The sequence below is a fragment of the Kribbella sp. NPDC004138 genome, assembly GCF_053603655.1.
In genome coordinates, this window is record NZ_JBSGFZ010000003.1 from 282008 (window position 1) to 339678 (window position 57671).

51 protein-coding genes (2 of these 51 running past the window's edge) are annotated in these 57671 nt (G+C 70.5%); 27 read left to right on the forward strand and 24 right to left on the reverse strand.

The window, feature by feature from the left end:
- The 3 genes in view from ACWEOO_RS05550 to ACWEOO_RS05560 are tightly spaced (at most 48 nt apart) and all read left to right on the forward strand, a layout consistent with a single transcriptional unit that may run on beyond the window.
- Window positions 1–525, forward strand: partial view of a 5'-3' exonuclease gene (locus tag ACWEOO_RS05550; RefSeq protein ID WP_452142046.1) — the 3' portion only. The gene continues 396 nt to the left of window position 1, outside the view; 525 of the gene's 921 nt are visible here — the last part of the coding sequence; the start codon falls outside the window, past its left edge; its stop codon occupies window positions 523–525.
- Window positions 522–1718 carry a M20 metallopeptidase family protein gene (locus ACWEOO_RS05555; protein WP_452141946.1) on the forward strand — a complete coding sequence of 399 codons (1197 nt, stop codon included), beginning with the start codon at window positions 522–524 and terminating at the stop codon, window positions 1716–1718. Before ACWEOO_RS05550 ends, ACWEOO_RS05555 begins: the two co-directional genes overlap by 4 nt.
- Before the next feature lie 48 nt (window positions 1719–1766).
- Window positions 1767–2561, forward strand: a complete 795-nt coding sequence (locus ACWEOO_RS05560) for an alpha/beta fold hydrolase (RefSeq protein WP_452141947.1) — start codon at window positions 1767–1769, stop codon at window positions 2559–2561.
- Here the strand turns inward: ACWEOO_RS05560 and ACWEOO_RS05565 are convergent.
- Window positions 2498–3679, reverse strand: coding sequence for an MFS transporter (locus ACWEOO_RS05565; RefSeq protein WP_452141948.1), 1182 nt, complete (start codon window positions 3677–3679; stop codon window positions 2498–2500). The genes ACWEOO_RS05560 and ACWEOO_RS05565 overlap by 64 nt on opposite strands.
- Window positions 3680–3763: 84 nt before the next feature.
- Between ACWEOO_RS05565 and ACWEOO_RS05570 the strand changes: the two genes are divergently transcribed.
- Entirely contained in the window at window positions 3764–4336 is a 573-nt protein-coding gene (locus tag ACWEOO_RS05570) for a CGNR zinc finger domain-containing protein (protein WP_452141949.1), read from the forward strand.
- On the opposite strand, the gene ACWEOO_RS05575 is transcribed toward ACWEOO_RS05570, so the two are convergent.
- A complete protein-coding gene (locus ACWEOO_RS05575) occupies window positions 4337–4987 on the reverse strand; it encodes a response regulator transcription factor (protein ID WP_359927888.1) in 651 nt (216 codons plus the stop codon). It lies immediately after the preceding gene.
- Entirely contained in the window at window positions 4980–7046 is a 2067-nt protein-coding gene (locus tag ACWEOO_RS05580; protein ID WP_452141950.1) for a sensor histidine kinase, read from the reverse strand. The genes ACWEOO_RS05575 and ACWEOO_RS05580 overlap by 8 nt, the downstream gene beginning before the upstream one ends.
- A gap of 258 nt (window positions 7047–7304) precedes the next feature.
- On the opposite strand from ACWEOO_RS05580, the gene ACWEOO_RS05585 reads away from it, so the two are divergent.
- Window positions 7305–7877, forward strand: coding sequence for a hypothetical protein (locus ACWEOO_RS05585; protein ID WP_452141951.1), 573 nt, complete (start codon window positions 7305–7307; stop codon window positions 7875–7877).
- Between the two features lie 37 nt (window positions 7878–7914).
- On the opposite strand, the gene ACWEOO_RS05590 is transcribed toward ACWEOO_RS05585, so the two are convergent.
- From ACWEOO_RS05590 to ACWEOO_RS05620, 7 genes are all read right to left on the reverse strand, one after another.
- A complete protein-coding gene (locus ACWEOO_RS05590; RefSeq protein ID WP_452141952.1) occupies window positions 7915–8874 on the reverse strand; it encodes a nucleoside hydrolase in 960 nt (319 codons plus the stop codon).
- Window positions 8831–9643, reverse strand: coding sequence for a hypothetical protein (locus ACWEOO_RS05595; RefSeq protein WP_452141953.1), 813 nt, complete (start codon window positions 9641–9643; stop codon window positions 8831–8833). Before ACWEOO_RS05595 ends, ACWEOO_RS05590 begins: the two co-directional genes overlap by 44 nt.
- An 11-nt stretch (window positions 9644–9654) precedes the next feature.
- Window positions 9655–9801, reverse strand: a complete 147-nt coding sequence (locus ACWEOO_RS05600) for a hypothetical protein (protein WP_452141954.1) — start codon at window positions 9799–9801, stop codon at window positions 9655–9657.
- 94 nt (window positions 9802–9895) lie between these two features.
- The gene (locus tag ACWEOO_RS05605; RefSeq protein ID WP_452141955.1) at window positions 9896–11992 is read right to left on the reverse strand and encodes an ABC transporter ATP-binding protein; all 2097 of its coding nucleotides are present in this window, start codon (window positions 11990–11992) and stop codon (window positions 9896–9898) included.
- Window positions 11989–13722, reverse strand: coding sequence for an ABC transporter ATP-binding protein (locus ACWEOO_RS05610; RefSeq protein WP_452141956.1), 1734 nt, complete (start codon window positions 13720–13722; stop codon window positions 11989–11991). The genes ACWEOO_RS05605 and ACWEOO_RS05610 overlap by 4 nt, the downstream gene beginning before the upstream one ends.
- Window positions 13722–14402, reverse strand: a complete 681-nt coding sequence (locus tag ACWEOO_RS05615; RefSeq protein ID WP_452141957.1) for a TetR/AcrR family transcriptional regulator — start codon at window positions 14400–14402, stop codon at window positions 13722–13724. The genes ACWEOO_RS05610 and ACWEOO_RS05615 overlap by 1 nt, the downstream gene beginning before the upstream one ends.
- A 42-nt stretch (window positions 14403–14444) precedes the next feature.
- The gene (locus tag ACWEOO_RS05620; RefSeq protein ID WP_452141958.1) at window positions 14445–15215 is read right to left on the reverse strand and encodes a TetR/AcrR family transcriptional regulator; all 771 of its coding nucleotides are present in this window, start codon (window positions 15213–15215) and stop codon (window positions 14445–14447) included.
- 155 nt (window positions 15216–15370) lie between these two features.
- On the opposite strand from ACWEOO_RS05620, the gene ACWEOO_RS05625 reads away from it, so the two are divergent.
- From ACWEOO_RS05625 to ACWEOO_RS05635, 3 genes are all read left to right on the forward strand, one after another.
- Window positions 15371–17251 (forward strand): ABC transporter ATP-binding protein, encoded by a 1881-nt coding sequence (locus ACWEOO_RS05625; RefSeq protein WP_452142047.1) that lies wholly within the window; start codon window positions 15371–15373, stop codon window positions 17249–17251.
- Between the two features lie 442 nt (window positions 17252–17693).
- Window positions 17694–20072 carry a DEAD/DEAH box helicase gene (locus ACWEOO_RS05630; protein WP_452142048.1) on the forward strand — a complete coding sequence of 793 codons (2379 nt, stop codon included), beginning with the start codon at window positions 17694–17696 and terminating at the stop codon, window positions 20070–20072.
- Window positions 20069–21229, forward strand: coding sequence for an SWIM zinc finger family protein (locus ACWEOO_RS05635; RefSeq protein WP_452141959.1), 1161 nt, complete (start codon window positions 20069–20071; stop codon window positions 21227–21229). Before ACWEOO_RS05630 ends, ACWEOO_RS05635 begins: the two co-directional genes overlap by 4 nt.
- Before the next feature lie 15 nt (window positions 21230–21244).
- Here the strand turns inward: ACWEOO_RS05635 and ACWEOO_RS05640 are convergent, their stop codons facing one another.
- Entirely contained in the window at window positions 21245–21973 is a 729-nt protein-coding gene (locus ACWEOO_RS05640) for a DUF4232 domain-containing protein (RefSeq protein ID WP_452141960.1), read from the reverse strand.
- A gap of 206 nt (window positions 21974–22179) precedes the next feature.
- Between ACWEOO_RS05640 and ACWEOO_RS05645 the strand changes: the two genes are divergently transcribed.
- From ACWEOO_RS05645 to ACWEOO_RS05675, 7 genes are all read left to right on the forward strand, one after another.
- A complete protein-coding gene (locus ACWEOO_RS05645; RefSeq protein ID WP_359927864.1) occupies window positions 22180–22680 on the forward strand; it encodes a GNAT family N-acetyltransferase in 501 nt (166 codons plus the stop codon).
- 110 nt (window positions 22681–22790) lie between these two features.
- Window positions 22791–24455 carry an ABC transporter substrate-binding protein gene (locus ACWEOO_RS05650; RefSeq protein WP_452141961.1) on the forward strand — a complete coding sequence of 555 codons (1665 nt, stop codon included), beginning with the start codon at window positions 22791–22793 and terminating at the stop codon, window positions 24453–24455.
- Complete coding sequence (locus ACWEOO_RS05655; RefSeq protein WP_452141962.1) at window positions 24452–25405, forward strand: ABC transporter permease; 954 nt, start codon at window positions 24452–24454, stop codon at window positions 25403–25405. Before ACWEOO_RS05650 ends, ACWEOO_RS05655 begins: the two co-directional genes overlap by 4 nt.
- Complete coding sequence (locus ACWEOO_RS05660) at window positions 25405–26292, forward strand: ABC transporter permease (RefSeq protein WP_359927857.1); 888 nt, start codon at window positions 25405–25407, stop codon at window positions 26290–26292. Before ACWEOO_RS05655 ends, ACWEOO_RS05660 begins: the two co-directional genes overlap by 1 nt.
- The gene (locus tag ACWEOO_RS05665; protein ID WP_452141963.1) at window positions 26289–27266 is read left to right on the forward strand and encodes an ABC transporter ATP-binding protein; all 978 of its coding nucleotides are present in this window, start codon (window positions 26289–26291) and stop codon (window positions 27264–27266) included. Before ACWEOO_RS05660 ends, ACWEOO_RS05665 begins: the two co-directional genes overlap by 4 nt.
- Window positions 27266–28267, forward strand: a complete 1002-nt coding sequence (locus tag ACWEOO_RS05670) for an ABC transporter ATP-binding protein (RefSeq protein WP_452141964.1) — start codon at window positions 27266–27268, stop codon at window positions 28265–28267. The genes ACWEOO_RS05665 and ACWEOO_RS05670 overlap by 1 nt, the downstream gene beginning before the upstream one ends.
- On the forward strand, window positions 28264–30015 hold the full coding sequence (locus ACWEOO_RS05675; RefSeq protein ID WP_452141965.1) for a gamma-glutamyltransferase family protein: 1752 nt from the start codon (window positions 28264–28266) through the stop codon (window positions 30013–30015). The genes ACWEOO_RS05670 and ACWEOO_RS05675 overlap by 4 nt, the downstream gene beginning before the upstream one ends.
- Window positions 30016–30114: 99 nt before the next feature.
- On the opposite strand, the gene ACWEOO_RS05680 is transcribed toward ACWEOO_RS05675, so the two are convergent.
- A complete protein-coding gene (locus ACWEOO_RS05680) occupies window positions 30115–30792 on the reverse strand; it encodes a GntR family transcriptional regulator (protein ID WP_452141966.1) in 678 nt (225 codons plus the stop codon).
- A 93-nt stretch (window positions 30793–30885) separates the two neighbouring features.
- Between ACWEOO_RS05680 and ACWEOO_RS05685 the strand changes: the two genes are divergently transcribed.
- Window positions 30886–31746 (forward strand): GNAT family N-acetyltransferase, encoded by an 861-nt coding sequence (locus ACWEOO_RS05685; RefSeq protein WP_452141967.1) that lies wholly within the window; start codon window positions 30886–30888, stop codon window positions 31744–31746.
- Here the strand turns inward: ACWEOO_RS05685 and ACWEOO_RS05690 are convergent.
- Both ACWEOO_RS05690 and ACWEOO_RS05695 read right to left on the reverse strand, forming a co-directional pair.
- Window positions 31741–31905: a hypothetical protein gene (locus ACWEOO_RS05690; protein ID WP_452141968.1), complete on the reverse strand. Its 165-nt coding sequence runs from the start codon at window positions 31903–31905 to the stop codon at window positions 31741–31743. The genes ACWEOO_RS05685 and ACWEOO_RS05690 overlap by 6 nt on opposite strands.
- Before the next feature lie 58 nt (window positions 31906–31963).
- Complete coding sequence (locus ACWEOO_RS05695) at window positions 31964–33730, reverse strand: M1 family metallopeptidase (protein WP_452141969.1); 1767 nt, start codon at window positions 33728–33730, stop codon at window positions 31964–31966.
- A gap of 129 nt (window positions 33731–33859) precedes the next feature.
- Between ACWEOO_RS05695 and ACWEOO_RS05700 the strand changes: the two genes are divergently transcribed.
- Window positions 33860–35422: an adenylate/guanylate cyclase domain-containing protein gene (locus ACWEOO_RS05700; RefSeq protein ID WP_452141970.1), complete on the forward strand. Its 1563-nt coding sequence runs from the start codon at window positions 33860–33862 to the stop codon at window positions 35420–35422.
- Window positions 35423–35436: 14 nt separating this feature from the next.
- Here the strand turns inward: ACWEOO_RS05700 and ACWEOO_RS05705 are convergent, their stop codons facing one another.
- The 3 genes from ACWEOO_RS05705 to ACWEOO_RS05715 form a co-directional block, all read right to left on the reverse strand.
- On the reverse strand, window positions 35437–36165 hold the full coding sequence (locus tag ACWEOO_RS05705) for a MerR family transcriptional regulator (RefSeq protein ID WP_452141971.1): 729 nt from the start codon (window positions 36163–36165) through the stop codon (window positions 35437–35439).
- A 91-nt stretch (window positions 36166–36256) separates the two neighbouring features.
- Window positions 36257–37003 (reverse strand): SDR family oxidoreductase, encoded by a 747-nt coding sequence (locus tag ACWEOO_RS05710; protein WP_452141972.1) that lies wholly within the window; start codon window positions 37001–37003, stop codon window positions 36257–36259.
- A 13-nt stretch (window positions 37004–37016) separates the two neighbouring features.
- Entirely contained in the window at window positions 37017–37802 is a 786-nt protein-coding gene (locus ACWEOO_RS05715) for a GNAT family N-acetyltransferase (protein WP_452141973.1), read from the reverse strand.
- Window positions 37803–37908: 106 nt separating this feature from the next.
- Here ACWEOO_RS05715 and ACWEOO_RS05720 point away from each other — a divergent pair, with 106 nt between their 5' ends.
- Together ACWEOO_RS05720 and ACWEOO_RS05725 are read left to right on the forward strand one after the other, a co-directional pair.
- On the forward strand, window positions 37909–38706 hold the full coding sequence (locus ACWEOO_RS05720) for an ArsR/SmtB family transcription factor (protein ID WP_452141974.1): 798 nt from the start codon (window positions 37909–37911) through the stop codon (window positions 38704–38706).
- A gap of 9 nt (window positions 38707–38715) precedes the next feature.
- On the forward strand, window positions 38716–39990 hold the full coding sequence (locus ACWEOO_RS05725) for a sulfatase-like hydrolase/transferase (RefSeq protein WP_452141975.1): 1275 nt from the start codon (window positions 38716–38718) through the stop codon (window positions 39988–39990).
- A gap of 41 nt (window positions 39991–40031) precedes the next feature.
- Here the strand turns inward: ACWEOO_RS05725 and ACWEOO_RS05730 are convergent, their stop codons facing one another.
- The 3 genes from ACWEOO_RS05730 to ACWEOO_RS05740 all read right to left on the reverse strand — a co-directional run bounded on the left by ACWEOO_RS05730 (window position 40032) and on the right by ACWEOO_RS05740 (window position 44030).
- Complete coding sequence (locus tag ACWEOO_RS05730) at window positions 40032–42158, reverse strand: RecQ family ATP-dependent DNA helicase (protein WP_452141976.1); 2127 nt, start codon at window positions 42156–42158, stop codon at window positions 40032–40034.
- A gap of 72 nt (window positions 42159–42230) precedes the next feature.
- Window positions 42231–42710: a redox-sensitive transcriptional activator SoxR gene (soxR, locus tag ACWEOO_RS05735; RefSeq protein ID WP_452141977.1), complete on the reverse strand. Its 480-nt coding sequence runs from the start codon at window positions 42708–42710 to the stop codon at window positions 42231–42233.
- A 45-nt stretch (window positions 42711–42755) separates the two neighbouring features.
- Window positions 42756–44030 carry an MFS transporter gene (locus ACWEOO_RS05740; protein ID WP_452141978.1) on the reverse strand — a complete coding sequence of 425 codons (1275 nt, stop codon included), beginning with the start codon at window positions 44028–44030 and terminating at the stop codon, window positions 42756–42758.
- 70 nt (window positions 44031–44100) lie between these two features.
- Here ACWEOO_RS05740 and ACWEOO_RS05745 point away from each other — a divergent pair, with 70 nt between their 5' ends.
- On the forward strand, window positions 44101–45081 hold the full coding sequence (locus ACWEOO_RS05745; protein WP_452141979.1) for a GlxA family transcriptional regulator: 981 nt from the start codon (window positions 44101–44103) through the stop codon (window positions 45079–45081).
- Here the strand turns inward: ACWEOO_RS05745 and ACWEOO_RS05750 are convergent.
- A complete protein-coding gene (locus tag ACWEOO_RS05750; protein WP_452142049.1) occupies window positions 45078–45686 on the reverse strand; it encodes a M24 family metallopeptidase in 609 nt (202 codons plus the stop codon). The two genes, ACWEOO_RS05745 and ACWEOO_RS05750, sit on opposite strands and share 4 nt — an antisense overlap.
- Window positions 45687–46202 (reverse strand): aminopeptidase P family N-terminal domain-containing protein, encoded by a 516-nt coding sequence (locus ACWEOO_RS05755; RefSeq protein ID WP_452141980.1) that lies wholly within the window; start codon window positions 46200–46202, stop codon window positions 45687–45689. It lies immediately after the preceding gene.
- A gap of 45 nt (window positions 46203–46247) precedes the next feature.
- Between ACWEOO_RS05755 and ACWEOO_RS05760 the strand changes: the two genes are divergently transcribed.
- Entirely contained in the window at window positions 46248–47030 is a 783-nt protein-coding gene (locus tag ACWEOO_RS05760; protein ID WP_452141981.1) for an alpha/beta fold hydrolase, read from the forward strand.
- Here the strand turns inward: ACWEOO_RS05760 and ACWEOO_RS05765 are convergent.
- Window positions 47018–47794, reverse strand: a complete 777-nt coding sequence (locus tag ACWEOO_RS05765) for an SDR family oxidoreductase (protein WP_452141982.1) — start codon at window positions 47792–47794, stop codon at window positions 47018–47020. The two genes, ACWEOO_RS05760 and ACWEOO_RS05765, sit on opposite strands and share 13 nt — an antisense overlap.
- Window positions 47795–47973: 179 nt before the next feature.
- On the opposite strand from ACWEOO_RS05765, the gene ACWEOO_RS05770 reads away from it, so the two are divergent.
- From ACWEOO_RS05770 to ACWEOO_RS05780, 3 genes are read left to right on the forward strand one after another with little or no spacing between them, the layout of a single operon-like run.
- On the forward strand, window positions 47974–48825 hold the full coding sequence (locus tag ACWEOO_RS05770; protein ID WP_452141983.1) for a helix-turn-helix transcriptional regulator: 852 nt from the start codon (window positions 47974–47976) through the stop codon (window positions 48823–48825).
- Window positions 48826–48870: 45 nt separating this feature from the next.
- Window positions 48871–49749: an SDR family NAD(P)-dependent oxidoreductase gene (locus ACWEOO_RS05775; RefSeq protein ID WP_452141984.1), complete on the forward strand. Its 879-nt coding sequence runs from the start codon at window positions 48871–48873 to the stop codon at window positions 49747–49749.
- Window positions 49746–51371 carry an AMP-binding protein gene (locus ACWEOO_RS05780; RefSeq protein WP_452141985.1) on the forward strand — a complete coding sequence of 542 codons (1626 nt, stop codon included), beginning with the start codon at window positions 49746–49748 and terminating at the stop codon, window positions 51369–51371. Before ACWEOO_RS05775 ends, ACWEOO_RS05780 begins: the two co-directional genes overlap by 4 nt.
- On the opposite strand, the gene ACWEOO_RS05785 is transcribed toward ACWEOO_RS05780, so the two are convergent.
- Window positions 51358–52140, reverse strand: a complete 783-nt coding sequence (locus ACWEOO_RS05785; protein WP_452141986.1) for an LLM class flavin-dependent oxidoreductase — start codon at window positions 52138–52140, stop codon at window positions 51358–51360. The genes ACWEOO_RS05780 and ACWEOO_RS05785 overlap by 14 nt on opposite strands.
- 139 nt (window positions 52141–52279) lie before the next feature.
- Here ACWEOO_RS05785 and ACWEOO_RS05790 point away from each other — a divergent pair, with 139 nt between their 5' ends.
- From ACWEOO_RS05790 to hrpA, 3 genes are all read left to right on the forward strand, one after another.
- Complete coding sequence (locus tag ACWEOO_RS05790) at window positions 52280–52684, forward strand: universal stress protein (protein ID WP_452141987.1); 405 nt, start codon at window positions 52280–52282, stop codon at window positions 52682–52684.
- Window positions 52685–52746: 62 nt separating this feature from the next.
- Window positions 52747–53613, forward strand: a complete 867-nt coding sequence (locus ACWEOO_RS05795; protein ID WP_452141988.1) for a TIGR03619 family F420-dependent LLM class oxidoreductase — start codon at window positions 52747–52749, stop codon at window positions 53611–53613.
- Window positions 53614–53812: 199 nt separating this feature from the next.
- Window positions 53813–57671: the 5' portion of an ATP-dependent RNA helicase HrpA gene (gene hrpA, locus ACWEOO_RS05800; RefSeq protein WP_452141989.1), read on the forward strand. The gene runs 38 nt beyond the window's last position; only the first 3859 of its 3897 coding nucleotides appear in the window; the start codon lies at window positions 53813–53815; its stop codon lies beyond the right edge, outside the window.

Consider the following 57671-nt stretch of genomic DNA (forward strand, 5'->3'; position numbering starts at 1 on the left):
GTCGACGTGGTCACCGGCGACCGCGACCTGTTCCAGCTGATCGACGACAGCCGCGGCGTCCGGGTCGTCTACACGGCCGCCCGCGGCGTCGGCCGCGCCGAGGTGTACGACGAGAAGGCGCTGCTCGCGAAGTACGAGATCCCCGCCCAGCGGTACGCCGACTTCGCCACGCTCCGCGGTGACGCGTCCGACGGCCTGCCCGGCGTGAAGGGGATCGGCGAGAAGACCGCCGCCGCGCTGGTCACGTCGTACGGCGACCTGGACGCGATCCGCGCCGCGGCCGCCGACCCGACGACGCCGATGGCGCCCGGGGTGAAGAAGAAGATCCTGGCGGACAGCGACTATCTGGACGTCGCGCCGAAGGTGGTGGCGGTCGCGAAGGACGCCCCGGTCGGGACCTACGACGCGACGATGCCGCGCGAGATCAAGGACCCGGAGCGCTGGCTGGACCTCGTCGAGCTGCTCGAGCTCGGCAGCAGCGCCCAGCGCGTGATGACCGCGCTCGACCTGGGCCCGAAGGCGTGAGGACGCGCGAGCTGGCGGAGCAGTTCCGCGAGGAGATCGTCACGCTGCGCCGGGCGCTGCACCAGGTCCCGGAGTACGACCTGGATCTGCCGAAGACGCAGCAGCTGATCCTGGACGCGCTCGCCGGGTTGCCGCTGGAGATCACGCTCGGCAAGGAGCTGTCCTCGGTGACCGCCGTACTGCGGGGCGGCGCCGGGCCCGGTCCTGTGGTGCTGCTGCGCGGCGACATGGACGCGCTGCCGGTCACCGAGCGCACCGACGTGCCGTTCGCCTCCCAGCATCCCGGGATGATGCACGCCTGCGGTCACGACCTGCACGTCGCGGGCCTCGTCGGCGCCGCGAAGGTGCTGTCGGCGCTGCGCGACGAGCTGCCGGGTGACGTGGTGTTCATGTTCCAGCCGGGCGAGGAGACGTCCGGCGGCGCGCCGATCATGATCCGCGAGGGGGTGCTCGACGCGGCGGGCCGGCGGGCCGACGCGGCGTACGGGCTGCACGTCGGGTCGTCCTCGCAGCCGCTGGGGATGTGGAGCAGCAGGCCCGGCTCGTTCATGGCGGCGGCCGATCAGCTGCACGTGCGCGTCGTCGGCGCGGGCACGCACGGCTCGACGCCGTACCGGGGCAAGGACCCGATCCCGGTGCTGTGCGAGATCGTGACCGCACTGCAGACTCTCGTCACGCGTCAGTTCGACGTGTTCGACCCGGTCGTGCTCACGGTCGGCCGCATCGCGGGCGGTACGAAGGAGAACATCATCCCGGACGACGCGTTCTTCGACGCGACCGTGCGGACGTTCTCCGAGGCGGCCCGGGCGAAGGTGCAGGAGGCATCGATCCAGCTGGTCGAGGGGCTCGCGGCCGCGCATGGCGTGCAGGTCGAGGCCGAGTACCAGGTCGGCTACCCGGTGACGGTCAACAACGAGGCGGAGTTCGAGTTCGCCCGCGAGACGATCGTGGACGTGTTCGGCGCCGACCGGTTCCGCGAGCGTCCCAACCCGCGCTGCGGCGCGGAGGACTTCTCCTATGTCCTGCAGGAGGTGCCGGGCGTCTATCTCAACCTCAGCGCCTGCGCCTCGGCCGATCCGGACGCGGCACCCGACAACCACTCCCCCTTGGCGAACTTCGACGACTCGGTCCTGCCGGACGGCGCGGCGCTGCTGGCCGAGCTCGCCGTCCGCCGTCTGAACCGGGCCGGCTAGGGAGAATTCCCGATAGGCGGGCAGTCCGCGCTGCAGCAGACTGCCCGCATGCCCTTCGTGAACGTTCCCGACGGTTACCTGTACTTCGAGCAGCACGGTGCGGGCCCGGACGTCGTCCTGCTCAACGGCGGCCTGGCTGATGTCCGCATGTGGTCGTCGACCGTGGCCTGGCTCGCGGAGACTCACCGCGTCACGACCTGGGACTACCGCGACACCGGCCTGTCGTCACCGGCCGACCGCGAGTACGACGAGATCGCCGACCTGGCCGCCGTACTCGATGCGGCAGGTATCGAGCGTGCTGTGCTGGTCGGAGTCTCCGACGGTGGGCGGCGCGGGCTCGGGTTCGCGCATCGGCATCCGGATCGGGTCACGCACCTCTGCGTCGTCGGCGGGTCGTTCGGCGAGTTCCCGGACCCGACACCGGCCGAAGAGGCCGCCCGGGTCGTGATGCGCGCTCACTTCGCGCGGCAGGCCAAGGTGCTCGAGTCCGACGGCATACCGGCTGCTGCCGAGCACGACGTCCAAGGCTGGTGCCCGGCCGTCCGCGGCGACGACCGGCGGCTGCTCGTCGGTCTGGAGATCTCGAACTCGCGTGTCATGACGATGCCTGTTCACCACGGCGTCGAGCTCGACCCACCCGTCAAACACCGCTTCACCGAACTCACCACGGCGATCTCCGTCCTGATCGGTGGCCGCGACTTCGACGGCACTCAGCTCTGGGGACGGCGGCTGGCCGCGCAGGCGCCGTACGCCGAGCTGACGGTGCTGCCGGAGGCTGATCACATGCCGATGTTCTCGGCGCCGGACGGCTTCCGGGAGTTCGTGAGCCGTGTACTGGCGTGACTCCGCAACGCCACGGCGGTGAGTAGGGCGCCGAGGACGGTGGTGCCCGCCGCGACGACGTAGATCGCGGGCAGGCCGGGGCCGGCGATGACGCGACCGCCCAGCCAGCCGGCGAAGGCCGCCGCGACCTGGTACGCCGAGGCATTGACCGCGATCGCCAGCGTCGGGGCTGTCGCGGCGGTGGTCAGGACTCTGGCCTGCATGCCGGGGATCACGGAGACGCCGACCGCGCCCAGGGCGAACACGAGCACGCCGGTCAGTGTCGTGCTCGGGCTCAGCCTCAGGACGACGAGCAGGACGACGAGGAGTGCGAGCGCGCCGAGCTGGGACGGCAGCAGGGCCCGATCCGCCAGACGGCCGCCGACCAGGTTGCCGATCGTCGCGCCGACGCCGTACACCAGCAGCATCGGCGCGACGGCCGCCGCCGGGAACGACGCGGGGCCTGTCAGCAGGGGTGCGAGGTAGGTGAACACCATCAGTACGCCGATGTTGGCGACGGCGGTGATCGCGATCGCGAGGAGCAGTTCGCGGCTGCGGAACACGGCGAACTCCCCCAACGCCCGGGTGCGGACACCGGGCTGGTCGTCGGGCACGAAGCGCGCGACAAGCACCAGGCCTGTCGCGCAGCAGGCCGTGATCGCCGCGAAGGTCGTCCGCCAGCCGAACGCTTCCCCGATCCAGGTGCCGAGCGGGGCGCCGAGGATCATCGCCAGGTTCATGCCGAAGGCAAGTTTCGCGACGGTCGACGCCTTCTTGTCCGGCGGCGCGGAGGCGGTGGCGATCACGATCGCGTTGGCGAAGAACGTCGACGTGACGAGTGCTGTCACGATCCGCGCGGCGAACAGCACGCCGTATCCGGGTGCGATCGTGGACAGCAGGTTCCCGGTGACAGCGACCGCCAGCAGCGCGAGGACCAGCGGCTTGCGCGGCCGGCCGGCAGTGAGTGCCGTCAGCAACGGGCCGCCGACGATCATCCCCAGCGCGTACGCCGTGACGAGCAGGCCCGCCGCCGGGATCGATACACCCAGATCCCCGGCCACCGCTGGGAGGATCCCGGCCACCACGAACTCCCCCGTGGTCACTCCGAACACGCAGACCAGCAACGCCGTCAGCCTCATGATCACCTCACGGATAGATTGGCTTACATCCGTGAGAACGGTAGAGCTTTCTCACGGATGGGCGCAACTTGTACCATGAGATCCATGGAGTCACCGCTGCCGCCCGCACCTGGCGCCGACACTCATCTCGCGCTGGACTTCGCCAACACGGCGATCGCGCTCCCGGGCGGGCAGTACGTCGACCTGCTCGGCAGCCCGGCCTCGGTGAACGAGTGGCTCACAGCCCACAACCTCGCGCCCGAGGACGCCGACGTACAGGAGATGTGCGCGACCCAGCTCCGCGCCCTCCGCGAGCACGTCCGCTCACTGCTCGCCGCGCGCGTCACTGGCGCGCCGGCTCTGCCCGCGGCGCTGGACGCAGTGAACGACGCCCTCACCCGCGTCCCGACCGCCGAGCTCCTGCACTGGGACGACAAGACCGGGCCGTACCGAGCGGCGCCCTGTCCCACCAACGAGATCCTCGAGCACGCGTTGGCCGCCATCTCCGCCAACGCTGCCGACCTCCTCACCAGCCCCGAAGCCGAAGCCCTCACCGCCTGCGACGCCACCCCCTGCAACCGCTATCTGATCCGCCACGGCCGCCGCCATTGGTGCTCCACCCGCTGCGGCGACCGAGTCCGAGCCGCCCGCGCCTACGCCCGCCGTACCGCCGGATAGTCAGCGGCCGAGACCGGCGTTGCGGGCCTGGATGATCGCCTCGGCCCGGTCGGCGACGTGCAGCTTGGCGAAGATGTTCGAGACGTTGTTGCGAACCGTCTTCGGTGACAGGAAGAGCTCGGCGGCGATCTGGGCGTTCGAACGCCCAGCGGCGACCAGCGCGAGGATCTCCTGCTCGCGCGCGGTCAGCTGCGGGAAAGGACTGTTCGGGGTAGCTACCGGCTCCGCCGCGAAGAACTCGGCCACCCGGCGGGCGATCGCCGGACCGAAGATCGCCTCGCCCTGCGCGACCGCGGTGATCGCCCGCAGGATCTCCGCCTGGTTGGCGCCTTTCAGCAGATAGCCGCGGGCACCGGCCCGCATCGCCGCGAACAGCGTCTGGTCCTCCTCGGCCATCGTCAGCACGACGACACCGATGTGCGGACTGTCCGAGGTGATCGCCCGGGTCGCCTCGATCCCGTCCAGCCGCGGCATCTGCACATCCATCACGACCACGTCCGGCTGCAGTTCGCGCGCCCGGTCCACGGCCTCCACACCGTCGGACGCCGTACCGACGACCTCGACGCCGTCCAGAGACCCGAGCAGGGCGGCCAACCCGTCCCGGTAGACCGGGTGATCGTCGGCCAGCATCACGCGCACGGTCTCAGCCATTCACAACCTCCGGTACAGCGTCCAAGGGCAGCCTGACCTGGACCACAGTGCCACCCACCGGCGGACAGCTGACGCTGCAGACGCCCCCGAGCTCAGCGGCTCGCTCACGCACCGACAGCATGCCAACCCCCGCATTCACCTCGGCACCTATCCCGACACCGTCGTCGGTCACCGACAACTCCAGCGTCGCGTCCTCCAGCCGCAGCTGGATCTCGCACCGCGACGCCTGCGCATGACGTGCGACGTTGGTCAGCGCCTCCGACGCGATCCGGTACGCCGCGACCTCGACACCGGCCGGAAGCGGTCCGAGGACGCCGACGTCGACGGACACCCGCAGTCCGCCGAGCCGGAACCGCTCTGCTTGCTGCTCGATCGCCCGCACCAGCCCCAGCTCGTCGAGCGCCGGCGGCCGCAGGTCGTGTACCAGCCGTCGTACGTCGGCCAGCGCGGCCGCCGCCTCGCTCCTCGCGAGGTCGAGCATCCGGTCGGCCTCCGCGGGGGCCGATCCGGCCAGGTTGCGCGCGGTCTCGATGCGCAGCGCCACAGCGCCGAGACTCGGGCCGAGGCCGTCGTGCAGGTCCCGCCGGATCCGGCGCCGCTCCTCCTCGCGTGCGGCGACCAATTGGCTGCGACTCTTCTGCAGCTCGGCACTGAGCTCGCTCGCCCGCGCCGCTGCGGCCGCCTGGCGCACGAGGTCTCCGAGCAGGCGCTGGTCCCGCTCGGACAACGCCGTACCGCCGCCCGCACAGAACACCAGCCGCCCGATCGGCTCACCGCGATACCCGACGGGCAGGGCGTGCGCCCGGCCGACTTCGCGGCCGTGCTCGACGGTCACCCGCTCCCCGCCGGGCCGGTCGATCTCGACCCGGACGTACGGCAACCGGAACGCCTCCGCGACCGTCCGGGCCACCGCACCCAACTGCCGCTCCGGATCCGCGGCCGACTCGAGCCGCTCGGCGAGCGTGGACATCGTGGCGTACGGATCCTCGCGCGAGCCGCGGACCAGGCGCCGTACCCAGCGCCACAGCCGGTCGCGCAGCGGAGCGTAGACCACCGCGACCACCGCGATCGCGACCAGCGCGGCGTCGCGCTCGCCGAGCACCCCGCCCGCGATCGCGAACACCGCCAGGTCGACGCCGACCACGAGCGCCGCCAGAACGCCGTACAGGAAAGTGGCCGGGAGCAGCCGATCGACGGCGTACAGCTGGTGCTTGGTGACTGCGACGACGACCGCCGCGGACGTCAGCGCGATCGCGAGACCGAACAGGACGGCCGGTACGGCGGGCGGGTTGTGGAAGGGCACGATCAGCACGAGCATGGCGACCAGCGCGGCCCACATCAGCCAACGGATCTGGGCCTTGCGGTCGCGGTCATTGCTCTGGCCGGCTCGGCGGTAGCGGTGCACGGTGACCAGGAACGGTACGACGAGGCTCACGATCACGGCGCTGTACGCGATCCGCAAGAGCGCGGCCCAGACGTCGTACGGCAGCTCGATGCTGAGCGGATCGAGCGATAGCCGGGCGATCTCCGGTGGCAGGGCCGCCGAGTGGTAGCGCTCCATCACGGAGCTCGGCGCAACGAGCAGGAGCAGCGGCAGCAGCGTCGTGAGGCCGATGCCGGCGATCGACAGACCACGCCAGACGCGGCCGGCGACGAGTCGCCCGTCCGGGAAGATCAGGATCAGCAGCGGCAGCCCGAGCAGCAGGAAGGCGCCGATCCGGGCGTAGAACCAGTACGCGGCCGACGCGCCAGGCAGACCGGGATGCGTGTACACGGCGTACGCCGCCCAGCTCGAGGCGAAGCCGTCGATCACCCAGAGCAGGCCGGAGCCCGTCAGGACCCACGCGACCAGGTGCCTTGGCAGGCGGTGCAGGAGCAGCAGGCCGGGGACGACCAGGGCCAGACCCGAGAGGGCGGACGTCCAGCCCGCGTCCAGCTCGGCGGCGGACGGGATGTTGGTGCCGTTGCGAAGGTCGAGGACCACGGTGGCCGCACACAGCAGGAGGACGGCCGCCCCGAGTGCGGCCGGCCCCCATCCCCTCCGTGTCTCCTCCCCCACCGCTGCATTGTGACTCAGAGTGTGTCCCGGCGTCGCGGGTCAGTTGTCCCGAATGCATTCGGGACACTCACGAGGACCCGAGGCCCTGCCGGCCGGGTCGGCGCGCCCCGAAGACTCGTGATCGACAACGAACCTCAGGGGGAGGACACCATGACCACAACACCAGCCAGAGCACGTACCGACGCAGTGCCACCGCGGCACGGGGCTTCCGGGGCTTCGACGGCTTCGCGGGCTTCCGCGGCTCCGGCGGCTTCCGGGATGTCGGAGCGGGCGGTTCAGCGGCTCGGTCTCGGGCTGACGATGGGGGCGCTGGCGTGGGCCGCGAGCATCTTCGTGTTCACGACGGACCCGCACGGCATCCCGGGCCGGATCGGCGACCTGACCGGGCTGCTGTTCCAGCTCGGCATCTTCTGCTTGCTGGCGGTGCAGTACCGCACCGGCGCGATCGGTACCGGGCGGGCCGCCCGAAGGTTCCTGAAGGCCGAGGCCGTGATCCTCGGCATCGCGAGCCTCTGGTCCCTGCTGCACGGCGTTTTGCCGACGGACCTGCAAGCCGCCGCGTGGCTGGCGCCGATGGACATCTGCTGGCCATTGTCGATGCTCGGCATGGCCGTCATCGCCGTCAAGCTCGCCGTCACCGGCCGCTGGCAAGGCGTCCTCCGCTGGTGGCCACTGGTCGCGGAGAGCTGGGCAGTCGTCACAGTCCCGTCGTACATCCTCCTCGGCACCGAGGCCTCCCGCTGGGTCGGCGGAACCCACCTCCTCATCGGCTACGCAACCCTCGGCATCCTGCTGACCCGAAACCCCCGCCTCGTCCTACCCAGGACGTGATCCCGAGAAGGGCCGCCGCTCACACGGCGGCCCTTCCCTACTGCAAAGCGTCCTCCAGCCAGGTCATGAAGGCCGCATAGTCCGCCGAGATCGACATCGCGATCTCCTCGCCGTCCGCCGTCAGACTCATCCGCCCGATGCCGTCCAGCGCGACGTGCTCACGCACGAACCGCACACCCGGCCAGAGCATCGCGGCCGCGAGTGTCAGCGCATCGTGCTGCATGGACCCCGGATACTTCACCATCCAGCGGTCGAAGTGCTCGCGCAGCACCCGCTCCCACGGTTGCGCGTCCGGGCGGCCCCAGCGTTGGTAGAGCGCGGACTCGCGGGTGATCTCCATCGCCGGGTTGAAGGTCACGTCCGACAGCACGAACCTCGGATTCCACCGTCCCAGCTCCGGCACCATCCGGATCGCCGCCTCCGCGTCCACCCGGAAGTTGTGCTCGGCCCGCGACGGATCCCGGTACTTGATCGCCCCACCCATCTGCGTGACCGCCATCCGCGGGATCAGCACCGGCACCTCGCGTTGCAGCCGCGCAAGGTTCGACAGCGGTCCCGTGCCGACCCAGCGAATCCGTCCCTCGATCCCTGAGCAGACCTCGTCGATCACACCGACCACATCGGTGTCCTGCCGAGGGACCTCAGCTGGACAGACCCCGTCCATCACCCACATCCGGCTGTTCCCCAGATCGGAACCAGCCACGACGCGCACATCCGGCCGTCCGACCAGATCCAGCAGGTACCGCGCGAGCCGCGCCCGCTCCCCGCCGTACTCGTCGCTCGTCACCACCAACCGCAACTCCGGCACCCGCCGAGCCGCCACCACCAACGCCACCGTGTCGTCCGGATCCCCACCCAGATCGGTGTCGATGATCATCGGCGCCGTGGCGATCGCCGGCGGGCCGGGTGACGGTGGCGGCCCGCCGACGATCAAGCCGAGATCGTCGGACTCGTCAAAGATCGCGGCCCATCCCGCAAGCGCCATCCATTCCGCCACGGGATCCTCTTCGCGATCCTCGCCCATCGCCATTTCCACCCTTCCGCATCGCGCTGAACACATTCTCGACGAACACTTGCTTGTCGCCGTCACTCCCGCACCGCTCGTACGCGGCCCAGATCGCCTGCCGGTCATGTTCCGGCACCTGCGCGCGGTCCAAGGTCCGCTGTAGCGCCTGCACCTGCCGGTTGTCGGCCCGATACACGAACGAGTCGAGGAACTCCGCAGGCCGCGGATCAGTCGCCCGGCCCTCGATCCACGCCCGGAGCTCGCCGCGGTACCGGCCGGCCCCGTCCTCCAGCCCCCGACGGTAGTTGCCTCCCGCATCACGCAGTACGGCGGCATCCCGGGCCAGGTCGGCGACCGCCTTGAGATTCATCACCTTCACGCCCTCCCGCACCCGAGGGTCACGGAGACGCGGCGCCAACCGCGCTCTGCTGAGGCCCTTCAGCGGGTCCGGATCGTGACGCTGACCGGACTGCACGGGTCCGGTGGCGTCGTGTACCTCATAGCCCTTCTTGCTTCCGGGATGTGGGTCGTCCGGCGACTCGCCGTGGAACGCATACCGTCCGACGAACTCGGTCTCCGGGTAGACCGCGGCCAACAACTCCTGGGCACTGCCCTTGAAGCTCGTGTCAACCAGTGCCACCCGGCTCCCCGGCTGTCCGACCGTCACCCGCTCGCCGCGCAGGTAGTCCGTCAGCATCTGATACCCGCCGACCGCGTTCGGGGGATCCGCCCGGGGTGCCGTGCCCCGGAACCCTCGCACCTGCGGGAAAGTCAGGCCTTGGTGGCGCTCGGAAACTCGTAGGTCACGAGGTAGGCGTCCAGCAGGGTCCTGACGTCCGCGGGGTCGTCGACGCTCAGTCGCGTCGCGACCCGGTGGGCGGTCCGGGTGCCGCGTTCATGGACGAAGTTCGTGGGCATGCGTCAAGTACCGCACAGAAGGCGATACCGGCGCGGAAGTTATCCACAGGCTGCAGTGGGCGGGGACCCCTGCGTGGCGTCCCCGCCCACCGAGTCAGCGGGCCATCGGGCGGGCGGCTGGCGTGGCTGGGGCGGTCAGGGCTGCGGCTTCCTCGTCGATGTCTACTACCGCGCCGCTGAACTGGGCGTTGTAGAGGCGGGCGTAGGCGCCGTCCAGGGTGAGGAGTTCGTTGTGGTTGCCCTGTTCGACGATCGCGCCGTTCTCCATGACGAGGATCAGGTCCGCGTCGCGGATGGTGGACAGGCGGTGGGCGATGACGAAGCTGGTGCGGTCGGAGCGCAGGGCGGCCATGGCGCGCTGGACCAGGACCTCCGTGCGGGTGTCGACTGAACTGGTCGCCTCGTCGAGGATCAGCAACTGCGGGTCGGCGAGGAACGCGCGGGCGATGGTGAGCAACTGCTTCTCACCGGCGCTGACGTTGCTGCCTTCCTCGTCGATGACCGTGTCGTAGCCGTCGGGCAGGCTGTGGACGAAGCGGTCGACGTACGTCGCCTTCGCGGCCGCCAGCATGTCCTCCTCGGTGGCGTTCAGGTTGCCGTAGAGGAGGTTGTCCCGGATCGTGCCGCCGAACAGCCAGGTGTCCTGCAGCACCATGCCGATCCGCGAGCGCAGGTCGTGCCGGGTGAGCTCGGTGATGTCCACGCCGTCGAGCGTGATCCGGCCGCCGTTCAGCTCGTAGAACCGCATGATCAGGTTGACCAGCGTGGTCTTGCCGGCGCCGGTCGGGCCGACGATCGCGACGGTCTGCCCTGGCTCGGCGACCAGGCTCAGGTCGGTGATCAGCCGCTTGTCCGGGTCGTACGAGAACGACACGTGCTCGAACTCGACCCGGCCCCGCGCGTCGGTCACCTTCTCCGGTGTCGCGTCGTCCGGCACCTGCTCCTCGGCGTCGAGGACCTCGAACACGCGCTCGGCCGACGCCACGCCGGACTGCAGCAGGTTCGCCATCGAGGCCACCTGGGTGAGCGGCTGGGTGAACTGGCGCGAGTACTGGATGAACGCCTGTACGTCGCCCAGCGACATCGTGCCGGAGGCGACCCGCAGACCGCCGACGACCGCGATCACCACGTAGTTCACGTTCCCGATGAACATCATCAGCGGCATGATCAGGCCCGAGATGAATTGCGCGCCGAACGCGGCCTTGTAGAGCTCCTCGTTCTTCTCCGCGAAGCTCGCCTCGATCTCCTTCTGCCGGCCGAAGACCTTCACCAGCTCGTGCCCGGTGAACGCTTCCTCGATCTGGCCGTTCAGCGCGCCGGTGTGCCGCCACTGAGCCACGAACCGGACCTGCGACCGCTTCGCGATCGCCGCGGTCAGCACCATCGAGATCGGGATCGTGACGAGCGCGATCAGCGCCAGCAGCGGCGAGATCACGAACATCATCGTGACCACGCCGACCACCGTCAGCAGCGACGTGAGCAGCTGGCTCAGGGTCTGCTGCAGGCTGGTCGAGATGTTGTCGATGTCGTTCGTCACCCGGCTGAGCAACTCACCGCGCGGCGCGCCGTCGAAGTAGCTCAGCGGCAGCTTGTTCAGCTTCTCCTCGACCTCGGACCGCAGGTCGAGAATGGTCCGCTGGACGACGCCGTTCAGGATGTAGCCCTGCGCCCAGGACAGGAAGAACGCGCCGGCGTACAGCGCCAGGACCAGCAGCAGGACGTTGCGCAAGGCATCGAAGTCGATGCCGACGCCCGGGATCAGGTCGATCCCCTGCAGCAGGTCCGCGAGCCGCCCGTTGCCGGACGCGCGGGTCTGCTCGATGACCTGCTCCTTGGTCATACCGCTCGGCAGCCGCTTGCCGATCGCGCCGGCGAAGATGATGTCGGTCGCCCGGCCGAGGATCTTCGGGCCGAGCACCGACAGCCCGACGCTGAAGACCGCCAGCAGCACGACGCCCGACACCTGCATCCGGTGCGGCCGGAGCCGCTTCAGCAGCCGCTTCGCCGAGGGCAGGAAGTCGATCGACTTGTCCCCCGGAATGCCGCCGGGAGGACCGAACGCCCGCCCGGTGGTCGGCCGCTCGGTCGCCTTGACGGTCTTCGCCGCGCCCGGCTCCGGCCCGTTCGGCGCCGGCCTCTGCCCGTTCGGCGCCGGCCTCTGCCCGTTGAGCGACGGCTTCTGCTCGCTCATGCCGCCTCCTCCGCGGAACGCTGGGACTCGACGATCTCGACGTACGTCGGACACGTGTCGAGCAACTCCTGGTGGGTGCCCTTGCCGACGATCGCGCCGTCCTCGATCACCACGATCTGGTCGGCGTCGATGATCGTCGAGACGCGCTGCGCGACGACGACCACGCAGGCCTCCCGCGTGACCGGTCGCAACGCCGCCCGCAGCCGGGCGTCCGTCGACAGGTCGAGCGCCGAGAACGAGTCGTCGAACAGGTAGATCTCGGGTTTGCGGACCAGCGCCCGCGCGATCGCGAGCCGCTGCCGCTGACCGCCGGACACGTTCGTGCCGCCCTGGGCGATCGGCGCGTCCAGCCCCTCGGGCATCGCCTCGACGAAGTCGCGGCCCTGGGCGATCTCGAGCGCGTGCCAGAGCTCCTCGTCGGTCGCGTCCGGGTTGCCGTACCGCAGGTTGCTGGCCACCGTCCCGGAGAACAGGTACGGCCGCTGCGGCACCAGGCCGATCCGCTCCCAGAGTGCCTCGGGCTCGATCTCCCGTACGTCGATGCCGTCGACGAGCACCCGCCCTTCGGTCGCGTCGAACAACCGCGGCACCAGCGACAGCAGCGTCGTCTTACCGGCGCCGGTGCTGCCGATGATCGCGGTCGTCTGACCCGGCGACGCCACGAAGCTGATGTCCCGCAGGACCGGCTCGGCGGCCCCCGGGTACTTGAACGAGGCGCGCTCGAACACGAGCTGGCCACGCCCGGTGAAGTTCGTGATCGGCGTGACCGGCGGCCGGACCGAGGAATCGGTGTCCAGCACCTCGGAGATCCGGTCCGCGCAGACCGAGGCCCGCGGCACCATGATCATCACGAACACGCCCATCATCACCGAGAACAAGATTTGGATCAGGTAGCTCAGGAACGCGGTCAGCGCACCGACCTCCATGGTCCCGTTCTCGACCCGGGACGCGCCGAACCACAGCACGGCGATGCTGGACATGTTCAGGATCAGCATCACGGTCGGGAACACCAGCGCCATCAGCCGGCCGGCCCGGATCGCGGTGTCGGTGAGGTGCTGGTTCGCCTCGCCGAACCGCTCGACCTCGTGCGGCTCGCGGACGAACGCCCGGACCACCCGGATCCCGGTGATCTGCTCGCGCAGCACCCGGTTCACGCCGTCGATGTTCTTCTGCATCTTCCGGAACTGCGGCACCATCCGGCTCGCGATGAAGCCGATCGTGACCGCGAGCAGCGGCACCGCGACGGCAACCAGCCAGGACAGCCCGACGTCCTCACGGACCGCCATGATCACGCCGCCGACCATGGTGATCGGGGCCGCGACCAGCATTGTGCAGGTCGTGACCACCAGCATCTGGATCTGCTGCACGTCGTTCGTACTGCGGGAGATCAGCGTCGGCGCGCCGAACTGGTTGACCTCCCGGGCGGAGAACTCCCCGACCCGGTGGAACACCGCGGCGCGGACGTCACGGCCGAACAGGGCGGCCGTCTTCGCGCCGAAGTACACCGCGGTGATCGTGCAGACGATCTGCAGCAGACTGACGGCGAGCATCCAGCCGCCGGTGCTCATGATGTAGGCGGTGTCGCCCTTGGCCACACCGTTGTCGATGATGTCGGCGTTCAGGCTGGGAAGGTAGAGGGAGGCGATCGTCCCGACCAGTTGCAGGACGACCACCAGGGACAGGTTTCCTGCGTACGGACGCAGGTGCGTACGCAAGACGCGAAGTAACATCAATCATCCCCAGAGTCGTGATGGCGGGCACCGTCGAGCGCGAATTCGGCGATGTCCTCGGAGGCCGGCGGCTGACCGGTGTGGTGCTTGCCGTGCTTGAGGAGACCGTCGAAGGCGAAGTCGACGATCTCCTCGGCGGTCAGCACGTGGCCGCCGGAAATCAGTGGGTGGGTCGCCGAGAAGGTCAGCAGGTTGATCCGCCGGACCACCTCCTCGGCCGGGAGCCGGAGCTGCTCCTCGTCGGGCCGGATCAGCTCGGCGAACGCCGCGTTGGCCAGGTCGGACTGCCGTTGCTGGCGCGCCTTGTCCAGGGCGGTCGCCTTCCGGAAGTCCGGCGGGCGCTGGATCCGCAGGGCGAACAGCAGCTTGAACACCTTGCCGAGCCGCCGCTGGCCGATTCCGACCGCCGCCACCACGCGCTCCCGCAACGGCAGTGAACGGTCGATCTCCGCCAGCGCCTTGACCAGGTCGGAGGTGTCGAACACGGTCGCCATCGCCGCCTCGATCAACGCGTCCTTGCTGCCGAACGCGCGGAAGATCGTCCCCTCGGCGATCCCGGCCGCCTCGGCGATCTGCTTCGTACTGACCTCGGGCCCGAACTCCTCGAGCAACGGCAGCGCGGCCGCGACGATGGCGGCGCGTCGTTCCTCGGGAGGCAGTGGGGTGGCTCGTGGACTCACGAGATCCACGGTAACTGAGTGAGTACTCACTCACAACTGCATTTACCCCCGTGGCGTAGGCCGGTTCGCAACCAGCGCAGAAACACCGTCCAGCAGCCTTTCCAGACCGTACTCGAACGCGTGTTCGGAGTCGTACGGCGCGTCGAACTCATTCCCGACGGCGGTGCCGACGCGCGCCGAGAGCGGGAATTTCTCCAGGTCGCCGATCTGGTCCAGGTGCGGGACGTGCGCCAGCCACCACTCCTTGTCGGTCATCCCGGACCGCTGGATCACCTGGCGCGCCTCCACCGCCGTACGGACGGCGCCGTGGACGTAGCCGTTGACGAGCGCGACGGTCGCGTCCATCTCGAGGTCGGTGAGTCCGATACCTTCGACCGCACCCAGCTCCCATTCGTACTTCGCCATCACGTTGGGGCCGAGCGGTGGGCGGCTGATCGCGACCTGCAGCAGCCAGGGGTGGCGCAAGTACAGCTCCCGGTTCTCGCGGGCGACCTCGTCCAGGGCAGCTCGCCAGTCCCCCGGTACGACGCGCCGCGGCAGCTCGCCGTACACCGTGTCGAGCATGACGTCGAGCAGCTCACCCTTGCCCGGGAAGTACCGGTACAGCGTCATCGCCCCGACGCCCAGCTCGTCGGCGACGCGGCGCATCGACATCGCGGCCAGCCCCTCGGCGTCCGCGACCCGCACCGCGGCCACGACGATCCCGTCCACGGTCAGCGCCGGCTTCGGCCCACGCGTCGGCACCGGCCGCCTCCGCCACAGCAGCTCGAGACTCTTCGCCGGGTCCCCACTCCCGCTGTACTCCTGGTTCATGTGCGTGATTCTCTCGTAGCGGCTATTCTTCGTACAGCGTACGCAGTTGACCTCAAGTTACGTCGAGGTTCTAGCGTCGGGTTTTGTCGGTGGTCTACGGAATCATCGACGTCCCCGATCGATCGAATCACCGGAGTCCAGCCGTGAGTATGGAAATGACCGCGTGGAACTCGCTCTACCACGCGATGCACGCCCAGGACGAGAAGCGGCCCTTCTCGCGCGCCACCCTGCGCCGGATCCTCGCCTTCGCCCGGCCCCACCGGCGGTACCTGATCGCCTTCCTCGTGCTCAGCATCGGCGCGGCGGTGCTGGCGGTCGCCACGCCGGTGCTGGCCGGGCGGGTGGTCGACGCGATCGTGGGCGGCAAGGCAGTCGGCGTCGTCCTGCAACTGTCCCTGCTGATCGCCGTCATCGCGGTCGCCGAGGCCGGGTTCAGCCTGCTGACCCGTTGGCTGTCCGCGAGTATCGGCGAGGGCCTGATCCTGGACCTGCGGACCGCCGTGTTCGACCACATCCAGCGGATGCCGATCGCCTTCTTCACCCGGACGCGCACCGGCGCGCTGGTCTCCCGGCTGAACAACGACGTCATCGGTGCGCAGCGCGCGTTCAGCGACACGCTGTCCGGTGTGGTCAGCAACCTGGTGATGCTCGTGCTGACCCTCGTGGTGATGTTGCGGGTGTCGTGGCAGATCACTCTGCTCGCATTGATTCTGCTCCCGGTCTTCGTCGTCCCGGCGCGCCGGATCGGGACCAGGCTGGCGGGTCTGCAGCGCGAGGCGGCGAACTACAACGCCACGATGAGCACACAGATGACCGAGCGGTTCTCGGCTCCGGGTGCGACGCTGGTCAAGCTGTTCGGGCGGCCGGCGCGCGAGTCGCACGAGTTCGCTGTCCGGGCGCGGCGGGTGCGCGACATCGGCGTCCGCACGGCCATGGTGCAGTGGATCTTCGTCACGTCGCTCACGCTCGTGTCGGCGCTCGCGCTGGCGGTCGTGTACGGACTGGGCGGGTTCTACGCGTTGCGCGACCAGCTCGACGCCGGCGCGGTGGTCGCGATGGCGCTGCTGCTGACCCGGCTGTATTCGCCGCTGACCGCGCTCGCGAGCGCGCGGCTCGAGGTGATGACGGCGCTGGTGAGCTTCGAGCGGGTCTTCGAGGTGCTGGACCTGGAGCCGCTGATCAAGGACAAGCCGGACGCGGGCCGGGTGCCCGAGGGGCCGGTGACAGTGGAGTTCGCGGGTGTCAGCTTCGCGTACCCGTCGGCGGACAAGGTGTCGCTGGCCTCGCTCGAGGAGGTCGCGAAGCTGGACACCCGCGGCGGGGTCGAGGTGCTGCACGACGTCTCGTTCCGTGCGGAGCCGGGGCAGATGGTCGCCCTCGTCGGGTCGTCCGGCGCCGGCAAGTCCACGATCGCGCAGCTGATCCCCCGGCTGTACGACGTGGACTCGGGCGCGGTGAAGCTCGCCGGAGTCGATGTCCGCGACGTGTCCGCGGAGTCGTTGCGGGACACGCTCGGCATGGTCACGCAGGACGGGCATCTGTTCCACGACTCGATCCGGGAGAACCTGCTGCTCGCACGCCCCGAGGCCACCGAGGACGAGGTGTGGGACGCGCTGGAGCGGGCCCGGCTGGGTGAGTTGATCCGGTCGTTGCCGGACCAGCTGGACACCGTGGTCGGTGAGCGCGGGTACCGGCTGTCCGGTGGCGAGCGGCAGCGGCTGACGATCGCCCGGCTGCTGCTCGCGCAGCCGCGGGTGGTGATCCTCGACGAGGCAACTGCCGCGCTCGACTCGACGAACGAGGCCGCCGTGCAGGCAGCGCTGACCGAGGCCCTCGCCGGCCGGACGGCCGTCGTCATCGCACACCGGCTGTCGACGATCCGGGCCGCCGACCAGATTCTCGTGATCGAGTCCGGCCGCATCGTCGAGCGCGGCCGGCACGCGGAACTCCTGGCGGCCGGTGGCCGTTACGAGGAGCTGTATCGCACCCAGTTCGAGCAGCCCGGCGCGGAAGGCGCCGAAGCGGTTCCGGTCTGAAGTTCATTGGTCATTCGCGAGCGCGCAGGAGGTCGTCGGTTTGGTGGACACGGGGCAACAGTTGGCCGGATACGCGGTGGTCTTCCGGCCGGCTGATCCACCACGCAGCAGCCGGGTAGCGTTCTGGGATCCCTCCGGCGACCCACTCCCCCTCGGCGTCGGCAACCAGGCCGACCTCACGCTGATGGTCGGCGGGCAACTGCAGGACGTCCGGGCGGTCGAGTTGCCGGTGGCCGAGGCGGTGCCGGTGCTCGGGCGGATGCGGCGGGCGGCCGGGGCGCATCCCTCGGCCGCGTTCTGGGGCGGGGCCGCGCTGGTCGGGTTGCAGCTGGTTGCCCGGGGCAAGCTGCTTCCCGGCGTGACGCCGGACGGCCACGACGCCTGGCGGGTCGGCCCGCTCGAGCCCGATGACGTCACCCGTCTGCTCACCCTCGCCGAAGCCATGCCCGCCTCGGCCCGCGCACTGCCCCTCACCGACTCGCCCGACCAGGTGCGGTTGCCGGTGGCCGAGGAGTTGTTGCGGCAGTTCCTGGACGCGGTGGCCGACGGTATGCCGAGGTCGCCCGCGGCCGCGAAGGCACACCGGACGGATCTGTTCACCGCGGCCGCACCCCAACGGGCGGAGCGGCTGCGGACCTGGGCGGACGAGGTGTCGGTGGGCCTGGACACCGGCGTACGGATCTCGCTGCGCATCGACCTCGCCGACTCGCTCGCGTTCAGCGCCGTCGTCCAGCTGCACAGCCTGAAGGACCCGACCCTGGTCAGGGATGCGGACGATGTCTGGTCCGACGACGTTCCCGGGTTCGGCCCGCGCGCACGGATCGACGCGACCCTCGCGATCCGCCGCGCCGCCCGCGTCTGGCAGCCGCTCACCCGCCTGCTCGACTCCGCCGTGCCGGACCGGATGGACCTGGCCGACGACGATGTCGCCGACCTGCTGGCCGGATCGGCGCAACGACTCGCGGCAGCAGGCATCGAGCTGCACTGGCCGCGCAGCCTCGGGCGAGAGCTCACCGCCCGCGCCGCGATCACCTCGGCCGACGGGCCGCCGAGCGACCTTCCCGGCTTCTTCCAGGGCGACAAGACGCTCGACTTCAGCTGGCAGGTCGCGCTCGGGGACGACCCACTGACCGAGGCCGAGCTCGACCGGCTCGCGGAAGCCACCCGGCCGGTCGTCCGGCTCCGTGACCAGTGGATGCTGATCGACCCCGAGCTCGCCCGCAAGGCCCGCGACCGCATCCTCAAACCCGTCACCGCGATCGACGCGCTCGGCGTCGCCCTGACCGGCACGACCGAGATCGACGGCCGACAGGTCAACGTCACGCCCGCCCGGTGGCTCGACGACCTGCGCGCACGGATCGCCGATCCCGACCGCGCCGACGACCCGCCCGCAGCTCCACCGGGTCTGCAGGCCACCCTGCGCGACTACCAGTTGCGCGGTCTGCGCTGGCTCGCCCGGATGACATCGCTCGGCCTCGGCGGCTGCCTCGCCGACGACATGGGCCTCGGCAAGACGATCACGCTCATCTCGTTGCATCTCCACCGCCAGCAGTCCGCGGACACCGCGGGCCCGACACTCGTGGTCTGCCCGGCGTCGCTGCTCGGCAACTGGGAGCGCGAGGTGCAGCGCTTCGCCCCCGGCACTCCGGTGCGGCGCTTCCACGGCACGTCCCGTTCACTCGACGACGCGCGGGAAGGTTTCGTGCTGACGACGTACGGGACGCTCCGGCGGGACGCCGCACGGCTGGGTGAGCACCCGTGGGCGCTCGTGGTGGCCGACGAGGCGCAGCATGTCAAGAACCCCTCGTCCGGTACGGCGAAGGCGTTGCGGACCGTGCCGGCCAAGGCCCGGGTGGCGCTGACCGGCACGCCGGTGGAGAACAACCTCTCCGAGTTGTGGGCGATTCTCGACTGGACGACGCCGGGGCTGCTCGGCCGGCTCGGCACGTTCCGCAGCCGGTGGGCGACGCCGATCGAGGCGGACAAGGACGAGGAGGTCGCGGCACGGCTCGCGAAGCTCGTCACGCCGTTCCTGCTCCGGCGGCGCAAGTCCGATCCGGGCATTGCCCCGGAGCTGCCGCCGAAGACCGAGACCGACCAGCCGGTGTCGCTGACCCGCGAGCAGGTCGTGTTGTACGAGGCAACGGTTCGCGAGCTGATGGCGGAGGTCCAGGCCAGCGACCGGATGGCGCGCCGCGGGCTGATCGTGAAGCTGCTGACCGGGCTGAAGCAGATCTGCAACCACCCCGCGCAGTACCTGAAGGAGCCCGGCGACGCCCGGCTGACCGGTCGCTCGGGCAAGCTCGAGCTGCTCGACGAGCTGCTCGAGACGATCGTCGCGGAGGACGGCGCCGTGCTCGTCTTCACGCAGTACGTCGCGATGGCCCGCCTCCTCGAGCGGCATCTCGCCGAGCGCGGCATCCCCACCCAGCTGCTGCACGGCGGCACTCCGGTCGCGCGGCGCGAGGACATGGTCGACCGGTTCCAGGCCGGCGAGGTGCGGGTGTTCCTGCTGTCGCTGAAGGCGGCCGGGACCGGGCTCAACCTGACCCGTGCGGATCACGTCGTGCACTACGACCGCTGGTGGAATCCGGCGGTCGAGGACCAGGCGACCGACCGGGCGTACCGGATCGGCCAGACCAGGCCTGTGCAGGTCCACCGCTTGATTGCCGAAGGCACCATCGAGGACCGGATCGCCGGCATGCTCGCCGCCAAGCGTGAGCTGGCCGAGGCGGTGCTGTCCGGCGGTGAGGCCGCGCTGACCGAGCTCTCCGATGCCGAGCTGGCCGATCTCGTCGAGCTGCGCGGAGGTGCCCGATGAGTGCCGCGCGAGGTTTCCCGGCGTTCGCCGCGCAGCACCGGAGCACGCGGGGCAGGTCGTGGTGGGCGCAGGCCTGGGTGCAGGCGATGGAGGACACGTCCCTGGACGCGGGCCAGCTCCGCAAGGGCCGCCGGTCTGCGAACTCCGGCCAGGTCGGCACGATCACGATCAGCCCCGGACGGATCGCCGCTACCGTGTACGCGCCCGAGGACACCTACGAGTCAGTGGTGCACGTCGACGAGCTGACCGATGACGACTGGCGCCGCTTCGGCGAGCAGCTCGCCGCGCGGGCCGGGCACATCGCGGCGTTGCTCGACGGCGAGATGCCGCACAACCTGGTGGAGGCCGCGGCCGATGCCGGCGTCACGCTGCTCCCCGGCATCGGCGACCTCGACTCCAGCTGCACATGCGACGCATGGGAGCTGCCCTGCCAGCACGCCGCGGCGCTCTGCTACCAAGTCGCGTGGCTCCTCGACGCGGACCCGTTCGTCCTGCTCCTGCTGCGCGGCCGCAGCCGCGAAGATCTCCTCGACGAGCTCCAAGCGTCGTCGTCCCAACCCACAGCACCGGGCGTCGCCGTCGCTGACGTACTCGCGGCCTCGCCCGGCGACCTGCCGGAGCCGCCCGATCTGCCGGCGAAGGTGAGCGCCGACGATCTGGCCGTCGCCGGCATCGAACCACCCGAAGGTCTCGGCTCGCACGTCCTGCAGCTACTGGTGCTCGACGCCGCCCGCCGTGCACGCTCGATCCTGAACGCGCTCCTCCACGGCACCGCGGAGCCGCAGGCGCTCGACGAGTGGCAGGACACCGTGCGCCTGGCGACCGACTTCCCGGAGCTCGTCGCGACGCTGACCGAGTCCTCCGACCGGGACGTTGCCCCAGGCATCCAAGCCTGGCGGTACGGCGGCGCGCCGGGCCTCGACGTCCTCGAGCACGCCTGGACACCCGAGCCGGCCGAGCTCAACCGGGCGCGGACCGAACTGCTCGCCGCGGACGACGACCTGACCATCCACACCTCGGCGAACCGGTTGACGCTCGGCGCCGACACCCAGCTCAGGCTGGACCGTAACGGCCGCTGGCACCCGTACCGGCTCGTCGACGACACCTGGGTCCCGGCCGGTCCGCCGTCCAAGGACCCGCTGGTCGTCGAGTGGTGAGGCCGGCGGAGTCCGTCAGGACTGGGTGACGGGGCGCATGGCGAGGCCCTCGGTGCCGGCCCAGTAGGTGACGCGCTGACCGTCGTCGGCCTCGAACGAGGTGACGGGCATCTTCACCCTGACGGGCTTCTCGGCCTCGGCCTCACCACCGGGGCTGCCGAGCCCGACCGTCAGGTACTTCACGGGATAGGTGTCCATCTTGCCGCCAGTGGCGAGCACACCGGCGTACGCCTTCTCACCGGGAGCAAGGGTGACTGCCTCGCCGGGGCCGGTCGATTCCATCGCCGGCGCGGAGCGCTGGGCGTCGCCGAGCGTGACCTCGGGGTAGTTCTGGACGTCGCACTTCTTGGCGCTCGAGTTCGTTGCCACGAGCATCAAGTGCCGAACGTCCTCACCCTGCGCGTCGTAGTTCGTGACGGTGAAGGTCAGGTCCGCCATGGTGCACAGGTCGACACTCGCGTCGGCACCGGTCGTCGTCTTGGTCGCCTTGGTCGGCTTCGGCGTGCTCGACGGCTTGGCCGAGCTCGACGCGACCGGTTCGGTCGACGCGGACGGCGGGGTCGTCGAGGTGGTTGCGCTCGCCGAGGTCGTGGCGCTCTGCTGGTCGGACGGCTTGCTCCCGTCCGCCGCGTTGCCGGACCCGCACGCGGCGGTCGTCAGGAGTGCGGCGACCACGCCGGTTCCCAGGGCGTAGCGTCTCCACTTGGCCGGACCTTTGCGGTCCCCCGAAACGACAACGTTCACTGAAGTTCCCCTCGTTCGGCCGTCCTCGACGGCGTCGGTGATGCGTCCGGCGAAATCGGAATGATGGACGCCTCACCCTGAGTTAAAGTTGGTCACGACTTCGGAGGAGGAGGTGAGTTGATGACCGCGCGAGCTCGCGCTGCCGCATGTCCGGCAGCGCTTTCGGTCAGTCAACTCATCCGCTGAACCCTCCGAAAGGCACCACGTTGTCCAACATCTGGAACACCCGTGTCGAGACGCCGTCCGACATCGAGCCGCTCCGCGACCTCACCCGCGACGCGTTCGGCCGGCAGTTCGAGGTCGACTTCCTCGACGCGCTCCGCGCCGATTCCGTCGCCTGGATCCCGGGACTCTCGTTCGTCGCGACCACGTCTGATGACACGCCGATCGCCTACGCGCTCCTCACCCGCTGTCACGTCGACGACGTACCGGTCCTGTCACTCGGACCGGTGGCCGTACTCCCGGCGTACCAGCGTCAAGGCGCCGGCGGAGCGGCAGTGCGGGCCGCGCTGGCGACGGCGCGTCACCGCGAGGAGCCTGCCGCGCTCGTCCTCGGCCACGCTGAGTACTACCCGCGGTTCGGCTTCCGGCAGGCGACCGAGTTCGGCATCCACCATCCGCAGTACGACGGTCCCAACCTGATGGCGCTTGCGCTCGGCAACCACGCCGTACCGGCCGGAACTCTGACCTACCCGGTCACCGGCTGACAGTCCGTACGGCGGTCGTAAAAGGTTCAGTCAAACTCGCCGAATCACTTGCGCACCCCGGTTGTATACATGAAACAGTCGACAGTACCCCGCCTACTAGGAGCAACGTGATGACTCGTCGACTGTCACTGAACCGTTTCATCGGGGCCGGCGCGGCGGTCGCCGCGCTGGCCCTCGTCGGGACCGCCTGCTCGCCGGTGGAGCCGGCCGGCAGTGACAACCAGTCCGGCGGCGGCCAGTCGACCGCCGCCGGGCAGGACGTGTTCGGTGACGCCGCCGACCCGGCGAAGGTCAAGCAGGGCGGGACCCTGACGGTCGCGCTGTCGGCCGACCCGGACAAGCTCGATCCGACGCTGTCGCGCAGCCTGTACTCGCGCTACGTCTTCCACACCATGTGCGAGAAGCTGTACGACCTCGGCTCCGACGCCAAGGTGGTGCCGCAGCTCGCGACCGCACTGCCGACGATCTCGTCCGACGGGCTCAGCCTGACGATCCCGCTCAAGGAGGGCGTGAAGTTCGCCGACGGCGGCACGTTCGACGCGAACGCGGTGAAGACCTCGCTGAACCGGGACCTCACGCTCGCCGGCTCGGCCCGCAAGAGCGAGCTCGGCCCGATCACGTCGATCGAGACGCCGGACGCGAAGACCGTGGTCATCAAACTCTCGAAGCCGTTCGCCCCGCTGACCGCGGCGCTCGCCGACCGCGCCGGGATGGTACTCAGCCCCGCCGCCGTCGCGAAGCTCGGCGCGAACTTCTCGAACGCGCCGGTCTGCGTCGGCCCGTTCAAGTTCGCCAACCGGGTCGCGCAGAACTCCATCAAGGTCGTCAAGGACCCGCTGTACTACGACGCGGCGAAGGTGCATCTCGACGCGATCGAGTACCGGATCATCACCGACTCCAGCATCCGCTCGGCGAACCTCAAGTCCGGTGACGCGCAGGTGGCAGACTCGCTCTCGTCGCAGGACGCGCCCACGCTGCAGAAGGACGACACCGTCAGCGTGCTGCAGTCGCAGTCGCTCGGCTACCAGGGCCTGACGATCAACATCGGGAACGCCAACGGGATCGGCAACCCGCAGAAACAGCTCGACACGCCGATCGCGAAGGACCCGAAGGTGCGCCAGGCCCTGGCGCTGTCGATCGACCGGGACGCGCTGGTGAAGTCGATCTTCAACGGCCTCAACACGGTCGCCTGTTCGCCGGTGTCCCCGAAGAGCGAGTTCACCTCCGACGCGGCGCAGGTCTGCCCGCCGCACGATCCCGCGAAGGCCAAGCAGTTGCTCGCCGACGCCGGCGTCAGCACGCCGTACAAGGTCGAGATGATCACCTCCAACAACCCCGACAGCCTGCGGCTCGCGCAGGCCTTGCAGGGCATGGTGAAGGACGGCGGCTTCGACCTGGTCATCAAGCCCGTCGAGTACGCCGCGCTGCTGGACCAGCAGGACCGCGGTGACTTCGAGCTGCTGCAGCTCGGCTGGTCGGGCCGCGTCGACCCGGACGCGAACATCTACAACTTCGTCGGCACCACCGGAAGCCAGAACGTCTCCGGCTACAGCAACCCCGACGTCGACAAGCTCCTCACCGACGCCCGCCAGTCCACCGACCGCGCCGAGCGCGTGAAGCTGTACGGCGAGGTGGTCGGCAAGCTGCAGCAGGACGACCCGATCATCTACATGTACCGCCAGCGCAACCTCACCGGCGTCTCGAAGAAGCTGCTCGGCATCCAGGTCTACCCGGACGGCGTGATCCGCACCGCCTTCGCAGGATTCGCCAAGTGAGGCGGTACCTGCTCAATCGGCTGTGGCAGTCCGCGGTGACGCTCGTGCTCGCGACGATCGTGGTGTTCGCGGGGGTGCGGGCGTTGCCCGGCGACCCGGCGCTGGCGCTGGCCGGGGAGGATCGCGATCCGGAGTCGTTGCGGGCGATCCGGCAGCAGTACGGGCTTGACCAGTCGTGGATCGTGCAGTTCTGGCAGTTCGTGAGCCACGCGGCGCGCGGTGACCTCGGGCAGTCGATCCGGACCGGCGCTCCGGTGCGGTCGATGATCGTCAGCGCGTTGCCGGTGACGATCGAGCTGTCGGTGCTGGCGATCCTGATCGCGAGCGTCATCGGGGTCGGCGCCGGCGTGGTGGCCGCCGTACGGCGTGGGCGCCCGGCCGAATGGGCCGCGAACGCGCTGGCACTGCTCGGCCTGTCGGTGCCGCACTTCTGGCTCGGGCTGATGGCGATCCTGTACCTGTCGGTTGCCCTCGGCCTCTTCCCCGCCTCGGGTTTCGTGCCGTTCTTCAGCGACCCGGTGGCCAACCTCCACCACCTGATTCTCCCAGCGCTGATCCTCGGCACCGGTCTGGCGGCGGTGATCATGCGTCAGACCAGGTCGTCGATGCTCGACGCCCTGTCCGCCGACTACATCCGGACGGCGGAGGCGAAGGGTCTCCCGCCCCGGGCCGTCGTCGGAAGACATGCCCTGCGCAACAGCCTGATCGTGGTCGTCACGATCGTCGGCCTCCAACTCGGCGCGCTCATCTCCGGCGCGGTCGTCACGGAACGGATCTTCGCCCTGCCCGGTTTCGGCAAACTGACCGTCGACGCGGTCTTCCAGCGCGACTATCCCGTCATCCAGGCGGTCGTGCTGGTGACCGCGACGGCGTACATCGTGATCAACCTGCTGGTCGACCTGCTGTACTCCGTGATCGATCCGCGGATCCGCGTGCGAGGTGAGGCGTGATGGCCGTCGCCGAAGCCGTGACGCCTGACCACCCGGCACCGCTGCGCAGCAACCGCCGCCGGGTGGCCCGCCGGATCCTGCACAACCCACTCGCACTCACCGGGCTGGCAGTGCTGGCGTTCGCCGTGTTCCTCGCGGTGTTCGCCAACTGGCTGGCGCCGCACGAGCCGACCCAGACCCAGCTCGACCGCGCGTTCGCCCCGCCCGGCACCGTCGGGTACCTGCTCGGCACCGATGACCTCGGCCGCGACGTGCTCTCCCGGATCATGTTCGGGCTCCGCGCGTCGTTGCACGTCGGGGTGCTCGCGGTCGCGTTCTCGCTGGTGGTCGGCGTACCGCTGGGGCTGATCGCCGGCTACTTCCGGACCGTCGACGCGCTGATCTCGCGGCTCACCGACCTGGTGCTGGCGTTCCCGTTCCTGATCCTCGCCGTCGGGCTGGCCGCGATCCGCGGCGCCAGCCTCGGCAACGCGGCGATCGCGATCGGAATCGCCCAGATCCCGGGCATGATCCGGATCGTCCGGTCCGAGACGCTGCGGCTGAAGTCGCTCGACTTCGTCGCGGCGGCGGTCGTCGAGGGCGCCGGCGACGCCTGGGTGCTCGGCCGGCACATCCTCCCGAACGCGGGGTCGGCGATCATCGTCCAGGCGACCGTCGGCATCCCGGCGGCGATCCTCGGCGAGGCCGTGCTGTCGTTCCTCGGCCTGGGGATCCAGCCGCCCGCTCCGAGCCTCGGCACGATGCTCGCCGACGCGCAGCAGTTCGCGTCCCGGGCGCCATGGGCCGCGGTAATGCCCGGTGTCGCGATCATGCTGCTCACACTGGCGTTCAACATCGTCGGCGACAGCCTCCGCGACGCTCTCGACCCGAAGGCGAGCCGCCGGTGAAAACTGTTCTGGCAGTCAAGGATCTGTCCGTCACCTTCCGCACCGAGGACGGGCCGCTGTCGGCCGTGGACCGGGTCGGGTTCGAGGTCGGGGACGGCGAGGTGCTCGCGGTCGTCGGCGAGTCCGGCTGCGGCAAGAGCGTCACGGCGATGAGCATCGCCGGCCTGCTCCCCCGCACCGCGACCGTCACCGGATCTGTCGAGCTCGACGGCACCGAACTCATCGGCGCCGGCAAACGCACGCTGCAGTCGATCCGGGGCCGCGAGGTCGCGTACATCTTCCAGGAGCCGATGACCTCGCTGAACCCGGTCTTCACCGTCGGCCACCAGATCGGCGAGGTGCTGCGGACGCACGTCGGCCTCAGTCGCCAGGCGGCGCGCGCCCGCGCGGTCGAGCTGCTCAAACTCGTCGGCATCCCGTCCGCCGAGCGCCGTGTCGGCGACTACCCGCACCAGCTGTCCGGCGGGATGCGGCAGCGCGTGATGATCGCGATGGCGGTCGCCTGCGACCCGAAGGTCCTGATCGCGGACGAGCCGACGACGGCCCTCGACGTGACGATCCAGGCCGGCATCCTCGACGTACTGCGCGGGCTGCGGGAACGTCTCGGGACCAGCATCGTCCTGATCACCCACGATCTCGGGGTGGTGGCGGACCTCGCGGACCGGGTCGCGGTGATGTACGCCGGGCGCGTCGTCGAGACCGCCGAGGTCCACGACCTGTTCGCGCGCCCCCAGCACCCGTACACGGTGGGGCTGCTCGGCGCCTCGCCCGCCGCCGGCCGGCACGCGGAATCCCAGCGGCTGAACGAGATTCCCGGCCTGGTCCCGGTCCTCACCGAGCAACCCGACGCCTGCACCTTCGCCGACCGCTGCTCGCGCGCCGTCGACACCTGTACGTCGTCCCAGCCGCAACTCACCGGCGCCCCGCATCGGGTCGCGTGCTGGAACCCCGTTCGCGAACCAGTGGAGGTCTGATGGACGCCGTCTCCCAACCCGCCGAGGCGGCCCTGGACGTCGAGGATCTCGTCATGCACTTCGGGCCGGTCCGCGCGGTCGACGGCGTCACGCTGCGGATCCGGCAAGGCTCCGTCGTCGCGCTCGTCGGCGAGAGCGGGTCCGGCAAGTCGACCGTCGGTCGGTGCATCGTCCGGCTGCTCGAGCCGACCGGTGGAACCGTCAGGCTCGCCGGCGCCGACATCACCCATCTCAATCGCCGCAGGCTCCGCCCGCATCGCCGCGACGTGTCGATCGTGTTCCAGGACCCGGCAGGCTCACTCGATCCGCGGTTCTCCGTCGGGGACATCGTCGGCGAGCCGCTGCGCCTGATGCGCCGCAAGGACATCCCCGCCAAGGTCGCCGAAGCACTGCGCCGGGTCGGGCTGCGGCCCGAAGTGGCGCAGCGGGCGCCGCACGAGCTGTCCGGTGGTCAGCGGCAGCGCGTCAGCATCGCCCGGGCGTTGATCTCCGAGCCGCGGCTGCTCGTCGCGGACGAGCCGACGAGTGCGCTCGACGTCTCGGTGCAGGCCGCCGTACTCAATCTGCTCGCGGACCTGCAGCGTGATCTCGGGTTCGCCTGCCTGTTCATCACCCACGACCTGTCCGCGGTCGAGTACCTCGCGGACGAGGTCGCGGTGATGTATCTGGGCCAGCTCGTGGAACAGGGACCGCGGGCGCGGATCTTCGGCAAGCCGGCGCACCCGTACACCCAGGCGCTGCTGTCCGCGGCGCCCGTCCCCGATCCCGCCGAGCAGCGCGCGCGCCGGCCGGTCCTGCTCGGCGATGACCTCCCGTCGGCGATCGACCCGCCGCCCGGCTGCCGCTTCCACACCCGCTGCCCGGTCGCGGTGGACACATGCCGGACGGTCGTCCCACAACCGCGCACGATCGGCGAAGGTGGACACCAGGTCGCCTGCCACCTGGTCGAGGACGACGGCACCGGCCCCGACGTACGCTCAACAGAAGGAGTCGCTCGATGAGTTTCACCACCCGGCCGACGCTGCGCGGCACGTTCGGGATGGTTTCGTCCACGCATTGGCTGGCGTCGCAGTCGGCGATGCGGATCCTCGAGCTGGGCGGCAACGCGTTCGACGCCGGCGCCGCGGCCGGGTTCGTGCTGCACGTTGTCGAACCGCACCTCAACGGGCCCGGCGGGGAGGTGCCGGCGATCATTGCGACCGCCGCCGACCCGACGCCGCGGGTCCTGTCCGGCCAGGGCGTCGCCCCGGCCGGCGCGACCATCGAGCACTACCGCTCGCTCGGTCTCACGCTGGTGCCCGGCTCGGGTCCGCTCGCGGCCACGGTCCCCGGCGCGGTCGATGCCTGGCTGCTCCTGCTGCGCGACCACGGCACCCTGCCGCTGAGCGTCGTACTGGAGCCGGCCATCGAGTACGCGCGCAACGGGCACCCGCTCGTGCCGCGGATCGCCGACACCATCGCCACCGTGCAGCAACTCTTCGAGGACCACTGGCCGACGTCCGCCGCGCTGTGGCTCGACGGCGGCCGCCCGGTCACGGGCCGGTTCCGCAACGAGGCCTACGCCGCGACGCTCGAGAAGCTCGTGGCCGCAGCAGTCGGGCCGGATCGCGAGACGCAGATCGAGCAGGCGCGGAAGACCTGGCGGGAGGGATTCGTCGCGGAGGCGATCGACAAGTTCTCGCGGATCCCGCACCGCGACTCCAGCGGCGCGGACCACGCCGGCCTGATCACCGGCGACGACCTGGCCGCGTTCGAGGCTAGCTGGGAGGACGCGGCGACGTACGACTGGAACGGGTACACCGTCGCCAAGACCGGCCCGTGGGGGCAAGGCCCGGGCCTGCTGCAGTCCCTCGCCGTACTCGCGGAGCTCGGGGACGTCGACCTCGACACCGCCGAGGGCGTGCACACCACGGTCGAGGTGATGAAGCTGTCGTACGCCGACCGCGAGGCCTGGTACGGCGACGGCGCCGACGTACCGCTCGACACGCTCCTCTCCCCCGCCTACGCCGCCGAGCGGGCGAAGCTGATCGGCGCGGACGCCTCGCTCGAGCTGCGCCCGGGCAGCCCCGGCGGACGGCCGCCGAAGCTGCCGTCGATTGCCGCCGGCAACGAGACGGGCGACGCGACGACCGGCGAGCCGACGGTCTCGCCCGTCGGGGAGACGCGCGGCGACACGTGCCATGTCGACGTGGTCGACCGCTGGGGCAACATGATCTCGGCGACGCCGAGCGGCGGCTGGCTGCAGTCGTCGCCGACGATCCCCGAGCTCGGCTTCTGCCTCGGCAGCCGCGCGCAGATGTTCTGGCTCGAGGAAGGGCTGCCGGCTTCGCTCGCACCTGGCAAGCGGCCGCGGACGACCCTGACGCCGACGCTTGTGCTCCGGGACGGCGAGCCGGTGATGGCGTGTGGTTCGCCGGGTGGCGACCAGCAGGACCAGTGGCAGCTGCTGTTCCTGTTGCGGCACCTGGGCGCGGGGATGGACCTGCAGGAGGCGATCGACGCCCCCGCATGGCACACGACCGGCTTCCCGTCGTCGTTCTACCCGCGCACCTCGGAGCCGGGCGGCCTGGTGGTCGAAACCCGCGTCGGGCGCGCCGTCGTCGACGAGCTGGCACGGCGCGGGCACGTCGTCACCGAGTCGGATGCGTGGAGCCTCGGCCGGTTGTGCGCGGTCCGGAAGGAAGCCGACGGCATCCTCGCCGCCGCGGCAAACCCACGCGGCATGCAGGGTTACGCGGTCGGCCGGTAGCCCGGATCTGCAGGCCATCACAATCGCGGCGCCCCCGACGTGCTGAGCGTGACGAAAGCAGGAGGGTGGCAATTGTGATGGCCTGGCGGTCCCTACCGATCACGCCGTAAGGCGGAGGGCTGCCTTCGCGGCGGCTTCGACGTGGAGGCGGGCTGCTTCGGTGGCGGCCTCCACGTCCCCGGCTTCGATCGCGTCGACCAGGCGGACATGCTCCTCGGACGAGTGCGGTGCACGCTGGGCGGCGCCGACGCGGAACACCCAGTGCACGTGGTGGTACATCGCGGCCGACATCGAGAGCAGCCACCGGTTGCCGCTGACCTCGATCACGGCGCGGTGGAAGGCGCTGTTCAGCTCCGCGACCCGGTCGAAGTCCCCGGCCTTCGTGGCGGCGTTCGCGTCCTCGACCAGGCGGCGCAGCATCGCGATGCCCTCGGGTGTCGCCCGCTCCGCCGCATGCCCGGCGGCGAGCGTCTCGAGCTGCTGCCGTACGGCGAACAGGTCGCGCACCGCGGTCTCGTCGAGTGTCGCGACGACCGCGCCCCGCCGCGGCAGGATCTGCACGAAGCCCTCGGCCTCGACCACGCGCAGAGCCTCCCGGACCGGGTTGCGGGACACACCGAAGTCGTCCGCGAGCCGGGTCTCGGTCAGCCGCTCGCCCTCCTGGTACTCACCGTCCACGATCCGCCGGCGCAGCTCCGCCAGGACCTGCTCGCGGAGCGCCACATGGTCGGCACCGATCGTGCGTACGACGCGCACGTCGTCGTCCAGCTGCTCCACCCCTGGGCTCCTCTCCCCGTTCGGCCTGCGGGCCACGCTAGCCGATCGGCCTCCGCGCGGCACCTGATCCCGGGACCGCGTTATGTTGACGGCTTGAGCATCAGAGTGATTCCGCTGACAGATCCCGACTTCAAGCCGTTCAGCCGCCGGATCGCGTGGCTGGCCGCGGAGGCCGACGGCACGCCGGTCGGTTCCGCGTTCCTCCGGCTGCACAGCCGCAAGGCGCACGCGCACCTGGGCGAGGCAGACCTCACCGTGCACCCCGCCGAGCGCGGCCGCGGGATCGGGACGCAACTGCTCGGCGCGGTCGTCAACGGCGCGCGCGAACACGACGTACGGACGATCGTCGCGGACGTCGACGTCGACTCGATCGGCGATCGCTTCCTCCAGCGGCGAGGGTTCAGCATCGGCCTGACGCTCATCTACGCGCGGCTGGATCTGTCCACGACCACGCCCGACGTACCGGCGGTCGCCGGGTACCGGCTGGTGTCGTGGGACGGCGTGCCACCGGACGAACTGGTGCAGACCTTCACCGACGCGCGCGCCGGGATGAACGATGCGCCGTCCGGCACGATCGCGACCCCGGTGGACGTCTGGGACGTCGAGCGGACCAGGTACGCCGCGCAGCTGATCGCGCAGCGCGGCGAGCACCTGTCCGTCGTCGCGGCCGTGGACGGCACCGGCCGCATCGCGGGTTTCACCGAGGTCGTCGTACCGGGTGACGGGAAGGGCGACGGGCAGCACTACGGCACCGCCGTCCTCCCCGAGCACCGCGGCTGTGGGCTCGCGCTGTGGATGAAGGCCGCGCAGATCCACGAGACCCGGCGCCGGTTCCCCGATCTCGACGGGTTGCGCACCGACACGGTCGACACCAACGTGGCGATGCGCCGCACCAACGATCGCCTCGGCTACCGCCCGCAGTACCGGACGCACCGGCGCAAGCTGGACCTATAGCAGCCCGGCCAGCCGGTACAGCACCAGTGAGCCGGCGACCGCGACGTTCAGGCTGGCGCCGGTCCCGATCATCGGGATCTCGACCCCGATCACCGTCGTGTCCGGTCTGCTCCGCTGGTCGATCAGCCGGCGGACCGGGTCGTACCCGGTCCAATGCACACAGGTCCGGCGCCGCAGCGTGTTGCCCTTGGCAAGCGCGTCCGGTCTACTGCCCGGTCTACTGGCCGAGGATCTTCTGGACGGCCGCGGTGGTGATCGGGTGGTAGCCGGGGCGGGCCTTGGCGAAGACCTCCGCGGCGAAGGCGCGGTCGGTGCCGGCCAGGGCCTGGTAGACCGGGAGGACGAGCTTCATCCGGCCGACCCGGGTGAGGAACTCGGCCATCTCGGCGTACGCCGCCTCGTAGCTGCTCGCGGCAACGATCTGGTACCAGCGCCGCGCGATCTCGCCGTTCGCCGTACCGGTCAGGCCGAACCCGCGGTCGAGCTGCTGCAGCAGCACTGGGCTCAGCACGTCGGGAGCCGCGTCCAGGAACCGCAGCCACTCCTGCGTCGTCCACCGCTCCGCGCCGTGCGGCAGCTCGCCCGTGGACAGCCACAGGCCGCGCGCCTCGTCGACGACCTGGAACCGCGCCGACACCGCCCGCTCCGCGAACCCGGGGATGCCCGGTTCGTACAGCCACGCGGCCAGCTCGGCCTCCGTCACGACCCCGGGGTGCGCCGCGACCAGGTACTCCCGCAGGTGCTCGACGAAGTCGTCGGTGTTGATGCTGCGGAATGCGAACCGGTCGAAGTACCCGCGCAGGAACGGGTCGAACACCTCGCGCGTGAACCGCTGCTCCAGCCACGCCAGGAACCACGACCCCTTGAGCGGGCCGGTCGACGTCTTCCCGTGGTACTCGGACCGGTGGTGCAGACCGGGCAGCTCGACCGCGAGCTCGGCCGGCGTCAGCGGGTCGAGCTTCACCACGGTCGCGTGCTGCTTGATCGCGGTCTCCATCACCGCGAACTCGGTCCCGTACACGGCCTCGACGATCCGGTTCTCGACGTACGACGTGAAGCCCTCGTTGAGCCAGATGTCGTCCCAACTGTCCTGCGTGACCAGGTTGCCGGACCAGCTGTGCGCGAGCTCGTGCGCGATCACGCTGACCAGCGACTTGTCGCCGATCACCACGGTCGGCGTCGCGAACGTCATCCGCGGGTTCTCCATCCCGCCGTACGGGAACGAGGGCGGCAGCACGAGCAGGTCGTAGCGGCCCCAGCGGTACGGGCCGAAGAGCTCCTCGGTGACCCGCATCATCTCCTCGGTGTCGGAGAACTCGGTCGCCGCCCGGCGCACCGTCGCGGGCTCGGCCCACACGCCAGACCGCTCGCCGAGCGGCTCGAACACCAGGTCGCCCGCGGCGATCGCCAGCAGGTACGACGGGATCGGCTCGGGCATCACCACGTCGTACGACCCGGTGCGGCGCGACGTCGTGCCGTTGTCGGCGCTCATCAGCACCATCAGCTCCGGCGGCGCGGTGACATGGGCCGCGTAGCTGAACCGGACGCCGGGCGTGTCCTGCACCGGGACCCAGCTGCGCGCGTGGATCGCCTGCGACTGGCTGAACATGAACGGCATCACGCCGCCCGCGGTCATCGCCGGCTCCAGCCACTGCAGACCGGTCGCGGTCGGCGCCGTCCGGTAGCTGACCTTGACCCGCGGATGACCCGCGGTCCGGATCGTCAGCGCGGAACCCAGCTCCGGGTCCGGCACCGCGAGGCTGTATTCCAGCGGCTCCCAGCCGTCGGCCGTCTCCCCCTCGACACCCAGCACCGTGAGGTCGCGGGTGTCCAGGACGAGCCGGTCGGTCGCACCGGTCCAGGCGAGCGTGTGCGTGGCGCTGCCGGCCAGCACTTTCGCGGCGAAGTCGAGCGCGAGGTCGAGCTCGAGGTGGGTGGTCCGAACCACGTTCGGCTCGGCAAAGGAGTGGCGATCGTACGTCAAGGGAAGCTCCGCAGGTGAGGCGTCCGGGGAACATTACCCACGTCCCGGCCGGTTCGGACGGCCAATCTGGGCCAGCCGCACCACCGTGCCAAAACCCTCGTTCGGTCCTGACACGGCAGACTGGGTCCCATGATGTCGCAGCAGAGTCCCGAGCTGGTGCTGAAACGGCGGCCGTTCGGATCCTGGCTGCTCGGACCGGCCGACCAGAGCCCGCGGCGGCTGCGCGTCCGGCTGCAGATCCTGATGACCACGTTCTCGATCGGGACCAACCTGATCGGCGCGCTCGTCGTGTTCGCGCTCGCGGTCTTCGTGCTGCCCGGGCCGTCGCTGGTCGATCAGCTCCAGCTCGTCGACGCGATCGTGATCCCGGCGTACTTCGTGGTCGCGGTGGCCGTCGGCTGCGTCTGGAGCACCCGGTTGACCCGCCGCGTGACGCGCTGGATCGACCTGGAGCGACCGGCCAGTCGTCGCGAGCAGATCGCCACGCTGCAACTCCCGCTGCGGCTGACGCTGATCGAGGTGCTGCTCTGGCTGGTCGCTGCCGTGTTCTTCACCGTGATGACGCTGATCCTGCAGCCGGAGAACGCGCTGCGCGTCGCACTGACGGTGGTCGACGGCACGATCATCACCTGCTCGGTCTCGTATCTGCTGACCGAGTTCGCGCTGCGGCCGGTTGCGGCGCGGGCGCTCGTCGACTCCCCGCCGCCACGCCGGCTGCTGGCGGCCGGGCTGAAGGCGCGCATGGTGTTCTTCTGGGCGGTCGGCTCCGGTGTCCCGGTGGCCGGGCTGATGCTGGCCGCCGTCCTGGCGCTGATCGAGGGCGACGTCACGCCGACCCGGCTCTCGGTCGTCATCCTTGCCCTCGGCATCGTGGCGCTCGGCAACGGATGCCTGCTGACCTGGCTGTCGGCGAAGTCGGTGGTGGCGCCGGTGCGCTCGGTGCGGGACGCGCTCAACCTGATCGGCGAGGGCCGGTTGGATGTGAGCATCCCGGTGTTCGACGGCACCGAGCTGGGATCGCTGCAGGCCGGCTTCAACCGGATGACCGAGGGGCTGCGCGAGCGGGAGCGGATCCGCGACGTCTTCGGGCGGTACGTCGGGCCGGGCGTCGTGCAGGAGGCGCTGAGCAGCGACAGCCTCGGCGGCGAGGAGCGGTACGCCGCGGTGCTGTTCGTCGACCTGGTCGGCTCGACGGAGCTGGCGGCCGAGCGGCCGCCGGCCGAGGTGGTGCAGCTGCTCAACCGGTTCTTCGCGATCGTGGTCTCCGAGGTGGACCGCCAGGGCGGGTTTGTGAACAAGTTCGCCGGCGACGCGGCGCTCGCGATCTTCGGCACGCCGGCCGAACTCGCGGACCCGGCAGGCAGCGCGCTCGCCGCGGGACGTGAACTGGCCCGTCGGCTCGCCGACGAGTTGCCGGAAGCAACCGCGGGGATCGGCGTCACGGCCGGTGTCGTGGTGGCGGGCACGGTGGGCGACGTACGGCGACACGAATACACCGTGATCGGAGACCCGGTGAACGAGGCGGCACGGCTGAGCGAGCTGGCCAAGACGGCGCCCGGCCGGCTGGTCGCGTCGATGAGCGCGGTCGCCGAGTCGGCCCCCGCCGAGGCCGCCAACTGGCGCGCCGGCGACGAGGTCACCGTCCGCGGCCGATCAACCCCGACCCACCTCGCCGTACCGCACCGACCTTGAGCACCCACCAACCATCAGAGCGGCTCTAGAACGGTTGGTGCGAGCACAAGGTCGTCGATGAGTTGGTGGAGCAGCGCGGCGCCGTGCAGCATCGCCTTGGTCTGGCGGTCGTGGGCGGCGCGACGCTCGGCGATTGCGGCGCGCAGGGCGTCGGTGCTGCCGGTACGGCGCAGGCCGTCGAGGACGGGCTTGATCTGCTCGAAGTAGTACCGGCCCTGGCGGAGCATGTGGATGATCCGCGCGTCCCGCACCTGCTCCGGGCCGTAGCGCCGGTACTTCGTGCCGCGCTCCCGCGCCGGCGCGAGCAGGCCCGCGGCCTCCCAGACCCGGAGGGCCGACGTACGGATGCCTAAGCGGTGCGCGAGCTCTCCGACGAGAAGGGACGGGCCGGTCACGGGCTGCTCGTCGACGTACTCCGCGGCCAGCGCGGCGAGCGCCTCGTCGGCGGCGTCGGTCGCGAGTCGCTGTTCGTGCAGCGCGGCGTGGGCCGCGTCCACCAGCCTGTACGCGAGTGCTTCGTCGCCGTTGTGGACGGCACGCATGATCTCCGTCGCGGTCTCGGCACCGAACCCGGGGTAGAGCGCGCGATAGGTCAGCAGCGCCTGGACGTGCTCCGGCCCGTACTGCCGGTACCCGGTGTCCGAGCGCGGCGCGGGCGGCAGGATCCCCGCCGCTTCGTAGTTGCGCACGAGCTGGGTCGACACCCCCGCCCGCCGCGCCAGATCCACCGGCCGCAAGCCCACGCCCTACCTCCTCCCTCGACTTTGTGCACCCGATCCGTGCCGCGGGGGCCCGACGGCGCGGATCTGGTGCACAAAGTGGTCCATCGCGGGGTCAGCGGCCGCCGGAGACGTCGACCGTGGTGCCTGTCATGTAGGACGAGCGGGGTGAGGCCAGGAAGGCGATGACCTCGGCGACCTCCTCCGCGGTGCCGGGACGGGCCAGGGGCGGCGTGGCACCGAGACGGTCCAGGCGGCCGGGCTCGTGGATGTCGGTCTGGATGAGTCCGGGCCGGACGCCGAGTACGCGGACCCCCTCCTTCGCGACCTCGTTCGCCAGCCCGGTGGTGAGCGCGTCGACAGCCGCCTTGCTCGCCGCGTAGTCGACGTACTCACCGGCCGATCCGAGGACCGCGGCGCGCGAGGAGATGTTCACGATGACGCCGCCGTTCCCGCCGTACGCCGTGGACATCCGGCGGACCGCGGCGCCGGCGACCAGGAACGCGCTGATCGCGTTGATCCGGAACACCCGGTCGAGGCGCTCCGCGTCGTAGTCCGCGACCCGGCCGGACGGCGAGACGACGCCCGCGTTGTTGATCACGGCACCGATCGGGCCGAGCTCGGCAGTGACGGTGTCGAAGAGCTGCTCGATCTGCGCCGCCTCCACCACGTCGGCCTGCACCGCGATCGCACGCCCGCCGCGTTCCTCGCAGGCCTTCACGACCCGGGCAGCCTCGTCGGCCTGGGTCCGGTAATTGACCCCGACGTCCCATCCGTCCGCCGCCAGCGCGAGCGACGCCGCCGCGCCGATGCCGCGGCTTCCACCGGTGACCACCACAACCCCACGCCGTCCCTCACTCATACGGCCTACTGTGTCATGCAGGCGGCAGGATGAACTGAAGCTGGGTCTCCGAGTCGGCGAATCCGACGGCCCGGTAGATCCGGATCGCGAGGTAGTCCGGGTCCGCGACGATGACGAGGGTCTTGGCCCTGGTCAGGCCGTACGTCGACGCGTGGTGGACGAGCGTGCCGGCGAGACCCCGGCCGCGATCCTCCGGCGACGTCAGCACGCTCTGGAACCGGCCCAGGCCGTTGCCGTCGAAGATCAGGCCGAGTGAACTCTGCAGCCGGTCTCCGTCGAACGCCCCGAACCACTTCCCGTGGCCGGCCTCGACCCGCGCGCGATTCGTCACGAGCTTGCGCCGGGTGAACTCCTCGTACGCCGAGTCCACCTCCAGCTCCGCGCACGCCAGGTTGTGGTGGTACATCTGCTCCCAGTCGTCGTCACTGCTCAGGAAGCGGTACGTCGACTGCTCGTTCGGCCGCTGCGGCTGGACGACCCGCTGGGCGGTCATGACCACGCTACGCTCGACAGTCAGACCGGACGCGGTCAGCTCGTCCTCCACGCCGACCTCGCCGTCCGTGCTGTCCACGCCCAGGGCGACATGCTGCGCCTCCGGGAACTCGCGGCGGAACTCGTCGATCCGGCGCTTGGCGTCGCCCGGCGCGAACGGCGTGCGGTAGAGCAGGAAGTTCCCCCACCAGAAGCCCGGATTGGCCGGCGTCCGCGCCACGACGTACGCGCCGGTGTCGTGCACCTCGCTGCCGCCCATGCTCAGCAGCAACAGATCCGTCCGGAATCCCAGGCTCTCGATCTCCACGCGACCATCCTCGCCGGTGCGTCAATCGGGTTTGGTTGACATGCAGCCGTTCGGCTGCCTATGTTGGAAAGGCAGCCAGACGGCTGCATGAAGCGATCGGAGTGCGATGGACGACGAGGTGTTCCGGGCGCTGGCCGACCCGAGCCGGCGCCGGCTGCTCGACCTGCTGAACGCGCGCAACGGGCAGACCCTGCGGGAGCTGTGCGCCGAGCTGGACATGGCGCGGCAGTCCGTCAGCAAGCACCTCGCCGTGCTGGAGAGCGCGAACCTCGTCACCACCGTGTGGCGCGGCCGCGAGAAGCTGCACCACCTCAACGCGGAGCCGATCAACGCGATCGCCGATCGCTGGATCCATCAGTACGACCGTCGGCGGGTGCAGCTGTTCGCCGACCTGAAGACGGCCTTGGAGGCTGAGATGACTACTGATCTGTCCGGCAACGACTTCGTCTACACGACGTACATCCGGACCACACCCGAGCGGCTGTGGCAGGCGCTGACCGACCCGGCGTTCACCGAGCAGTACTGGCAGCTCCACCACGAGACCGACTGGGAGCCCGGCTCCGCGATGGTGTGGCACCAGGGCGACGTTGTGATCTCCGGGCCGGGGCAGGTGGTCGTCGAGCACACGCCGTACACGCGGTTGTCCTACACCTGGCACCACATGACGCCCGAGTTCGCCGCGAAGTACGAGATCGACCAGCCGACGTACGAGCAGATCAGCCGGGAGCCGTTGTCGACGGCAACCTTCGAGCTGGAGCCGGTCGACGCTCAGGTGAAGCTCACCGTGATCCACAGCGGCTTCGAGCCCGGCAGCACGATCCGGACCATGATCCAGGACGGCTGGCCGGCACTGCTCGCGGATCTGAAATCCTTGCTGGAGGCGTCCGTCACCGTCGACCGGTAGGAGTTGCGCGTGCCCCGTCCGAACATCGTGATCATCTACACCGACGATCTGGGCTGGGGCGACCTCGGCTGCTACGGCAGCCCGGACATCCGGACGCCGCATCTCGACGCGCTCGCCGCGCGCGGTGTGCGGATGACGGAGTGGTACTCGAACTCCCCCGTCTGCTCGCCGTCGCGGGCCGCGCTGCTGACCGGGCGGCACCCGGCGCACGCGGGGGTCGAGTCCATCCTCGGCGCTCGGCGGGACACGCACGGTCTGCCCGCGCAGTCCACACTCGCGTCGGAGTTGTCGGCGGCGGGGTGGCGTACGGCGGTGTTCGGCAAGTGGCACCTGGGCGTCGAGCCAGGGTCGGCGCCGCTGCGCTTCGGGTTCGACCACCACTTCGGGTTCCGGGCCGGATGCGTCGACTACTACTCGCACATCATGTACTGGGGTGTGCGGAACCCGTTGCACGATCTGTGGTCGGACGACGACGAGGTCTGGCACAACGGTGACTACCTGACCGACCTGATCACCGATCGCGCGGTGGAGTTCATCTCCTCGGTCGACGATCCCTTCCTGTGTTATGTCGCGTACAACGCGCCGCACTACCCGATGCACGCGCCGGCCGACGCGATGGCGCAGTACGCGCACCTGCCGTGGGACAAGCAGGTGATGGCCGCGATGATCAGCCGGGTGGACGACGGCGTCGGCCGGATCGTCGACGTGCTCGAGCGGACCGGGCGGCTCGAGGACACGATCATCTTCTTCTCGTCGGACAACGGTCCGTCGGCGGAGGAACGCAACTGGCTCGGCGGCGAGGAGATCGCGTACGCCGGGGGCTCGACCGGCGGGCTGCGCGGCCACAAGGGATCACTGTTCGAAGGCGGAATCCGGGTGCCCGGCATCTGGTCCTGGCCGTCGACGCTGCACGCCGGAGTCACGTCGGCCGAGCCCGCGATGATGATAGACGTGACACCCACCGTGCTGGCCGCCGCCGGCGTCCCAGCGCCTGCCGACCTCGACGGCATCCAGCTTTTCACCGGCGATGCGCCCGAGCGAACCCTCACCTGGGAGTACGCCGGCCAGCAGGCCGTCCGCCGCGGCCCCTGGAAACTCGTCACCGACCCCGCCGAACACCTGGGCGGCCCGCAAACGCCCGGCACCTACCTCTACAACCTCCGAGATGACCCGACCGAGATTCACAACCTCGCCACCGAGCACCCTGAAGTCCTCACGGCACTGCTCGGGGCAAACGACACCTGGACCGACACCCTGGCTGCGTGGCGCTCCCGCGCCACGTGACAGCCGCCACGCGCTACCGTGGAAGCATCTCGCTGAGGCTGTCAGGGGCGTTTGTGGATCACCAGTGGGAGAACGGCCGCAGCGCCCGCTTCGCGGAGTTTGGCTGTGGCGACTGTTACCGGCCACTGGGATGACGTGGAGTCCACGAGCAGGAGGACTGTGCGTGCCGTGACGGCCTGGGCGGTGGCACCGTCCACAGTGATGCCGTCGCGCCAGACCTTCGCCTCCTCGGCCGATGACAGGTCGTCGGTGTAGCCGGTGCGGTCGATCGTGAGCTCGGCCCGCTCCAACCGCCCGACCCCGGCGACGTGATCGGCGATCGCGGACGTGAGGTCCGGATGACCACCCGCCGCGAGCGGTACGACGACGTCGGGCCGCGCCGACCACGAACCACGCCACCGCGAGAGCGCCGCAACAGCACCGGCTTGGAGCGCCTCGACGGCCTCCGGAACCGGCGAGCCGTTGAACGCGCCCTGCAACACCTCGCGCCACTCGGGCGCGTCGGCGTACACGACGATGCGGCCCGGCTCGGCGGACAGGCCGGGCGGGATCTTCCCGCGCGCGCCGAACGCACCGCCCGGCCACATCTTCCGCGGCTCCAGGACGTGCACCTCGCCGCGCAGCGACCGGGTGATCGTCGCGACGGTCTCCGGCTCCGGCCGCGCGACCAAAGGCTCCGGCAGCCGCCCCAGACACACCGAGCACCGCCCGCACGGCTCCGCCGACGGATCGTCCAGCGACTCCTGGAGAAGTTGCATCAGACAACGATCACCGCGGGTGTAGGCCCGCATGATGTCGGCCTCGCGGCGCCGGACGGACACGATGCCGTCGTAGTGCGCCGCGTCGAACGTCCACTCGGCGCCGGTCCGGATCCAGCCGCGCTCGACCCGCTCGACGACCCCGTCGACCGCCAGCTGCTTCAGCATCAGCTCGACGCGGGTCCGCCGCAGCCCGGTCTCGGCCTCCAGCGCCGGCACCGATGCCGGCTGGTCCGGGCCGTAGCCCTCCAGCGCCTGCAGCAGCCGCTGCACGTTCTCCGGGACCGGGATCGTCGCCGTCGCGAAGTAGTCCCACACACCGGAATCCGCATCGGAGGGCAGCAAGGCCACCACCGCGTGGTCGATCCCGCGGCCGGCACGACCGACCTGCTGGTAATACGACACCGGCGACGGCGGCGAACCGACATGCACCACGAATCCGAGGTCGGGCTTGTCGTAGCCCATCCCCAGCGCCGACGTCGCGATCAACGCCTTCAACCGGTTGTCCCGCAGCGCGTCCTCGAGGCTCTCCCGCTCCCCCGCCTCCAACTGGCCTGTGTAGGCCGCCACCGGGACGTCCCGCCCGTGCACCTCCTGGATGACCGCGGCGAGCCGCTGCGCGTCCGCGACCGTCAACGCATAGACGATGCCCGAGCCCGGAAGCTTCGGCAGCACGTCGACGACCCACGCGAACCGGTCCAGCGGCGACAACGCGTCCACCACCGCGAGCTGGAGACTCGAGCGGGCCAGCGGGCCACGCAGCACCAGCGTCGACTCACCGAGCTGCTTCGCGACGTCCTCCGTCACGCGTGAGTTGGCGGTCGCGGTCGTGGCCAGCACCGGGGTCTTCGGGTTCAGCTGCTGCAGCACCTCGGACACCCGACGGTAGTCCGGCCGGAAGTCGTGACCCCAGTCCGACACGGCGTGCGCCTCGTCGATCACCAGCAGGCCGATCTCCCCGGCCAGGCTGTCCAGCACGCGCCGGCCGAAGCCCGGATTGGCCAGCCGCTCGGGCGACACGAGCAGCACGTCGACCGCGCCGGAGCGCAGGTCGTGCTCGATGGTGGACCACTCGTCGATGTTGTTCGAGTTCAGCGTCGCGGCGCGCAGCCCGGCGCGACTCGCCGCGGCCACCTGGTCACGCATCAGCGACAACAGCGGCGAGACCACCAGCGTCGGCCCGAACCCCTCGGCCCGGCGGATCGCCGTGGCAGCCCAGTACACAGCGGACTTCCCCCAGCCGGTGGCCTGGACCACGAGCACCCGCGCCGCCGCTTCGCAGAGCGCCGCGACGGCGGTCTCCTGATCCGGCCGCAGCCGCGCGTCCTCCCCCGCGATCGCGCGGATCAGGTCGCCCGCGACCTTGGCGCGGTCGTCGGTCAGCGTCAGCATCGAGTCGGTCTCACCCATGCCGACGACCCTAGACGCCCGCACCCCCAGTTCGCTCGCCGCCGGCCGCGGCCTGTGGAAAACCGCGCCGGGTCAGGCGCACTTGCCCGGATGACAGGGTTCGCCGGCCGGGCTCATCAGGCGCCGAGGCCCCGGCCCCGCGGATGCGAGGCTGTCGTGCGGGTTGGCCAGGGCGCAGCGGTCCAGGGACAGGCAGCCGCAGCCGACGCAGTCCTTGAAGTCGTCGCGGAGTTGTTCGAGGTGCACGATGCGCCGGTCGAGCTCGGCCTGCCAGCACTCCGAGATGCGTTCCCAGTCGGCCCGGTTCGGCGTCCGGTTCTCCGGCAGCAGCTTGAGGATCGCGGCGACCTCGGCCAGCGGTACGCCGACCCGCTGGGCGATCCGGACCAGCGCCACGCGGCGCAACGTGTCGCGCTTGTAGCGGCGCTGGTTCCCCGTCGTACGGCGGCTGACGATCAGCCCCTGACGCTCGTAGAAGTGCAGGGCCGAGATCGCGACGCCGCTGCGCCGCGACAGCTGCCCGACCGTCAACTCACCCGGCTCGATGTCCATCGCCGTCCCTCCGACCTCAACCTAGATCGAGGCTAGCGGAACGGATCAGGCAGCGACGAGGCGGCGTCCGATGCTCGCGGACATCAGCGCGGCCGCCGCGCAGAGTCCGCCGGCCAAGTACCACGCGAGGTTGTAGCTGCCCTGCGCGTCCCGGATCGCACCGGCGCCGGTCGCGGCCAGCGCGGCACCGACCTGGTGCGACGCGAACACCCAGCCGAACACGATCGGCCCGTCCTCGCCGAACCACTCGCGGCACAGCGCCACCGTCGGCGGCACGGTCGCGACCCAGTCCAGTCCGTAGAAGATGATGAACACCCAGGTGCTCGGCGCGGCGGTCGGCCCGAGCAGTGACGGCAGCACCAGCAGCGACAGGCCACGCAGTGAGTAGTACGCGATCAGCAGGTACCGCGGGTCCCACCGGTCGGTCAGGTACCCGGAGAAGATCGTCCCGCCCACGTCGAAGACACCGACGAGCGCCAACAGGGACGCGGCCGTCGTCGCGGGCATCCCGTGGTCGTGTGCTGCCGTGACGAAATGGGTCCCGACCAGACCGTTGGTCGAGGCGCCGCAGATCGCGAAGCCGCCGGCCAGCATCCAGAACGCCGGCCGTCGCGCAGCCATCCGCAGTGCGTTGAGCGCCCGGACCGCGCTGCTGCCGGTCGTTTCCACGCGCTGCCCAGCAGCACTACCCTCCGGAGCGCCGTACGCACGCAGTCCGACGTCGCTCGGGTAGTCACGCAGGAACAACAGCACCAGCGGTACGACGGCCAGCGCCGCTCCGGCTGCGACGAGTGCGGGCACCCGCCAGCCGTAGTTCGCTGCCAGCGACGCGATGAGCGGCAGGAAGATCAGCTGACCGGTCGCGCCGGCCGCGGTCAGGATCCCGGTCACCAGCCCGCGACGCTGTACGAACCAGCGCCCGGTGATCGTCGCGACGAAGGTCATCGACATCGATCCGGTGCCGACACCGACCAGCAGGCCCCAGCAGAGCAGCAGTTGCCACGACTCGGTCATGAAGATCGTCAGGCCGCTGCCGAGCGCGATCAGCACCAGCGCGCCGCTGACGACCTTCCGCAGCCCGAGCCGGTCCATCAGCGCCGCCGCGAACGGCGAGATCCCGCCGAACAGCAGCAGGTTGATCGACACCGCCGCGGAGATCGTCGCGTGCGACCACCCGAACTCCTCGTGGAGCGGATCCAGCAGCACACTCGGCACCGACCGGAACCCGGCCGCACCGATCAGCGTCACGAACCCGACCACAGCGACCGCCCAGGCCAGGTGCACACGGGGCGTCCTTCGCGTCTCCAGAATTTGCGTCACCGGGCAACTGTGCCGGTTCGACCGTCATCGAACTAGTGGCCGGACAGACAACATGTGTCAAGATGTGGCCATGAGTCGTCACCTGGCCGCCGTCGGGCCGCACGTGGTCGCGGTCCTCGCACTCGAGCCCGTGGTCGGGTTCGACCTGACCATTCCGCCGACCGTCCTCGGCGCCGCCACCACGGCCGACGGCACCCAGCTGTACGACGTGCGCATCTGCGGACTCGGCGGACCTGTCCGCGCGGGCGCCGGGTTCAGCCTGGTCCCGGACCACGGACCCGAGGCACTCGCAGCCGCCGACACCGTGATCGTGCCGGGAACCTACATCGCCCAGCCGCGGTACGAGGGCACGCTGCCCGCCGACCTCGCCGCCGCGCTCGCGACCATCCGGCCGGGGACGCGGATCGCCTCGATCTGCACCGGCGCGTTCGTCCTCGGCGCGGCCGGCTACCTCGACGGACGGCCCGCGACGACGCACTGGCGGCGGGCCGAACTGTTCCGCAGCGTCTACCCGCAGGTGAAGCTCGACGAAGACAGGCTGTTCATCGACGACGGCGACGTGCTCACCTCGGCCGGCCTGGCCGCCGGCGTCGACCTCTGCCTGCACCTGATCCGCCGTGACTTCGGCAGCGAGGTCGCCAACCGGGCCGCCCGGCACTGCGTCGTACCGCCGTGGCGTGACGGCGGGCAGTCGCAGTTCATCGAACGTGCCGTCCCCGAGGAAGGTAGTGAAGGTACGTCGCCGGCGCGCGCCTGGGCGCTCGGGCGGCTCAGTGAGGACATCAGCCTCGCGGCGATGGCGGAGCACGCGCGGATGAGTGTGCGCACCTTCAGCCGTCGCTTCAAGGCCGAAACCGGGCAGTCGCCCGGCACCTGGCTGCTGCAGCAGCGCGTGCGGCACGCGTGCCAGCTGCTGGAGACCACGGACCTGTCGGTCGACCGCGTCGCCGAGGAGGCCGGCCTCGGTACGGCGGCCTCCCTGCGACACCACCTGCGGTCCGAGCTGGGCGTCTCCCCCCTCGCCTACCGCAAGACGTTCCGGGCCGGTTAGGTCAGAACCACCAGGTCGTGCGGCTGGTTGTTCATCGACTCGGCGCCGTCCGCGGTCACCACGACGATGTCCTCGATCCGCGCGCCCCAGCGACCCGCCTGGTAGATGCCCGGCTCGACGCTGAACGCCATACCTTCCTCCAGCGGCAGGTCGTTGCCGGCGACGATGTACGGCTCCTCGTGCACGTCCAGGCCGATGCCGTGGCCGGTCCGGTGGATGAAGTAGTCACCGAACCCCGCGGCCGCGATGACGTCCCGCGCGGCCGCGTCGATGGACTCCGCGGTCACGCCCGGCCGAACCGCATCCACCGCCGCCTGCTGCGCCTCCTGCAGGACGGCGTACGTCGCGGCGACATCGGCGTCCCGCGGCGTGCCCACGGCGTACGTGCGGGTGGAGTCGGAGTTGTAGCCCTCGGCGACCGGACCGCCGATGTCGACGACCACCACGTCGCCCGCCTCGATCACCCGGTCGGACAGCGCGTGGTGCGGGCTGGCGCCGTTCGGGCCGGCGGCGACGATCACGAAGTCCGCCTCGGTGTGGCCTTCCGCGACGATCGCGGCTGCGATGTCGGCGCCGACCTCGGCCTCGGTCCGGCCCGGACGCAGTCACTCACCGACCCGGGCGTGCACGCGGTCGATCGCCGCGCCGGCCTTCCGCAGTGCGTCGATCTCGGCGGCGTCCTTGCGCATCCGCAGCTCACGGACGATCGGCCCGGCGAGCACCTGCTCGGCCTTCGGCAGCGCGTCGCGGACCCCCAGCACGTGGAGCGCCGGCGTGAAGTCGCTGATCGCGACCCGGTCGGCACCGCTCAGCCGCTCCGCGGCCAGACCGTACGGGTCGACGCCGTCCACCCACGTGACGATGTCGACGCCGAGGTCCGCGATCCTCTCGAACGCCGGGGCCTCCAGCTTCGGTACGACGAGTGCCGGGGCGCCGTCGGCCGCGATCACCAGGGCGGTGAGGCGCTCGAACGAGCCGCCCGGCTGACCGATCAGGTAGCGCAGGTCCGAGCCCGGCGCGATCACCAGACCGGTGCCGGCCGCGACCTCGCGGGCGCGGTCCAGGCGGGCACGGAGGACATCGGCATCTGGGACGGAAGGGAGTGCTGAGCGACGGGCCATGGTGTGACTCTAAAACTGTCGGCGCGGGTTGCTACAACTTCCCCCATGACCCTGCACCATGTGTCCGTCGGCGACGGCGTACCCGTCCTCGCTCTGCACGGCTGGACTCCGGACCACCGACTGATGACCGGCTGCCTCGAGCCGATCTTCACCCAGCTCCCCGGCTACCGCCGGCTCTACCCGGACCTGCCCGGCATGGGGCAGTCCCCCGCCGGTGACATCGACAGCTCGGACGGCATCATGGCGGCGGTCCGCGCGTTCATCGACGAGCAGATCGGCGACGAGCCGTTCCTGCTGATCGGCGAGTCGTACGGCGGCTATCTCGCCCGCGGCCTGGTCGCCGAGCGGCCCGGGCAGATCCTCGGCCTCGGGCTGATCTGCCCGGTCGGCACGCTCTGGCACAAGGACCGCGTGCTGCCCGAGCACGCCGTGCTGCGGACCGAGCCCGGCGTGCTCGAATCGCTGACCGAGGGCGAGGACTTCACGGAGCTGGCCGTCGTGCAGTCGGCGGCCGCCCTGGCGGCGTACCGTTCGGACGTCGCGCCCGGGCTCGCGGTCGCCGACACGGCCGCGCTCGAGCGGATCCAGAAGAACTGGGCGCTGACCACGGCCCCCGAGAGCGGCCCGCCGTACGACGGACCGTCCCTCGTGGTGTGCGGCCGGCAGGACGCCGTCACCGGGTACGAGGACCAGTGGGCCCTGCTCCCCCACTACCCGCGCGCCACGTTCGCCGTGCTCGACGTCGCCGGTCACAACCTCCAGATCGAGCAGCCCGCACTGTTCGGAGCCTTGGTCAGCGAATGGCTCCAGCGCATTCAGCTGGTCTGAGCAGTCGGCATGATCGTGAGTTGCTGAAAGTTGACCCGGGGCGGCTGGACGGCGATGAAGCCGACCGCCTGCGCGATGTCGTCCGGGGTCAACCACTCCATGGACTGCTTCGAGCCGTCGAGCCATTGCAGCGCACCCTCGTCGGTGACGTGGCTCTGCAGTTCGGTGCCCACGATGCCCGGCTCGAGCGCGGACACGCGGACGTTCTTCGGGCCGAGCTCTGCGCGCAGGTGCCGGGACAGGTGGGTGACGTACGCCTTGGTGCCGGAGTAGACGGCGAAGTTCGGGAAGATGTTCTGCGCCGCGATCGACGACGTGTTGATCAGGTCGGCGACGCCTCGTTCGGCGGCCGCGGCGACCAGCTGCGGCGTGAAGGCGCCGATCGCGTTCATCAGACCCGTGATGTTGAGATCGATCTGGCGCTGCCACTGCTCGGTCGCGCGCTCCTCGACCGGTGCCGGCAGCATGACGCCGGCGTTGTTGAAGAGCAGGTCGGCGCCGCCCAGTTCGGAGGCGACCCGATCGGCCGCCGCCTGAACGGCCGCGGCGTCGGTGACGTCGACGGTCAGCGCCAGGGCGTGTCCGCCGTCCTTCTCGATCCGGGTGACGAGCTCGCGCAGGCGATCGGCGCGCCGGGCCAGGACGACGACGGTCGCTCCGAGTCCGGCCAGGTGTTCGGCCGCGCTCTCGCCGATACCGCTCGATGCGCCGGTGATCACCGCGACCCGGCCTGCGAGCGGCTTGACTTCGGCTTGCACAGACATGTGTTGACTGCCTTCCAGTTAGTCGGGCGGCGATTGCCGTCCGTGTCTCCAGAACACCAGTCGCAGAAGGCGTTGTGGGCGCTCGAGCTGACCCTGCGCGGACAGGCACCGCCGAGACTGGTACCCGCAGGGCCACCCAGCGGCCATCCCCGGCCGCGGCGTTCGATCACACTGGATCCATGGACCGCAGTACCGAGATCGCCGACTTCCTCCGCTCGCGGCGGGCCGCGATCGCGCCCGCCGAGGCCGGACTGCCCGAGGACGGGCGTAAGCGCCGCGTCCCCGGTCTGCGTCGGGACGAAGTGGCGCGGCTGGCGGGTGTCAGCACGGAGTACTACACGCGCCTCGAGCAGGGACGCGCCGGCAACCCGTCTGCCGAGGTCCTCGACGCGCTCGGCAGCGCGCTGCGGCTCGACGCGGTGGAGCGTGAGCACCTCGACGATCTCCTGACCCGGCGCGCACCGATCCGGCGTACGCCGGCCAGCCCGCAGCGGGTCCGGCCGGGTCTCTACCTGATGTTGCAGACGCTCGACCACGTGCCGGCATTCATCCTCGGGCGGCGTACCGACGTCCTCGCGACCAATCAACTGGCCCGTGCGGTGCTGACGGACTTCGACGCGATGCCGGCGACGCGCCGCAATCTCGCCCGCTACTACCTGCTCGATCCCGAGGCTCGCGAGCGGGTCGGCGACTGGGAGCGAATCGCCGCCGAGACCGTCGCGATGCTGCGCCTCGAGGCCGGTCGGCACCCGAACGACCGCCGGCTGGCCGATCTCGTCGGCGAGCTGACCCTGCAGTGCGCCGAATTCACCGGATGGTGGAACGACCATCGGGTGCTGCGCCGGACCCACGGCGCGAAGACCTATCACCACCCGGTCGCAGGCGATCTGGAGTTCGCGTACGAGTCGTTCCAGGTGCCTGGTGACGCCGAGCAGACGCTCTGCGTGTATCAGGTCGAGCCCGGTTCGCCCACCGCCGACGGTCTGCGGCTGCTCGCGAGCTGGATCGCTCCGCAGCCCGCGACCGACTGAATCACCCTCTGCCGCTGACGGCTACCAGCGGGTAATGTCGGCCGCATGGTGACTGGGAAGCGTCCGATCGGCTGGCCGTTGCTCGTTGCGCTGACCAACGGGCGGACCAAGGTCTCCGACGAACGGCTCGCCGCGGCGGTCCGGGACAAGGTCGTCCTGGTGACCGGCTCGTCGTACGGGATCGGTGAGGCGACCGCGCGCCGCTTGGCCGCGGCCGGCGCCACCGTGCTGCTCGTGGCGCGGACGGCGGACCAGTTGCAGGTCGTGGCCGACGACATCCGGTCGCGCGGCGGCGCGGCGTACGTCTACCCGGCCAACCTCGCTGACCCGTCCGCGGTCGAGGAACTCGTCCGGACCGTGCTCGCCGAGCACGGGCGGGTCGACGTCCTCGTGAACAACGCCGGCAAGTCCATCCGGCGCTCGATCGCGGACACCTACCAGCGGTTCCACGACATCGAGCGGACGAACGCGGTGAACTACCTCGGTCCGGCGAAGCTCGTGCTCGAGCTGCTGCCGTCGATGCGGGAGCACCGGTCGGGTCACATCGTGAACGTGTCGACGGCCGGCGTCCGGACGCCGCCGATGGCGCGCTGGTCGGCGTACCTGGCGTCGAAGAGCGCGTTCGACGTCTGGCTGCGGTGCGTGGCGCAGGAGGTCCGCGGCGACGGTGTGACGACGTCGACGGTCTACATGGGGCTGGTGCACACGCGGATGAGCGAGCCGACGCCGCTGCTCAACAAGATGCCGGGGCTGACGCCCGAGCAGGCCGCCGATCAGGTGTGTACGGCGGTGGCGGAGCGGCCGCACAACATCACGCCGCCGTTCGTCCGCCCGGCCGATGCCCTCGGCAACCTGCTGCGCGTGCCGACGGACCGGTTGCTCGAGCAGTACTTCCGGCGGACGGGAGGCGGGAAGAAGCGATGAGGACGATCCGCCCGATCCCGCCGCTGCGGCCGCCAGGCTGGCTGATGCAAGGTGCGGCCGAGGTCGGAGAGTTGTCGGTCGCCCTGGTCAGATCCGGGGTCTGGCGCTCGGCCGGGCCCGCGCAGCTCGTGCGGATCGAGCGGGCGCTGCGGACCTGGGGTCAGTCGATGGCGGCGCTCGGCGTGATCGCCGCGATCCGCTACCCGGACCGCGCGGCGGTGATCACCGGCGACGACGAGATCACCTACGCCGAACTGGACCGGCGCTGCGAGCGGATCGCGGCCGGGATGCACGCGCAGTACGGGATCGGTGCCGGCGGCAAGGTCGCGGTCCTGTGCCGCAACCACCGGGGCTTCCTCGAGGCGACCCTCGCGGCGTCACGGCTGGGCGCGGACGTCCTGTTCGTCAACACCGAGTTCGCCCCACCCCAGCTGGCGGCAGTCCTCGAACGCCATCGCCCGGACCTGCTCGTCCACGACGAAGAGTTCAGCCCACCCCCGAACCTTCCGGCGATCCTCTCCGGCCACGGCGGTGGTGTTCGTGGACTCGACGAGTTGGCCGCGAGCGCGGCGCCGGCAGCGCCTTCACCGGCGAGCGCTGGGCACATCACGATCCTCACCTCGGGAACGACCGGAACGCCGAAGGCGGCGCCGCGGGTGCCGACCGCGGTGGGGCTGGCGGGATTGACCGGTAGCGCGCTGAGCCGGTTCGGGTTACGGGCGGGCGAGCCGATGGTCGTGTGTCCGCCCTTGTTCCACGGGCTCGGGCTGCTCACCTCGATGCTCGCTCTCTTCCTGGGGTCACCGCTCGTCCTCCGACCGCGGTTCGACGCAGCGACCTTGCTGGCGGATGTGGAGGCGACGCGGGCGGGTTCGGTGGCGGCGGTGCCGGTGATGCTGCGCCGGCTGCTCGAGCTCGGGCCGGCCGCGATCGCGGAGTACGACCTGCGCTCCCTGCGGGCCGTGATCTCGGGCGCGTCCCAGCTCGGCGCACCACTGGCCGAGCGGTTCATCGAACGCTTCGGCCCGGTGCTCTGCGACGCGTACGGGTCGAGTGAGGTCGGCATCGCCACGATCGCAACCTCCGCCGATCTGCTCGCCGCTCCCGGCACTGTCGGGCGCCCTTGCCTCGGGAGCACAATCCGGATCCTCGACGACCGGGACCGCCCGGTACCGGCCGGGACGACCGGACGGATCTTCGCGGGCGGCGGCCTGGTGTTCGGCGGGTACTCCGACGGCTCGTCCAAGACCGTCGTCGACGGCCGGATGAGCACCGGCGACCTCGGTCATCTGGACGCGGCCGGACGGCTGTTCGTCGACGGCCGCGAGGACGACATGATCGTCTCCGGCGGCGAGAACGTGTACCCGGTCGAGGTCGAGCAGTGCCTCGCCGCGCATCCCGCGGTCGCCGAGGCGGTCGTCACCGGCGTCCCCGACGACGAGTTCGGCCAGCGCCTGGTCGCGTACGTCGTCCTGCGCGAACCGGCGACCGAGGACGACCTGCTGACCCATGTGAAGGCGAATCTCGCGCGCTACAAGGCGCCACGCCAGATCGTCGTCCTCGACGAGTTCCCGCGGAACGCGACCGGCAAGGTCCTGCGCAACAAGCTCAGCCCGCCGTGAACAGGTCGCGGAACCGCGTCATCCGTTCGAGCGCGGTCCGCTCGTCGCCGAAGGACACCGCCAGCGTCTCGGCGCCCGCATCGACGAGTTCCTCAGCCGCCGCGACGACCGGCCCCGGATCGCCGGCGGACCAGTCGAGCCGTGTGCCGACCTTGATCGGCCGGTCGCCGTACGACCGCAGTTGCCTGACCGCCGCCGCGAACCCGGCGCCGTCCAGGCCGAGGCCCTGCCACTCGTCGCCGTACCGCGCCGCCCGGCGCAGCGCCGGCTGCGTCGTACCGCCGATCATCAGCGGCAGCGGCGCCCGGAGCTGAGGCTCGAACACCCCGCCCCGATCGCGGCCCTCGAACAGGTCACGCATGATCCCGAGGGATTCGTCCGTCCGCCGTCCACGCTCCTCGAACGCCGCACCGACCGCCGCGAACTCCTCCTTGGCCCACCCGGCGCCGAGCCCCAGGACGATGCGTTCGCCGGACAGGCGGTGCAGCGTCGCGGCCTGCTTCGCGACCACGTAAGGGCTGCGCAACGGCAGCACGAGCACCGAGGTGCCGAAGCGGATCCGGGTCGTGCGTGCCGCCAGGTACCCGATCGTGACGAGCGGCTCGTACACACCGCCGTACGTCGAACCGAACTCACCTGGTGGAAGCAGGTGATCGGGCAGCCACGCCGTACCGTAGCCGAGGTCCTCCGCCGCGATCGCCAGCTCGACCAGTCGTTCGGGCGGCATCGTCGCCGACTCGTCCGGGAGGACAACCTGCAACTCGACCATGCGCTCGACCCTAACCGGCGGACGCCCAGCACTCACCAACCAGGGCGGCGGACGGTGTCACGGCCGGGGCCGAGCGTGAGCTGCGCGGAGTCTGCTCGGTTGGTGAGTGGCGCAGGTCCGCCCGTGGGAGAGTGGGGCCGTGAAGATTCTCGTCGGATACGTACCAACGCCCGAGGGTGAGGCTGCGCTCGCCGCGGCGGCGATCGAGGCCGAGCTGCGCGGGGCCTCGATCCTGCTGCTGAACACCAGCCGCGGCGACGCCTACATCGACGCCCGCTACGCCAACGCCGACGAGTTGGCGGCCGCCGAGGCCAAGCTGCGCGAGCACGGCGTCGAGGTCAGCATCCAGCAGGCGGTCTCCGAGGGCGACGTCGCCGGCGCGCTCCTGAAGGCAGCCGCGGCCGAGGACGTCGTCCTGATCGTCCTCGGCCTGCGCCGCCGCAGCCCCGTCGGCAAACTCATCCTCGGCAGCACCGCCCAACGCGTGCTGCTGGAGTCCCCCGTCCCGGTCCTCGCCGTGAAGGTCCCGTCCCCGCACGACTGACCGCAAGAACCCACCGTCCGTTCCGACTACGGGGTAGATCTCCGAAGCGGAAGGAACTGTCGATGGTGTATCCCGAGGTAGGCGTCGGTCTCCCGGTGGTCGGGTTGCGTGGGCCCGACGCGGTAGTGGCGATCGCGAAGGCAGCTGACGACCTGGGTTTCGCGGCGGTCTCGGTGTTCGAGCGCCTGCTCGTCCCGGCCGCGCCCGATTGGGTCAACCACGCCGGGCTGCCGGGAGAGGCCGCGTACGACGCACTCGACACGCTGGCGTACGTCGCGGCGCACACCAGGCAGGTCCGGCTGCACACGGCGATCCTCGTACCGCTCTTCCAGCAGCCGGTGGTGCTGGCCCGCCGCGTGGCGACGATCGACCAACTGTCCGGCGGCCGGATGGATCTGGGGATCGCGCTCGGGTGGTTACCGGAGGAGTTCGTCGCGACCGGCGTACCCGCGCGCGGCCGGGTGGCGGCGTTCGAGGAGTCGATCGCCGTGCTCCGCGCGTGCTGGGGACCCGATCCGGTCGAACACACGGGAGCGCGCTACACGGTGCCGATGGCGATCGTCGGGCCGAAGCCCGTCGCCCCGCTCACCTTGTACGGCGGCGGCGTCACGCGGCAGGCGGTCGAACGCACGGCGCGGCTCGCGGACGGGCTGACGCTCGCGCACCGCGACTGGGACTCCACCCAGGCCGCTGTCGGCTGGTACCACGAGGCCGGTGGCAGCGGGCCGATCGTCCTCCGCGCCGGACCGATGCGGCCGCACCCGATGCTCGAAGGCCCGCCCGGTTTCACGCCCGAGACCATCCTCGACGACCTCCGTCGCTCCGCCGACGAGGGCATCAGCCGAGTGGACTGGGACCTGAACCTCGTCGCCACCCCGATCACCGAGCAGGTCGCCGTCCTGACGACCCTCGCCCGGCGCCTGCGGTAATCCGGGTGAGACGCTGGGGTGGGCCGCCTAAACTGGACGGGTTATGCCTGATGCCCGGACCGAGTCCCCGAGTCCATCCCCAGCACCCTCCCAGGACCCGCGCCGGCGCCGCCGCCGCGGCGGGAAGGGTAGGCGGCCAGCCGCCACAGAACCAGCACCCGATCCCGCATCCGTCGACGGAGCGCTCAACCTCGGTGAGGTGGCGGCACGGCTCGAGGAGCTCACGGCGCACGACCGGGAGCAGCTCGGGCGGCGGTTGGAGCGGGTTCGGCGGACGTCGGACGCGAAGAAGCGGGCCGCGGAGTTGCGGGGTGTGGCCGGCGCGGTCGAGCAGGCCGAGCGGCGGGTCGAGGTGCGGCGCAGCGCCGTACCCGAGATCACGTACCCCGAAGAGCTGCCGGTCAGCCAGCTGAAGGACGAGATCGCGACCGCGATCCGGGACCACCAGGTGGTCGTCGTCGCGGGTGAGACCGGCTCGGGGAAGACGACCCAGATCCCGAAGATCTGTCTCGAGCTCGGCCGCGGCGTGCACGGCATGATCGGGCACACCCAGCCCCGCCGGCTCGCGGCCCGCACGGTCGCCGAGCGGATCGCGGAGGAGCTCGGCACCGAGCTCGGTGAGACGATCGGGTTCGCCGTCCGCTTCACCGACAAGGTCAGTGAGCGCTCGCTGGTGAAGCTGATGACCGACGGCATCCTGCTCAACGAGCTGCAGCGCGACCGCGACCTCACCCGGTACGACACGCTGATCATCGACGAGGCGCACGAGCGCAGCCTGAACATCGACTTCATCCTCGGCTACCTCAAACGGCTGCTCCCCCGCCGCCCGGACCTGAAGGTGATCATCACCTCGGCGACCATCGACCCGGAGCGGTTCGCCGAGCACTTCGCGGCCGCCGACGGCACCCCGGCGCCGATCGTCGAGGTGTCCGGCCGGACCTACCCGGTCGAGGTGCGGTACCGCCCGGTCAACGACCCCGAGGAACCGAGCACGATCGACCGCGACCAGACGCAGGCGATCCTGGACGCCGTCGACGAGCTCGCGTACGAGGCGGACGGCGACATCCTGGTGTTCCTGTCCGGCGAGCGTGAGATCCGCGACACCGCCGACGCGCTGAGCGACAAGTTCCGCGGCGACCGCCGGACGACCGAGGTCCTCCCGCTCTACGCCCGGCTCTCGAACGCCGAGCAGCACCGCGTCTTCCAGCCGCACGCCAACCGCCGGATCGTGCTCGCCACGAACGTCGCCGAGACGTCGCTGACCGTCCCCGGCATCAAGTACGTGATCGACCCGGGTACGGCGCGGATCTCGCGCTACAGCCACCGCACCAAGGTCCAGCACCTGCCCATCGAGCCGGTCTCGCAGGCCAGCGCCAACCAGCGCAAGGGCCGCAGCGGCCGGACCAGCGACGGCATCTGCATCCGGTTGTACTCCGAGGAGGACTTCGAGAACCGCCCGGAGTTCACCGATCCGGAGATCCTCCGCACGAACCTGGCGAGCGTCATCCTGCAGATGACCGCGATCGGGCTCGGCGACATCGCCGCGTTCCCGTTCATCGACGAGCCCGACAAGCGCAGCATCACCGACGGCCTGCAGCTGCTCACCGAGCTCGGCGCGATCGACACCCCGAAGGGCGGCCGGCTGACCCCGATCGGGCGGCAGCTCGCGCAGATCCCGCTCGACCCGCGGCTGGCCCGGATGATCGTCGAGGCCGACAAGCACGCCTGTGTCCGCGAGGTGATGGTGATCGCGGCCGCGCTCTCGATCCAGGATCCCCGCGAGCGGCCGACCGACGCCGAGGCCCAGGCGCAGCAGGCGCACGCCCGGTTCCGCGATCCGAACAGCGACTTCCTCGGGTACCTGAACCTCTGGAGCTACCTGAAGAAGCAGCAGAAGGAGCTGTCCGGCAACCAGTTCCGCCGGATGTGCCGCAGCGAGTACCTGAACTATCTGCGGGTCCGCGAGTGGCAGGACATCTTCGCGCAGCTCCGCCAGGTCGCGTCGCAGATCGGCGTCCAGCTGAACAGCGGCGAGCCGGCCGACCCGCAGAGTGTCCACATCTCACTGATGTCCGGCCTGCTCAGCCACCTCGGCATGAAGGACCCGGCGAACCAGCACCAGTATCTCGGCGCGCGCGGCACGAAGTTCGCGATCTTCCCCGGCTCCGGGCTGTTCAAGAAGCCGCCGCAGTTCGTGATGGCCGCCGAGCTGGTCGAGACGTCGAAGCTGTGGGCACGGGTGAACGCGAAGATCGAGCCCGAGTGGGCCGAGGACCTCGCCCCGCACCTGATCAAGCGGTCGTACTCCGAGCCGCACTGGGAACGCAAGGCCGGCGCCGTGATGGCGTACGAGAAGGTCACGCTGTACGGCGTACCGATCGTTGCCCGGCGCAAGGTGAACTACGGCAAGGTCGACCCGGAGGTGTCGCGCGAGCTGTTCATCCGGCACGCGCTGGTCGAGGGCGACTGGGACACCCATCACAAGTTCTTCCACGAGAACCGCAAGCTGATCGAGGAGGTCGAGGAGCTCGAGGAGCGCACCCGGCGGCGCGATCTGCTGGTCGACGACGAGACGCTGTTCGCGTTCTACGACGAGCGGATCGGCGCCGAGGTGGTCACCGGGCGGCATTTCGACACCTGGTGGAAGACCGCCCGGCAGCGCGACCACGACCTGCTCGACTTCGAGCGTTCGCTGGTCGTCCGTGAGGGCGCGGAGGTGCGCGAGGAGGAGTTCCCGCTGCGCTGGACGCAGAACGGGATGACGTTCGACCTGACCTACGCCTTCGAGCCCGGCACCGACGCCGACGGCGTCACCGTGCACATCCCGCTGCTGGTCCTGAACCAGGTGACCGCAGACGGCTTCGAGTGGAGCGTGCCCGGGTTCCGCGAGGAACTCGTCACGACACTGATCAAGTCGCTGCCCAAGGCCGTACGGCGCAACATCGTGCCGGCGCCGGACCACGCGCGGCAGATCCTGCCTGAGCTCGACCCGGCGTCCGGGCCGCTGACCGACGCGATGGCCCGCGCGCTGCGGGACCTGCGCGGCGTGATCATCGAGCCCGGGGACTGGGACTGGAGCCGGGTGCCGGAGCATCTGCGGATGACGTTCCGGGTCGAGGACGACCAGCGCAAGACGGTGGCCGAGGGCAAGGACCTCGCGAAGCTGAAGGAGAAGCTGAAGCCGAAGACGAAGGCCGCGATCTCGCAGGTCGCGTCGAAGGCGGTCAGCGGGCTGGAGAAGTCGGGGCTGACCGACTGGACGTTCGGCGATCTCCCCCGGAGCTTCTCCGAGCACCGCAATGGCCTGACCGTCGCGGGCTACCCGGCGCTCGTCGACGAGGGAAAGAGCGTCGCGATCCGCCTGCAGGAGACCGAGCGCGACCAGGCCGCCGCGATGTGGGCGGGCACGCGCCGGCTCCTGCTACTGACCATGCCGTCGGTGATCGACGTCGTACAGCGTCAGCTGAGCAACCAGCAGAAGATGACGTTGATGGCAGGTCCGCATCGCAACGTGGGCGCGCTCCTCGACGACGCGATCGCTGCTGCGGTGGACCAGTTGATGGCCGCCGCGGGCGGTCCGGCGTGGAACCTCACCGCGTTCTCGATCCTGCGGGACGCCGTACGGTCGGAGCTCGCGGACACCGTGCTGACGATCCTGCAGCAGGTCGAGCAGGTGCTCGGGCACGCGCGGACCGTTGACAAGCAGATCTCACGCGCGTCGAGTCCGGCGTTGCTGGCCGCGCTGTCCGACGTACGGGGCCAGCTCGAAGGTCTCGTCCACCCCGGCTTCATCACCGAGACCGGCGCGCAGCGGCTGCCGGACCTGGTCCGGTATCTGCGCGGCATGGAGCAGCGGCTGGACAAGCTCGGCGCCAACGCGGCGCGCGACCGTTCCGGTATGGCGGTCGTCGACATGCTCACCGACGAGTACCGCAAGAAGCTCCGCGCGGTGCCGACCGGCAAGTATCCGAGCCCGGGACTCCTCGAGGTCCGGTGGATGCTCGAGGAACTCCGCATCAGCCTGTTCGCCCAGACGCTCGGCACGCCGTACCCGGTCT

Bases quoted from the DNA above. Each gene is read 5' to 3' on its own strand.
- ACWEOO_RS05785 (WP_452141986.1), bottom strand. From the start codon at position 52,140: ATGGTCGAGTTGCAGGTTGTCCTCCCGGACGAGTCGGCGACGATGCCG.
- ACWEOO_RS05700 (WP_452141970.1), top strand. From the start codon at position 33,860: ATGATGTCGCAGCAGAGTCCCGAGCTGGTGCTGAAACGGCGGCCGTTC.
- ACWEOO_RS05605 (WP_452141955.1), bottom strand. From the start codon at position 11,992: ATGAGCGAGCAGAAGCCGTCGCTCAACGGGCAGAGGCCGGCGCCGAAC.
- ACWEOO_RS05775 (WP_452141984.1), top strand. From the start codon at position 48,871: ATGGTGACTGGGAAGCGTCCGATCGGCTGGCCGTTGCTCGTTGCGCTG.
- ACWEOO_RS05770 (WP_452141983.1), top strand. From the start codon at position 47,974: ATGGACCGCAGTACCGAGATCGCCGACTTCCTCCGCTCGCGGCGGGCC.
- ACWEOO_RS05620 (WP_452141958.1), bottom strand. From the start codon at position 15,215: ATGAACCAGGAGTACAGCGGGAGTGGGGACCCGGCGAAGAGTCTCGAG.
- ACWEOO_RS05610 (WP_452141956.1), bottom strand. From the start codon at position 13,722: ATGTTACTTCGCGTCTTGCGTACGCACCTGCGTCCGTACGCAGGAAAC.
- ACWEOO_RS05575 (WP_359927888.1), bottom strand. From the start codon at position 4,987: ATGGCTGAGACCGTGCGCGTGATGCTGGCCGACGATCACCCGGTCTAC.
- ACWEOO_RS05630 (WP_452142048.1), top strand. From the start codon at position 17,694: ATGCCCGCCTCGGCCCGCGCACTGCCCCTCACCGACTCGCCCGACCAG.
- ACWEOO_RS05730 (WP_452141976.1), bottom strand. From the start codon at position 42,158: ATGGGTGAGACCGACTCGATGCTGACGCTGACCGACGACCGCGCCAAG.
- ACWEOO_RS05585 (WP_452141951.1), top strand. From the start codon at position 7,305: ATGTCGGAGCGGGCGGTTCAGCGGCTCGGTCTCGGGCTGACGATGGGG.
- ACWEOO_RS05780 (WP_452141985.1), top strand. From the start codon at position 49,746: ATGAGGACGATCCGCCCGATCCCGCCGCTGCGGCCGCCAGGCTGGCTG.
- ACWEOO_RS05560 (WP_452141947.1), top strand. From the start codon at position 1,767: ATGCCCTTCGTGAACGTTCCCGACGGTTACCTGTACTTCGAGCAGCAC.
- ACWEOO_RS05755 (WP_452141980.1), bottom strand. From the start codon at position 46,202: ATGGCCCGTCGCTCAGCACTCCCTTCCGTCCCAGATGCCGATGTCCTC.
- ACWEOO_RS05795 (WP_452141988.1), top strand. From the start codon at position 52,747: ATGGTGTATCCCGAGGTAGGCGTCGGTCTCCCGGTGGTCGGGTTGCGT.
- ACWEOO_RS05650 (WP_452141961.1), top strand. From the start codon at position 22,791: ATGACTCGTCGACTGTCACTGAACCGTTTCATCGGGGCCGGCGCGGCG.
- ACWEOO_RS05635 (WP_452141959.1), top strand. From the start codon at position 20,069: ATGAGTGCCGCGCGAGGTTTCCCGGCGTTCGCCGCGCAGCACCGGAGC.
- ACWEOO_RS05670 (WP_452141964.1), top strand. From the start codon at position 27,266: ATGGACGCCGTCTCCCAACCCGCCGAGGCGGCCCTGGACGTCGAGGAT.
- ACWEOO_RS05675 (WP_452141965.1), top strand. From the start codon at position 28,264: ATGAGTTTCACCACCCGGCCGACGCTGCGCGGCACGTTCGGGATGGTT.
- ACWEOO_RS05745 (WP_452141979.1), top strand. From the start codon at position 44,101: ATGAGTCGTCACCTGGCCGCCGTCGGGCCGCACGTGGTCGCGGTCCTC.
- ACWEOO_RS05765 (WP_452141982.1), bottom strand. From the start codon at position 47,794: ATGTCTGTGCAAGCCGAAGTCAAGCCGCTCGCAGGCCGGGTCGCGGTG.
- ACWEOO_RS05660 (WP_359927857.1), top strand. From the start codon at position 25,405: ATGGCCGTCGCCGAAGCCGTGACGCCTGACCACCCGGCACCGCTGCGC.
- ACWEOO_RS05625 (WP_452142047.1), top strand. From the start codon at position 15,371: ATGACCGCGTGGAACTCGCTCTACCACGCGATGCACGCCCAGGACGAG.
- ACWEOO_RS05710 (WP_452141972.1), bottom strand. From the start codon at position 37,003: ATGAGTGAGGGACGGCGTGGGGTTGTGGTGGTCACCGGTGGAAGCCGC.
- ACWEOO_RS05600 (WP_452141954.1), bottom strand. From the start codon at position 9,801: ATGCCCACGAACTTCGTCCATGAACGCGGCACCCGGACCGCCCACCGG.
- ACWEOO_RS05565 (WP_452141948.1), bottom strand. From the start codon at position 3,679: ATGAGGCTGACGGCGTTGCTGGTCTGCGTGTTCGGAGTGACCACGGGG.
- ACWEOO_RS05720 (WP_452141974.1), top strand. From the start codon at position 37,909: ATGGACGACGAGGTGTTCCGGGCGCTGGCCGACCCGAGCCGGCGCCGG.
- ACWEOO_RS05760 (WP_452141981.1), top strand. From the start codon at position 46,248: ATGACCCTGCACCATGTGTCCGTCGGCGACGGCGTACCCGTCCTCGCT.
- ACWEOO_RS05570 (WP_452141949.1), top strand. From the start codon at position 3,764: ATGGAGTCACCGCTGCCGCCCGCACCTGGCGCCGACACTCATCTCGCG.
- soxR (WP_452141977.1), bottom strand. From the start codon at position 42,710: ATGGACATCGAGCCGGGTGAGTTGACGGTCGGGCAGCTGTCGCGGCGC.